This is a genomic window from Flavobacterium branchiarum (assembly GCF_030409845.1).
In the GTDB taxonomy this organism is placed as follows: Bacteria; Bacteroidota; Bacteroidia; order Flavobacteriales; family Flavobacteriaceae; genus Flavobacterium; species Flavobacterium branchiarum.
The window spans coordinates 1,441,785-1,499,455 of the sequence record NZ_JAUFQQ010000005.1 but is presented as its reverse complement, the minus strand read 5'-3'; the positions used below and the strand labels follow the sequence as shown (position 1 = coordinate 1,499,455).

At 31.9% G+C, this 57,671-nt stretch carries 57 protein-coding genes (2 of these 57 cut by a window edge); 32 read left to right on the top strand and 25 right to left on the bottom strand.

The genetic code is table 11. The features are described from left to right. The 5 genes from QWY99_RS18445 to QWY99_RS18425 all read right to left on the bottom strand — a co-directional run. Nucleotides 1-1,250 carry the 5' portion of a cation:proton antiporter gene (locus QWY99_RS18445; RefSeq protein WP_290267183.1) on the bottom strand. It extends 1,021 nt beyond the left edge of the window, so the window shows 1,250 of its 2,271 coding nt (coding positions 1-1,250); its start codon is at nt 1,248-1,250; its stop codon lies off the left edge, out of view. Between the two features lie 112 nt (nt 1,251-1,362). Next, on the bottom strand, nt 1,363-2,082 hold the full coding sequence (locus QWY99_RS18440; protein WP_290267182.1) for a LytR/AlgR family response regulator transcription factor: 720 nt from the start codon (nt 2,080-2,082) through the stop codon (nt 1,363-1,365). Next, entirely contained in the window at nt 2,051-2,806 is a 756-nt protein-coding gene (locus QWY99_RS18435; RefSeq protein ID WP_290267181.1) for a sensor histidine kinase, read from the bottom strand. Before QWY99_RS18435 ends, QWY99_RS18440 begins: the two co-directional genes overlap by 32 nt. 4 nt (nt 2,807-2,810) lie before the next feature. After that, on the bottom strand, nt 2,811-3,140 hold the full coding sequence (locus tag QWY99_RS18430) for a DMT family transporter (protein ID WP_290267180.1): 330 nt from the start codon (nt 3,138-3,140) through the stop codon (nt 2,811-2,813). A 3-nt stretch (nt 3,141-3,143) separates the two neighbouring features. Next, complete coding sequence (locus QWY99_RS18425) at nt 3,144-5,414, bottom strand: cation:proton antiporter (protein ID WP_290267179.1); 2,271 nt, start codon at nt 5,412-5,414, stop codon at nt 3,144-3,146. 198 nt (nt 5,415-5,612) lie between these two features. Between QWY99_RS18425 and QWY99_RS18420 the strand changes: the two genes are divergently transcribed. After that, nucleotides 5,613-7,988 carry an efflux RND transporter permease subunit gene (locus tag QWY99_RS18420; RefSeq protein ID WP_290267178.1) on the top strand — a complete coding sequence of 792 codons (2,376 nt, stop codon included), beginning with the start codon at nt 5,613-5,615 and terminating at the stop codon, nt 7,986-7,988. Between the two features lie 273 nt (nt 7,989-8,261). Then, on the top strand, nt 8,262-9,008 hold the full coding sequence (locus QWY99_RS18415) for a JAB domain-containing protein (RefSeq protein WP_290267177.1): 747 nt from the start codon (nt 8,262-8,264) through the stop codon (nt 9,006-9,008). A 52-nt stretch (nt 9,009-9,060) separates the two neighbouring features. Here the strand turns inward: QWY99_RS18415 and QWY99_RS18410 are convergent, their stop codons facing one another. After that, nucleotides 9,061-9,531, bottom strand: a complete 471-nt coding sequence (locus QWY99_RS18410; RefSeq protein ID WP_290267176.1) for an Lrp/AsnC family transcriptional regulator — start codon at nt 9,529-9,531, stop codon at nt 9,061-9,063. A 563-nt stretch (nt 9,532-10,094) separates the two neighbouring features. Here QWY99_RS18410 and QWY99_RS18405 point away from each other — a divergent pair. From QWY99_RS18405 to QWY99_RS18395, 3 genes are read left to right on the top strand one after another with little or no spacing between them, the layout of a single operon-like run. After that, nucleotides 10,095-11,252 carry a hypothetical protein gene (locus QWY99_RS18405; protein WP_290267175.1) on the top strand — a complete coding sequence of 386 codons (1,158 nt, stop codon included), beginning with the start codon at nt 10,095-10,097 and terminating at the stop codon, nt 11,250-11,252. 19 nt (nt 11,253-11,271) lie between these two features. Further along, nucleotides 11,272-11,775 carry a DUF4280 domain-containing protein gene (locus tag QWY99_RS18400; RefSeq protein WP_290267174.1) on the top strand — a complete coding sequence of 168 codons (504 nt, stop codon included), beginning with the start codon at nt 11,272-11,274 and terminating at the stop codon, nt 11,773-11,775. Continuing rightward, the gene (locus tag QWY99_RS18395; protein ID WP_290267173.1) at nt 11,772-13,841 is read left to right on the top strand and encodes a phospholipase effector Tle1 domain-containing protein; all 2,070 of its coding nucleotides are present in this window, start codon (nt 11,772-11,774) and stop codon (nt 13,839-13,841) included. The genes QWY99_RS18400 and QWY99_RS18395 overlap by 4 nt, the downstream gene beginning before the upstream one ends. 125 nt (nt 13,842-13,966) lie before the next feature. On the opposite strand, the gene QWY99_RS18390 is transcribed toward QWY99_RS18395, so the two are convergent. Continuing rightward, nucleotides 13,967-14,134 carry a hypothetical protein gene (locus QWY99_RS18390; protein ID WP_290267172.1) on the bottom strand — a complete coding sequence of 56 codons (168 nt, stop codon included), beginning with the start codon at nt 14,132-14,134 and terminating at the stop codon, nt 13,967-13,969. 23 nt (nt 14,135-14,157) lie between these two features. Here QWY99_RS18390 and QWY99_RS18385 point away from each other — a divergent pair, with 23 nt between their 5' ends. From QWY99_RS18385 to QWY99_RS18355, 7 genes are all read left to right on the top strand, one after another. Further along, entirely contained in the window at nt 14,158-15,345 is a 1,188-nt protein-coding gene (locus QWY99_RS18385) for a DUF2931 family protein (RefSeq protein WP_290267171.1), read from the top strand. Between the two features lie 111 nt (nt 15,346-15,456). Beyond that, nucleotides 15,457-15,735 carry a hypothetical protein gene (locus QWY99_RS18380; protein WP_290267170.1) on the top strand — a complete coding sequence of 93 codons (279 nt, stop codon included), beginning with the start codon at nt 15,457-15,459 and terminating at the stop codon, nt 15,733-15,735. Nucleotides 15,736-15,745: 10 nt separating this feature from the next. Beyond that, the gene (locus tag QWY99_RS18375) at nt 15,746-16,933 is read left to right on the top strand and encodes a DUF2931 family protein (protein ID WP_290267169.1); all 1,188 of its coding nucleotides are present in this window, start codon (nt 15,746-15,748) and stop codon (nt 16,931-16,933) included. A 124-nt stretch (nt 16,934-17,057) separates the two neighbouring features. Further along, nucleotides 17,058-17,336, top strand: coding sequence for a hypothetical protein (locus QWY99_RS18370; protein ID WP_290267168.1), 279 nt, complete (start codon nt 17,058-17,060; stop codon nt 17,334-17,336). 10 nt (nt 17,337-17,346) lie between these two features. Further along, the gene (locus QWY99_RS18365; protein WP_290267167.1) at nt 17,347-18,534 is read left to right on the top strand and encodes a DUF2931 family protein; all 1,188 of its coding nucleotides are present in this window, start codon (nt 17,347-17,349) and stop codon (nt 18,532-18,534) included. A 123-nt stretch (nt 18,535-18,657) separates the two neighbouring features. Beyond that, nucleotides 18,658-18,936 carry a hypothetical protein gene (locus QWY99_RS18360; protein ID WP_290267166.1) on the top strand — a complete coding sequence of 93 codons (279 nt, stop codon included), beginning with the start codon at nt 18,658-18,660 and terminating at the stop codon, nt 18,934-18,936. Nucleotides 18,937-18,946: 10 nt separating this feature from the next. Then, on the top strand, nt 18,947-20,134 hold the full coding sequence (locus tag QWY99_RS18355) for a DUF2931 family protein (RefSeq protein ID WP_290267165.1): 1,188 nt from the start codon (nt 18,947-18,949) through the stop codon (nt 20,132-20,134). Nucleotides 20,135-20,485: 351 nt separating this feature from the next. Here QWY99_RS18355 and QWY99_RS18350 read toward each other — a convergent pair whose 3' ends face one another. Both QWY99_RS18350 and QWY99_RS18345 read right to left on the bottom strand, forming a co-directional pair. Continuing rightward, a complete protein-coding gene (locus tag QWY99_RS18350; RefSeq protein WP_195736051.1) occupies nt 20,486-21,235 on the bottom strand; it encodes a uroporphyrinogen-III synthase in 750 nt (249 codons plus the stop codon). Between the two features lie 15 nt (nt 21,236-21,250). Beyond that, nucleotides 21,251-21,919, bottom strand: a complete 669-nt coding sequence (locus QWY99_RS18345; protein ID WP_290267164.1) for a DUF4271 domain-containing protein — start codon at nt 21,917-21,919, stop codon at nt 21,251-21,253. 105 nt (nt 21,920-22,024) lie between these two features. On the opposite strand from QWY99_RS18345, the gene QWY99_RS18340 reads away from it, so the two are divergent. Genes QWY99_RS18340 through QWY99_RS18330 form a run of 3 tightly spaced genes read left to right on the top strand, consistent with a single transcriptional unit; the run spans nt 22,025 to nt 24,578 of the window. Further along, nucleotides 22,025-22,750: a polyprenol monophosphomannose synthase gene (locus QWY99_RS18340; protein WP_290268252.1), complete on the top strand. Its 726-nt coding sequence runs from the start codon at nt 22,025-22,027 to the stop codon at nt 22,748-22,750. A 10-nt stretch (nt 22,751-22,760) separates the two neighbouring features. Then, nucleotides 22,761-24,101, top strand: coding sequence for a dihydroorotase (locus tag QWY99_RS18335; protein WP_290267163.1), 1,341 nt, complete (start codon nt 22,761-22,763; stop codon nt 24,099-24,101). A gap of 3 nt (nt 24,102-24,104) precedes the next feature. Then, nucleotides 24,105-24,578: a DUF4296 domain-containing protein gene (locus QWY99_RS18330; RefSeq protein ID WP_290267162.1), complete on the top strand. Its 474-nt coding sequence runs from the start codon at nt 24,105-24,107 to the stop codon at nt 24,576-24,578. Nucleotides 24,579-24,591: 13 nt separating this feature from the next. Here the strand turns inward: QWY99_RS18330 and QWY99_RS18325 are convergent, their stop codons facing one another. After that, nucleotides 24,592-25,593: an NAD-dependent epimerase/dehydratase family protein gene (locus QWY99_RS18325; protein ID WP_290267161.1), complete on the bottom strand. Its 1,002-nt coding sequence runs from the start codon at nt 25,591-25,593 to the stop codon at nt 24,592-24,594. Between the two features lie 91 nt (nt 25,594-25,684). On the opposite strand from QWY99_RS18325, the gene tyrS reads away from it, so the two are divergent. The 3 genes from tyrS to QWY99_RS18310 are packed head-to-tail and all read left to right on the top strand — an operon-like array spanning nt 25,685 to nt 28,790. Next, nucleotides 25,685-26,977, top strand: coding sequence for a tyrosine--tRNA ligase (tyrS, locus tag QWY99_RS18320; RefSeq protein WP_290267160.1), 1,293 nt, complete (start codon nt 25,685-25,687; stop codon nt 26,975-26,977). A gap of 30 nt (nt 26,978-27,007) precedes the next feature. Next, the gene (locus tag QWY99_RS18315) at nt 27,008-28,219 is read left to right on the top strand and encodes an AAA family ATPase (protein WP_290267159.1); all 1,212 of its coding nucleotides are present in this window, start codon (nt 27,008-27,010) and stop codon (nt 28,217-28,219) included. Beyond that, nucleotides 28,209-28,790: a hypothetical protein gene (locus QWY99_RS18310; RefSeq protein WP_290267158.1), complete on the top strand. Its 582-nt coding sequence runs from the start codon at nt 28,209-28,211 to the stop codon at nt 28,788-28,790. The genes QWY99_RS18315 and QWY99_RS18310 overlap by 11 nt, the downstream gene beginning before the upstream one ends. An 11-nt stretch (nt 28,791-28,801) precedes the next feature. On the opposite strand, the gene QWY99_RS18305 is transcribed toward QWY99_RS18310, so the two are convergent. From QWY99_RS18305 to QWY99_RS18290, 4 genes are all read right to left on the bottom strand, one after another. After that, complete coding sequence (locus QWY99_RS18305; RefSeq protein ID WP_290267157.1) at nt 28,802-29,782, bottom strand: LuxE/PaaK family acyltransferase; 981 nt, start codon at nt 29,780-29,782, stop codon at nt 28,802-28,804. 79 nt (nt 29,783-29,861) lie between these two features. Further along, nucleotides 29,862-30,200 (bottom strand): T9SS type A sorting domain-containing protein, encoded by a 339-nt coding sequence (locus tag QWY99_RS18300; protein ID WP_290267156.1) that lies wholly within the window; start codon nt 30,198-30,200, stop codon nt 29,862-29,864. 112 nt (nt 30,201-30,312) lie between these two features. Beyond that, nucleotides 30,313-31,500 (bottom strand): beta-helix domain-containing protein, encoded by a 1,188-nt coding sequence (locus tag QWY99_RS18295; protein WP_290267155.1) that lies wholly within the window; start codon nt 31,498-31,500, stop codon nt 30,313-30,315. Nucleotides 31,501-31,749: 249 nt separating this feature from the next. Further along, nucleotides 31,750-34,509 carry a TonB-dependent receptor gene (locus QWY99_RS18290; protein WP_290267154.1) on the bottom strand — a complete coding sequence of 920 codons (2,760 nt, stop codon included), beginning with the start codon at nt 34,507-34,509 and terminating at the stop codon, nt 31,750-31,752. Nucleotides 34,510-34,742: 233 nt separating this feature from the next. Between QWY99_RS18290 and QWY99_RS18285 the strand changes: the two genes are divergently transcribed. The 3 genes from QWY99_RS18285 (at nt 34,743) to QWY99_RS18275 (ending at nt 38,069) form a co-directional block, all read left to right on the top strand. Continuing rightward, nucleotides 34,743-35,426 carry a response regulator transcription factor gene (locus QWY99_RS18285; RefSeq protein WP_290267153.1) on the top strand — a complete coding sequence of 228 codons (684 nt, stop codon included), beginning with the start codon at nt 34,743-34,745 and terminating at the stop codon, nt 35,424-35,426. A 74-nt stretch (nt 35,427-35,500) separates the two neighbouring features. Further along, nucleotides 35,501-36,580 carry a sensor histidine kinase gene (locus QWY99_RS18280; protein WP_290267152.1) on the top strand — a complete coding sequence of 360 codons (1,080 nt, stop codon included), beginning with the start codon at nt 35,501-35,503 and terminating at the stop codon, nt 36,578-36,580. 169 nt (nt 36,581-36,749) lie between these two features. Beyond that, nucleotides 36,750-38,069 (top strand): porin, encoded by a 1,320-nt coding sequence (locus QWY99_RS18275; protein ID WP_290267151.1) that lies wholly within the window; start codon nt 36,750-36,752, stop codon nt 38,067-38,069. Nucleotides 38,070-38,088: 19 nt separating this feature from the next. On the opposite strand, the gene QWY99_RS18270 is transcribed toward QWY99_RS18275, so the two are convergent. The 3 genes from QWY99_RS18270 to QWY99_RS18260 form a co-directional block, all read right to left on the bottom strand. Beyond that, nucleotides 38,089-39,159, bottom strand: coding sequence for a glycosyltransferase family protein (locus QWY99_RS18270; RefSeq protein WP_290267150.1), 1,071 nt, complete (start codon nt 39,157-39,159; stop codon nt 38,089-38,091). Between the two features lie 167 nt (nt 39,160-39,326). Beyond that, on the bottom strand, nt 39,327-39,884 hold the full coding sequence (locus QWY99_RS18265; protein WP_290267149.1) for a hypothetical protein: 558 nt from the start codon (nt 39,882-39,884) through the stop codon (nt 39,327-39,329). A gap of 64 nt (nt 39,885-39,948) precedes the next feature. Then, complete coding sequence (locus QWY99_RS18260) at nt 39,949-43,380, bottom strand: DUF8818 domain-containing protein (protein ID WP_290267148.1); 3,432 nt, start codon at nt 43,378-43,380, stop codon at nt 39,949-39,951. Nucleotides 43,381-44,371: 991 nt separating this feature from the next. Between QWY99_RS18260 and QWY99_RS18255 the strand changes: the two genes are divergently transcribed. Next, nucleotides 44,372-44,719, top strand: a complete 348-nt coding sequence (locus QWY99_RS18255; RefSeq protein WP_290267147.1) for a helix-turn-helix transcriptional regulator — start codon at nt 44,372-44,374, stop codon at nt 44,717-44,719. A 101-nt stretch (nt 44,720-44,820) separates the two neighbouring features. Here the strand turns inward: QWY99_RS18255 and QWY99_RS18250 are convergent, their stop codons facing one another. Beyond that, nucleotides 44,821-45,060 carry a hypothetical protein gene (locus QWY99_RS18250; RefSeq protein ID WP_290267146.1) on the bottom strand — a complete coding sequence of 80 codons (240 nt, stop codon included), beginning with the start codon at nt 45,058-45,060 and terminating at the stop codon, nt 44,821-44,823. 230 nt (nt 45,061-45,290) lie between these two features. After that, nucleotides 45,291-46,199: a hypothetical protein gene (locus QWY99_RS18245; RefSeq protein WP_290267145.1), complete on the bottom strand. Its 909-nt coding sequence runs from the start codon at nt 46,197-46,199 to the stop codon at nt 45,291-45,293. Between the two features lie 151 nt (nt 46,200-46,350). Between QWY99_RS18245 and QWY99_RS18240 the strand changes: the two genes are divergently transcribed. Together QWY99_RS18240 and QWY99_RS18235 are read left to right on the top strand one after the other, a co-directional pair. Then, on the top strand, nt 46,351-46,719 hold the full coding sequence (locus tag QWY99_RS18240; protein WP_290267144.1) for a helix-turn-helix domain-containing protein: 369 nt from the start codon (nt 46,351-46,353) through the stop codon (nt 46,717-46,719). A 62-nt stretch (nt 46,720-46,781) separates the two neighbouring features. Further along, complete coding sequence (locus QWY99_RS18235) at nt 46,782-47,129, top strand: helix-turn-helix domain-containing protein (RefSeq protein ID WP_290267143.1); 348 nt, start codon at nt 46,782-46,784, stop codon at nt 47,127-47,129. A gap of 72 nt (nt 47,130-47,201) precedes the next feature. Here QWY99_RS18235 and QWY99_RS18230 read toward each other — a convergent pair whose 3' ends face one another. Both QWY99_RS18230 and QWY99_RS18225 read right to left on the bottom strand, forming a co-directional pair. After that, a complete protein-coding gene (locus QWY99_RS18230) occupies nt 47,202-48,461 on the bottom strand; it encodes an aspartate kinase (RefSeq protein WP_290267142.1) in 1,260 nt (419 codons plus the stop codon). 9 nt (nt 48,462-48,470) lie between these two features. Continuing rightward, nucleotides 48,471-48,965 carry a GNAT family N-acetyltransferase gene (locus tag QWY99_RS18225; RefSeq protein WP_290267141.1) on the bottom strand — a complete coding sequence of 165 codons (495 nt, stop codon included), beginning with the start codon at nt 48,963-48,965 and terminating at the stop codon, nt 48,471-48,473. A 176-nt stretch (nt 48,966-49,141) separates the two neighbouring features. On the opposite strand from QWY99_RS18225, the gene fbp reads away from it, so the two are divergent. Then, complete coding sequence (gene fbp / locus QWY99_RS18220) at nt 49,142-50,152, top strand: class 1 fructose-bisphosphatase (protein WP_290267140.1); 1,011 nt, start codon at nt 49,142-49,144, stop codon at nt 50,150-50,152. Between the two features lie 299 nt (nt 50,153-50,451). On the opposite strand, the gene QWY99_RS18215 is transcribed toward fbp, so the two are convergent. Then, the gene (locus QWY99_RS18215; protein ID WP_290267139.1) at nt 50,452-50,883 is read right to left on the bottom strand and encodes a tellurite resistance TerB family protein; all 432 of its coding nucleotides are present in this window, start codon (nt 50,881-50,883) and stop codon (nt 50,452-50,454) included. A 193-nt stretch (nt 50,884-51,076) separates the two neighbouring features. Here QWY99_RS18215 and QWY99_RS18210 point away from each other — a divergent pair, with 193 nt between their 5' ends. The 5 genes from QWY99_RS18210 (at nt 51,077) to QWY99_RS18190 (ending at nt 54,490) form a co-directional block, all read left to right on the top strand. Continuing rightward, nucleotides 51,077-51,670: a HupE/UreJ family protein gene (locus QWY99_RS18210; protein WP_290267138.1), complete on the top strand. Its 594-nt coding sequence runs from the start codon at nt 51,077-51,079 to the stop codon at nt 51,668-51,670. Between the two features lie 2 nt (nt 51,671-51,672). Continuing rightward, nucleotides 51,673-52,104, top strand: a complete 432-nt coding sequence (locus tag QWY99_RS18205; protein WP_290267137.1) for a deoxycytidylate deaminase — start codon at nt 51,673-51,675, stop codon at nt 52,102-52,104. 80 nt (nt 52,105-52,184) lie between these two features. Further along, nucleotides 52,185-53,762, top strand: coding sequence for a S41 family peptidase (locus QWY99_RS18200; protein WP_290267136.1), 1,578 nt, complete (start codon nt 52,185-52,187; stop codon nt 53,760-53,762). A gap of 16 nt (nt 53,763-53,778) precedes the next feature. Next, on the top strand, nt 53,779-54,144 hold the full coding sequence (locus tag QWY99_RS18195) for a nuclear transport factor 2 family protein (RefSeq protein WP_290267135.1): 366 nt from the start codon (nt 53,779-53,781) through the stop codon (nt 54,142-54,144). A 34-nt stretch (nt 54,145-54,178) separates the two neighbouring features. Further along, a complete protein-coding gene (locus QWY99_RS18190) occupies nt 54,179-54,490 on the top strand; it encodes a hypothetical protein (protein WP_290267134.1) in 312 nt (103 codons plus the stop codon). 91 nt (nt 54,491-54,581) lie between these two features. Here QWY99_RS18190 and QWY99_RS18185 read toward each other — a convergent pair whose 3' ends face one another. The 3 genes from QWY99_RS18185 to QWY99_RS18175 all read right to left on the bottom strand — a co-directional run bounded on the left by QWY99_RS18185 (nt 54,582) and on the right by QWY99_RS18175 (nt 56,099). Then, entirely contained in the window at nt 54,582-55,187 is a 606-nt protein-coding gene (locus QWY99_RS18185; protein ID WP_290267133.1) for an FAD-dependent oxidoreductase, read from the bottom strand. Between the two features lies 1 nt (nt 55,188). Next, nucleotides 55,189-55,392 (bottom strand): hypothetical protein, encoded by a 204-nt coding sequence (locus QWY99_RS18180; protein WP_290267132.1) that lies wholly within the window; start codon nt 55,390-55,392, stop codon nt 55,189-55,191. A 128-nt stretch (nt 55,393-55,520) separates the two neighbouring features. Beyond that, nucleotides 55,521-56,099, bottom strand: a complete 579-nt coding sequence (locus QWY99_RS18175; RefSeq protein WP_290267131.1) for a MarC family protein — start codon at nt 56,097-56,099, stop codon at nt 55,521-55,523. Between the two features lie 256 nt (nt 56,100-56,355). Between QWY99_RS18175 and QWY99_RS18170 the strand changes: the two genes are divergently transcribed. Both QWY99_RS18170 and QWY99_RS18165 read left to right on the top strand, forming a co-directional pair. Beyond that, the gene (locus QWY99_RS18170; protein WP_290267130.1) at nt 56,356-56,925 is read left to right on the top strand and encodes a DUF3109 family protein; all 570 of its coding nucleotides are present in this window, start codon (nt 56,356-56,358) and stop codon (nt 56,923-56,925) included. 343 nt (nt 56,926-57,268) lie between these two features. Beyond that, on the top strand, nt 57,269-57,671 hold the 5' portion of the coding sequence (locus tag QWY99_RS18165) for a ribonucleotide-diphosphate reductase subunit beta (RefSeq protein WP_290267129.1). It continues 587 nt past the right edge of the window; the window shows 403 of its 990 coding nt (coding positions 1-403); it begins with the start codon at nt 57,269-57,271; its stop codon lies beyond the right edge, outside the window.

The following is a 57,671-nucleotide window of genomic DNA, read 5'->3' as shown; positions in this document are numbered from 1 at the left end:
CCACGCGTATTCATCAAAGCGCCAATGGCTAAGCTATCTTTCCAGCTTTGGCCTACAAATTTGGCTGCAAAGGCACTTCCAAAGAATTTTCCAACAACTGCTACTGCAATGATTACTCCAGTAACTTTCCATAAGTAAGGGTCATTTAATAAGCCGATTTGCGTACGTAATCCTGTAAAAACAAAGAATAAAGGAAGTAAAATAATAACAGATACATCTTCAACTTTTTCGATAAAAATATTACGGAATTTATGGTTTTCAGGCATGATAGCTCCTGCTAAAAAAGCACCAAATAAGGCGTGAATTCCTATTAGCTCTGAAGCATAAGATGAAAATAAAAGTGTCAAAAAGAAAATAGCAACAACCGGTTTGTTTAAACTTTCACGAGTTGAATTTAAGTCACCTACACGTTTTAAAAACGGACGAACTATTTTAAGCATTACAATCACATATATGATTGCTAATCCTATTACGTATAAGGAACTAGTAAACGAACCTGCTTTTACAATAGCGATTACTACAGCTAGAATACACCAAGCAGTAATATCATCGGCGGCAGCACAAGTTATGGCAATGGTTCCGAGTTTGGTTTTTTGCATACCTCGTTCTTGAACAATTCTAGCTAATACTGGAAATGCAGTAATACTCATGGCAATTCCCATGAATAGTCCAAAAGAAGCAAATTCAACTCCAACAGGGGCGAAAGTATGATAAATGAAATAGGCTAAAGTTAAACCTAGAGCAAATGGAATTACGATACTAGCATGGCTAATAACAACAGACTCATGTGCTTTGTTTTTAAGTACTTTTAAGTCTAGCTCCATACCAATTACGAACATAAAAAGTATTAAACCTATCTGACTTAAAAATTGTAAATTCCCTAAAGATTCTTGTGGGAATAAGGTAGCTGAGAATTCAGGAAAGTACATTCCGATAAGGGATGGTCCTAAAACAATACCGGCAACCATTTCTCCAATTACAGAGGGTTGGCCAATTTTTCTAAAAACCCATCCGAAGAAACGTGCTACCAAAATAATTGTAATAATTTGGGCAAGTAAAATAGCAAGAGGATGTTGTAAATTGTCAATCATTGCCGAAAGGAAATCATTCCAATGGCTACTTTCAATTTTTTTCTCAACGATTTCCCTTCCTATTTCTAATGCTTTTCCTTTTGAGATTACCAAATAAATTAAAGCAGAAAATCCACCAATAATTATGAGATAAAATAATGAATTTTTGATGTTCTTCATATCACGTCATTTTGATTTATTGTGTAAAGATGCGGAGTGACTTTTGAGGAAAAAAGGAAATTCGGAGCTAATTCTAATTAGATGTAATAAGATGGGGAAATTATGTAATAACTTATATTTTTACTTTAAGTAAAAAGTCAGATCGGTAGGTTTCGCTCAAAGAAAGTGTAATGTTTGTTCCGTTTTTTCTTTGTTGATGCAGTACTATTTCGTTGTGATTGAAAAATTTAATAGCACTCATTGCAATTATTTCCTTTTTATTTACTCGGCAAAAATAGGACTCTGGCAATTGTTTTAGTAGTGAACCAAAGTTGATGTTTTTTAAAGTAAGAAAGCTTCCATCACTAAGAAGTACCGTTTTGTCTCGGCTGTCTGTTGTGGCAGTTTCTATGTATTGAATTTGATTAAAATACAATAAGGTTTTTCCTTTGTCTGTATTTAACTGCATGAAGGTTTTAACAGCTTCGGGTTTGTTGTATTGCTCAAGCGCCTTAGAAACGGCTTTTTGTAAACGCTCTAATTTTACAGGTTTTGTAATGTAATCTACGGCATCAATATCAAAAGCTTCGGCAGCATAATCTTTGTAAGCAGTACAAAAAACAACTAATTTGTTTTCGAGCAAACGAGCTAAATTTAATCCGTCAATTCCAGGCATTTCTATATCAGAAATTACTAAATCGAAATCTAGATTTGGAATTTCAGACAATAATTTTTCGGGATTATTAAACGCTTTTACAACCTCTAATTCGGGGATTTGCTCACATAGCATTTTTAGATAAGTTAATCCAGGTAACTCATCATCAAGTAGTAAGCATTTGAGTTTTGTATTCAAGTAGATTAATTTTTAAATGAGCAATGTAGGTATCGTTCTCTACAAATTTATCAAGTTTGAATTGATTTTTGTATATAATTTTTAAACGTTGTTCTAATGTTGCGTTTCCTATACCGCTTCGTTCTTTCTTTAGTACTTTTTTATCCGATATTTTATTAGAAACAGTTAGAGAGAAATTATTGTCTTTAAGTTCGAATATTACAGAAATAAAGGCGTCTGCATTTTGTATGTCGGCATGTTTAAAAGCGTTTTCGATTAAATCGATAGAAATTAAAGGAGCAAGTAATGGTTGCTCGTATAGTTTTTCGTCTTCTCCAATATTAGTTTTTACTTTTAATTCAAAAAGAGGACTGATTTTTATTTTGTTGATTTCGATTAAGTTCAGTGCAAATTCAATTTCTTCTTTTGGAGTTACTAGCTTTTTTTTGCTTTCGTAAAGAATGTAATCAAGTACGTTGGCCAATTTATCTAATGCAAAATAAGTTTGGTACGCATGTGATTGAATTGAATTAAGGATATTCTTGAAAAGATGTGGATTAAGTTTGGATTCTAATGTTTCTAATTGTAAATCATTTACTTTCATCTCTAGTAAATAGAAATTCTTTTCGGCTATTTCTTTGGCTTTTCTAGACTGAACCAATTGGTAGACGACATAGCCAATCAAGGCTACTAGCAAAAGAATTATTGCTAGTAGAAGATTAGTTATAGTAGTGCTTGTTTGCATGTTATTAATGGCTTGAAACAAATTTTAGTCCAATAATTGAAGCTATTAAAGTTGTTAAGAAAAATATTCTCCAAAATGTTGCAGGCTCTTTAAAAATAAGAATTCCAACCAGAACAGTTCCTACAGCTCCAATTCCTGTCCATACAGCATAAGCGGTTCCGATAGGTAAAACTTGCGTCGCTTTGTATAATAAAAGCATACTAATTGTAAGGCATACAAAAAATCCAATCATCCAGTATGTGGCTACAATTCCAGATGTTTCTTTGGCTTTGCCAAGACAAGAGGCAAAACCTACTTCGAATAGCCCAGCTATTACAAGTAAAATCCAATTCATTTTTTAGGGTTTAATAATTAATACAGAAGGCACATTGCTTAACCAAGTGCTTCTAGAGTCGACTAATGCTTTCCAGCTTTCCAAGCTAATAATCATTAGATCTTGTTTGTCTAAAAACTCCTTTTTGATGATTCTATCGTTCATCATCGAAATGTTTTTAGGAAAATTTTGCTCCAAGGTAGTAATAGCACTCTTAATTACAAAATTTGTCTCTATATTGCCATTTACATCTAGAAACATAATATGTGAATTGTTATTGAATATTAGCTTCTGTGCGTAATCTATCAAGAACATATCTTCGATATTAAAGATTGGTATAAATACCTGATTCACACTTTGTAATTCTTTATCTATCAGTATACCTAAAGGCATTTTGGTTCTAGATACGATTTGTCGCGTTCTTTCGTCAAAAGGAGAGTTTTGAAACAAACCTTCCTTGCCTATAAATTTATCAATAAGTCGGTCAGGATTAATAATTCGGGTAGTAAATCCAATTACTTTTCCTAATAATGTACCTTCAAAAATTGATTGTCCCAAACCAACTAATAATAAGTCATAATCGCCTTGATTTGCAATATCGGCAATGTCAGTTTCGATATCAATAGTTGCCTTAAAAATAGTTGTGATTTCTTGTTTCAGAATTTTAGATTCTTCGATTATAGGATTAAAACTTTCTTCCTCTTTGTGGTCAATATTAAAAGCGTGCATTTCATTGCTTAAGGACAAATGCATTGCTGTAACTTCTGAGGTGTCTTTTTGTTTTCTTACTAAGCTATTGGCTAATCGCAAAAGCGATTTTCCTTTTTCATTGTTTCCAAATGAAATTAAGACTCGGTATTTATTTTCTGTCAAAGGTTCTTCTTCAGCAGGAACTTCTTTGGTTTTAAATACATAATCAATAAGATCTAAAGCAGGACCTGTCATAAAAGTAGTTACCAATGCCATGATTACCATCATCGTAAAAACTTCGGGTGTTAGAACTTTAAGTTCCAATCCGATGTTTAGCACAACCAATTCCATTAATCCTCGGGTATTCATTAAGGCACCAATGGTTAAACTGTCTTTCCAGCTTTGTCCGACAAATTTTGCTGCAAAAGCACTACCAAAAAACTTACCGACAACAGCAACTAGAATTATCATCCCGGTTACACTCCATAAATAAGGATCATTAATAAGACCTATTTCGGTTTTTAAACCTGTGAAAACAAAGAAAAGAGGAAGAAGTAAGATTACCGATACATCTTCAACTTTTTCAATAAACATAGTTCTGAACTTAGGAACATCGGGCATGATTGCTCCTGTCATAAAAGCGCCAAAAAGGGCATGAATACCAATTACCTCGGTTGCATATGAAGAAACAATAAGAGTAAGTACAAAAATAGCAACAACAGGTTTGTCAATACTAGATTTCGAGCCGTATAAATCACCAATTCGTTTTAAAAATGGTTTTACAATGTAAAGCATTGCAAGAACATAAAGTACAGCCAAAGAGATAATGTATATAGAACTTACAAAAGATCCTGCTTTTACGATAGCAATAACAACAGCAAGCAAGCACCAAGCAGTAATATCATCTGCGGCAGCACAAGTAATCACAATGGTACCAAGTTTGGTTTTATGAATGCCGCGTTCTTGTACAATTCGAGCCAAAACAGGAAATGCAGTAATACTCATGGCAATACCCATAAACAAACTAAAGGATAGAAATTGAACTCCCTCTGGAGCAAAGCGGTTATAGACAAAATAAGCGAGACCTATACCTAGGGCAAAAGGAATTACTATACTGGCATGACTTATTACTACAGCTTCGTTGGCTTTATTTTTTAAAGCTTTTAAATCGAGTTCCATTCCAATGACAAACATGAAAAGAATTAACCCAATCTGACTTAAAAATTTCAGGTTACCTAATGATTCAACAGGAAATAAAGCCATCGAAAATTCTGGGAAATAGAGTCCTAATAAAGAGGGTCCTAGAACAATACCAGCAATAATTTCGCCTATTACAGAGGGTTGTCCTATGCGTTTGAAAATCCATCCAAAAAAACGAGCTACAAAAATGATTGTTATTATTTGCGCTAATAAAATAGCAAGTGGGTCTTGAAAATTGGATTGCATCGACGCAATAAAATCAAACCATGAACCTTTTCCAGATCCTAAAACTTCTATTGTTTTATTTGCTTCTAAGTATTTTCCCTTAGTGATAATCCAGTATATTAAAGCTGTAAAGCCTCCAGTTATTCCTATATAAAACAATGCGTTTTTGTAGTTCTTCATCCTGTATTTTAAATATTGTAATTATTTTCTCAAAAATAATACAAATATTAGAAAAGGATGCTAACAAATTGTATCAATTTCAGTCAATTTATTGTAAAAAATTAACGATAATTTATACATCTAACAACATAAAAGAGCAACCTAAATATATCCTTTCCTGTGTTTTTCATTACATTTGCAACCATTTTTAAAATTTTTATGAAAAAGAAATCGAATGTAGGTTTTTGGGAATTAATAGCTAGAATGATACTCAAAAATAGGATTGTAATTTTAGGGATTATAATTGCAATTACACTTTTCCTTGGTTACCAATGGAAAAACCTTGCTATGACTTATACAGAGGCCAACTTGTTGCCTAAGAGTCATATCGCAAATAAAGATTATCAGAAGTTTTTAGATAAGTTTGGCGAAGAAGGAAATCTTATAGTGATTGGTTTTAAGGATTCTACTTTTTTTACACCAAAAAAATATGCTGCCTGGAATGAATTAATGACAGGTTTAAGAAAGGCTAAAGAGGTCGATTTGGTAGTTTCTTTAAGTGATTTGAAAAAATTAGAAAAAGATACTGTAAACGAAAAATTTGTCTTAGCTCCGTTTATTGATAAAAAGAAAGCGCTTGATCCCGAGTATTTAAAAACGGTTCAATATGATTTGTTTCATAATTTGCCGTTTTATGAAGGACTTTTATTCAACAAAGAAAGTGGAAGTATTCGATCGGCTGTTTATATGAATAAAAAGCTTGTCAATACTGCGGAAAGAAAAACTTTTATTCTTGAAAATTTAGTTCCTAAGATTGATAAGTTCGAAAAAACTACAGGAATCGATTTGCGTGTTTCTGGAATGCCTTACATAAGAACAATCAACGCAGATAATATGAAAGGTGAAATTGGCCTTTTCATAGGTGCAGCTTTGCTTACCGTTTCGCTGATTTTCTTTTTCTTTTTCCGTTCATTTAGAGCGACTTTTATTTCCATCTGTATTTTAATTGTTGGTGTAATTTGGTCTTTTGGAACACTTGGATTATTTCATTATAAAATCACAGTTTTAACAGCTATAATTCCGCCTTTGATTATCGTTATCGGAATTACGAATTGTATTTTCTTGATTAATAAATACCAGCAGGAAATAAAACTACACAATAATCAGGCAAAGGCTTTGCAACGTATTATTTCTAAAATTGGAGTTTCGACTCTAATGACGAATCTTACTACTGCGGTTGGATTTGCAACCTTTATGATTACTGGAAATGATTTGCTTTTTGAATTTGGATTAGTAACATCTATTAATGTTATTTCGGTTTATTTCTTGACACTTTTAATTGTGCCAATTGTGTATAGTTTTATGTCTGTTCCAGATGAAAAACATTTGTACCATTTATCAAAAAACTATATTTCGGCATTGCTAAATAAGGTAGAAGATATTGTTAGAAACAAACGAAAAGTGATCTATATTGTTTACGGACTATTTTTACTACTTAGTATTATTGGGGTTTCACAAATGAAAGTTTCAGGAAGTTTGATTGGAGAAATGCCAAAGAGTGCTTCTTTCTTTAAAGATATTCTGTTTTACGAAAAGGAATTTAATGGAGTAATGCCATTAGAGATAATGATTGACACCAAGCGTAAAAAAGGGGTTATGAAATTATCGACAATGCGTAAAATGGATGAACTTCAGAGTACGATTGAAAGTATGCCAGAATTATCTAAACCAGTTTCTATTGTGAATTTGGTTAAATATTCGAAACAAGCTTTTTACAACGGAAAACCAGAGTATTATCAATTGCCTACTTCGCAGGAACAGACGTTTATTTTATCTTATGCTAAAAATGCAGTAAAAAACAATAAAGATAATTTAATGAAAAGTTATGTAGATTCGACAGGTCAATACGCTCGAATTACAACTTTTATGAAAGATATTGGTACTGATGAAATGGCCAAAGTAGAGAAGAAGCTTCATTCTAAAATTAATGAAATTTTCCCTAAGGATCGCTATGAAGTTACGGTAACAGGTAAGGCGTTAGTTTTCCAGAAAGGAACTTCATATTTAGTAGATAATTTAATCGAATCGCTAATTTTTGCAATTTTTGTTATTGCAGTGCTTATGTTGTATTTGTTTAGATCGTTTAAAATGGTTTTTGCATCAGTTATAACAAATATTCTACCGCTTTGTATTACGTCTGGGTTAATGGGGTACTTGGGTATTCCGCTTAAGCCATCAACGATTTTAGTGTTTAGCATCGCGTTCGGAATATCTGTAGATAATGCCATTCAGTTTATGGCAAAATACCGTGATGATTTATTGCAGAATAACGGGAAGGTCAAAAAATCAGTTTTCAGCGCATTGAGAGAAACCGGAATTAGTACTTTCTATACTTCGGTGGTATTGATTCTTGGTTTTGCTACTTTTACGCTTTCAAGTTTTAGTGGAACAATCGCTCTTGGAGGATTAATTTCATGTACGCTGGCATTTGCTATGTTTGCCAACTTATTAGTCTTACCAGCCTTGGTGTTGACATTCGAAAAGAAAAAAACTAAAAAAGAAGATAGTTTAGATAGTGCAAAAGGAGAGATTTAATCTCTCCTTTTTTTTTATAATAAATCCCCCATTGAAGTAAAGTTTCTCTATTCTCCTGCATAGGTTTGGATTGCAATTAAGGTGAATTATAAATACCTTTTTAATATTCTTTATTTTGATATTGAAAGTAAAATAGTACATTTGCAAAGTCATAGCTATCCAGAAAAAAGAAAAGAAACAGTTCAAGTAGTATGAAAAATTATTTTAGGGCTGTGGGTTTTTGACTAAATTAATTAAGTTTGTAGGGCTTGCTAAATTTTAAAAGAATAAAAAATGAATGTCAAGATAACAGAGAAAGACAAAATTAAAATAGGTAGTCCTGATGATTTATACGAAATCATGCAACGTATTTTATTGCGTGAGAATAGAATAGACCGTGAGAAGGAGCATTTTTGGATAATAGGTCTTAATACGGCAAACACTATTTTGTATGTAGAATTAGTGAGTATGGGTAGTGTGAGAGCTACTACGGTAGAACCAATGAATGTGTATAGAGTTGCTGTGCTTAAAGGGGCAACAAGTGTTGTGGCTGTTCATAACCATCCTAGTGGTAGAATGACTGCATCTGATGCAGATAAGGATATAACAGACAGATTGATACAAGTAGGTAAAATATTAGATATACAATTAGTAGATCACCTTATTATTAGTACAGAAAGGTATATGAGTTTTGTGAATACAGGCTTAATGCATGAGTTAGAACAAAGCTTAAAGTATGTTCCTTCTTATCTAATAGAAGATAGAATTCGCAAGGAAGTACTCGAAACGAAAAAGGAGATGGAGAAAACCATAAAGCTGGAAACGGATAGGCTTAAAGCGAAAACGGATAAGCTTAAAGCAAAAACGAATAAAATTCAAGAAACCGCAAATAAAATTAAAGAAACGGTTAGTAAACAGCAAGCGACTCTTGAAACAACAGTTACTTATTTATTAAATCAAAATATGACCATTGCACAAATAGCAGCTATTTTGAAACTTACCCCAAAAGAAGTAGAACAACTAAGTAATAAAGCGGAATAGTTGTTCTGTCTTTTTTTATTCTCTTGTGATAAAGCAACAGCCATCAGTGCGACTACAACTGAATTTGTCTGTCTATTTGTTGGTCTAATGAAATAAAGGTTTCTGTTCTCGAAACGCCTTCAATAGCCTGGATTTTAGTATTTAATAGCTGCATAAGGTGTTCGTTATCACGGCAGATTATTTTAATTAATATAGACCAGTTTCCTGTCGTATAATGACATTCTAAAACTTCGGGAATTTTCTTTAGTTCCTTTACAGCTTCGGGATTCCGAGCAGCTTTGTCAAGATATACCCCCACAAAAGCCATAGTATTGTATCCTAATACTTTGTTGTTAACAGTAAATTTAGAGCCAGATATAACGCCAGATTGCTCTAGTTTACGCAATCGCTGATGAATAGCTGCACCAGAGATTCCGATTTTATTAGCAATTTGTAATATAGGTTTTCGCGCATCTTCCATTAAATCTCTTAGGATTTCTTTATCGATTCCATCTATTTCAATAACCAGTGAATTGATTTTCATATATTTCGATTTGAAACTAATTTACGGAAATAAGTTTAAGTTGTAAATCAAATCTAGTGATAAAACTTCAATTTTTTAATAAATATTGTATAAATGATATTTTCCCAGCTTATGGTGGTTTGTTTACCCGTAAAGTAAGCGTAGGCTTGTCAATCTGAGGAACGAAGCGGGATCAATACGAAAACCTATGGAGTAGCAATAATTTTTTTAACCACAATCTTGTCTTTCTGACGAAGGAAGACCCGAGCGAAGCGAATAGACGAAGTAATTTTTGCAAGAAACTAACACAAACTATTCCTGGATTGTTGAGCTACTTGGTGCAATTACTCCGTCTAATCTGCATCCAATCTTATCGTTTTAGATTACATCAAAGTCAGGAGTTCTAGATAAATTTCAATAATTAAAATAAAAATTTGCAATCAACGGGAAACTGCGGTAGGTAAGGGTTTGGAACATTTTTTTAATTTTGATTACCATGCTAAAATGGTATTTATCAATGCTTTATTTCGTATTGTAAGAAAAAGACATATATTTGTAAGTGATATAAATTCTTACATGATATTATGATTATTGAAGAAATTTTTGACAATTACAATAAGCTCAAACATTTTAGTTATAAGATACAAAAAGGAGATACTCCAATTTCTGTAGCCAAAAAACTAGAAATAACACTCTATGAGCTTAGAATGTACCATAACTTTAATTGTATTGATGATTGCGATGTTATAAATGCCGATTTCCCTACCCATTTGCAATTTCTACTTTTAAAACCAACAAAATTAGAATCCGATAACGAGCAAGAAAATGAAAAACGCATACAAGTAATTTTCGATGAAGGATTCAGAATACCTTTCTACAACATAAGAGGTAAAAACACTTACATGGTGCTTCAGACTATTGAAAACGGTACTTTTTTGCAAACTATAAAATATGAAGCAAGTGTAGGATACATTACAAGAGATACGAATGGATACTCTTTATTTGAAATTGATAGAGTGTCTAAAGTTTTTTTAAATAATACTGCAACAGACACGATAACAGATGTTCTTGCAGAAGAAGTAGCAAGTGTTTTATACCCGCTACGAATTGTTGTTAACCAAGAAGGAGAATGGATCGATATCTATAATTATGCTGTTATAATCGAACGCTGGATTGCAAAAAGGAAAAAAATCTTAGAAAGCAATGAAGGTGAAGCCATAAATACGTATTTAAATGCTGTAGATTCTATTTTTAATGATGAAGAAAAATTACTTCAAAATCTCTTAGGCGATTGGTTCTTAAAAGTCTTCTTTAATGGTATTCATACTACTTATACTTCAGATTTATCTTTTACAACAACTACAAAATTTGCTATTACTCCTAAGGATGATGCTCTAACCTTCATGGTAACTCAAAAAATTGACGAGTATCTCAATGATACCAATAGGATAGTAATAGAAAAAAAGGGCACGTTAGTAAATACAACCAATGAAACGGCTCTTGAGGACAATAAAATTTCTGGTAACTATCATTCCGTTTACCATTTAAATCCCAATACATATGCCATCGAAGGCGCAAGTTTAGAATGTGATCTTACTGGAGATGGTACTAAAAAAGCAACAGTTAAAATTTATAATCTCAACGATAAAATAGTTAAAGCTTACGAGCAAAATCATGAATTTTTTGTAGGTGAAACTATTAAAAAAGAAAGTTTTTTTAAGGATCTTTTTAAACTTCATTAATTAAAAAAAAGAAAAAATTATGAGTGAAAAACACCTTGTTGTAAATGGTGCAATGCTAAAATGCAAATTTAGTGTCGAACCAAAACTCGATAAATTAAAAGTTAAATCGCAAAATAAACATTATGCAAATGATAAAGATACTAGTGATAAACTGATTGCCTCAAATAAGGATATTGGAACAACTTTGACAAATAACACTTTTGGAAAATGCAAAATGCAACCCAACGGAAACGGAGATTATTTACCCTGTCAAGCAACTATTACGCAATGGACTGGTTTTTATGAAAAACATACTTTGTCGAATAAAGGCAAAGTATTACTAGAAGATAGCAAAGCTACTTGTCCTATTGGTGGGCCAGATTGTATTGAAATTCATACGCACGGTCAAAAAGCAGAACCTAGTCAGCAAAATTTCATTACTGCGGATCCCGATGTTCATAACCTAATAAATCCGATGTTTAATATGGGCGAATTTCAAAACGACCTAATTGGAATACCTGAAGCTAAAAAACATTATTTATGAAATTTTATATAAAAGGAGAGTCAAGGCCTATAATTGGCAAAAGTGTCTATTCATTAATGTATACAATGACTGCTAAAGATCGAGAAAAAAAGACAGTTCAATTTTATGTAGATGAAAAAAAAGGCAACCATAAAGAAGTAGATGGATCAAAAATTATAAAACAGCATTGGACACTTTTAAAAAACGGAAAACTGTTTTTAGATTTAGGTTCCGATGGAAGAGTCTCTTTTGGTCAGGCAAGTATAGGGATCAATTATACAATGCTCGTTACTTTTAGTGATGTTCATGGAACAAAAGATACTGCAAAATTTAATATTATCCCCGTAGCAGGAACACCAAGTGTAGAAGAGCTTAAATGGCAAGATCAATATTATCGGGACTTAGGCGATAAAGCGGTTGGTTATCTAGACAATGTTCGTTTGTTTATTCATACTCTAAATATTCCAGCTGGCGACAGACTTAAAGTAATCATTTGGGAAGACGAAGGAACAGACGGACATGCTAATAGTTCCAGAAACATGGGGACTTACACCACATCGCCTGTTGATAAATACGGAAAAGCAGAAATATATTTTAACAATATAAGCGTGTATCAAAAAAAACTAAACGATAAAGATTTCAGAAATGAAACGGAACATGAGTTTTACGCCCAAGTTAAATATATGGGGAAAATTGATACGATAGAAGATACCATACAGCTTAAGATTATAAATAAATTAGAGAAAAAAGTTGAACCACTTATAACGAATAGCGTTGTAAAAGTTGTTACTCCAAATAAACAAAAAAAGCCTGAGGATGAAACAGGTGTAAAAATAACAATCAATGTTTTTTTTGATGGTACTTTAAATAATAAGGAAAATACAAAAGCAAGATTGGCATTTGAAAAAAAGCAAAAAGGGTTTGCATTAAGTCAAGATGAAGCTATAGCTGCTAAAGCCTTTGTAAACTATGATGGGAATGAAAGTAGTTATGATAACTATTTTTCTAACATTGCTATTATGTATGAAACTAATATAGCCAAAGGAGTAGATAAAAATATCAAGATCTATATTGATGGACCAGGAACAAGAGAGCATCTTAAAGATAATTTTGATGGTTATGCTTTTGGAAAAGGAGACGATTCTGGGATTCTTACAAAAGTTAATAAAGCTTTTACAGAGATAAAGGAAAAAATTGACAGCTTAAAAGAAGATAAGTTTATGAAAAAAAACGAATTTGTAAATGAAATTGAGATGGGGGTTTTTGGTTTTAGTCGTGGCGCAGCGGCGGCCCGAAATTTTATAGCACAACGGCGGAAATTACAAGACATGTACAACTTAGAGTCCAGTAAGTTTACGATAAAATTTGTTGGATTATTTGATACGGTTTCTTCGTATTCAAAAAGTTTTTCTTTTTCTCCAGATTTTGATGATGATGTCGAAGAACTAAAATTACAACTAGAAGGAAATATTAAAAAAGTCGTACATATTACCGCAGCCGATGAATATCGGGAACATTTTTCTCTTACCAATATTAAAAGTTCGATTAATGCCGGGATTGGCTATGAGCTATGTTTACCTGGTGTTCATAGTAATATTGGAGGTGGTTATGCCGAAATTGAAATGGAAACAAGGAAATTGCATTTAGAAAATGGTTTTAAAAACATAAAAGAAATTTTAATTAAAGAAGGCTGGTATCAGAGAGAGCAAATTGTAACCATGACAGGTGGGGGAAAAGGGGATTCTTATATAGAGCACATTGCCACTCGAAATTTGCCTTTGTCTTATCAATATATCCCACTAGCTATACTAATTGCTATAGCAGAAAAGTACACATTAAAATTCGAGAAAGAATCTATGGAAAATGGATTAATTTATGGTGTTCCCGAAGATTTAACAGAAGCAAAAAAAGCATTAACAGATTATGCAATTACAAACGATGGAGCACACAGCAAAGCGGTAACGCTTGTAAATGCAAAATTACATCCTATACGTAATAAATATTTGCACCGTTCTGCTTGTGACAGCACAGGTAAGGGGGGAAGATACAAAGACGGAAAACCGTATAGAAAAATTATTGATGGATAAAATAAAACCAATAAAACTTTAAATAAAATGACAGATACAAGAAAAAACCAAATACTATCAATAGTATTAATACTATTTATTTACGCTTTGTCCTTCTTTTTTTCCAGTAAGAGTTTTGATTATTTCTATAAATTATTAATGTCAGCACCTGTTTTAACGTTTTTAGTTGCTTTATATGCTTGTGTGTATGGGTTTAAATACATAATAACAAAAATTGTATTTGTGCTTCTAATAATTGCAAGTCTAATAGCCTTGTCAATAATTTGGTGGATATACGAATATGCTAAGGGCATGAGATCACATTAATAATAGAAGTATGAAAATAAATATTTTAAACAAAATTTATGCATTAATATGCCTGTTGGTATTATTAAAAATTGGGAGTGATTTATGGCAAAAAAAAGAAATACCCTTAGCGTATTATTTTTTAAATAAAGAAAAACAAAAAGAAATGCTTGTAAAAATAGAAAAAGTTGAATGGATGCCAGAAACAGGTGGAGATAAAAGTTGTCCTGTAGAGGTTGTTGATGGTAGTTTTGTTTCATCAGATAATCATAGTGAATGGATATCAAGAGCATATCTGAATTCTACTTGGGGATCAAGTAGTGGCAGTGTGGTAGTTGATGATAAAAGAAAAAAAGTACCAGAACGAATGCGGTTAACTTGGTTTTCCTATGCAGAAGATAAGTTCTTTACGGGTGATTTTGAGTTGCCTCAAAAAAAAATGTATGATATTTTTAAAAAAGATTATGGAAGTACTACGGGTATGGATGGTAAAGAGTATGAAAATAAATACAACACGTTAACACTAGGGTTTGCTCCAGAGGGTTTGGTAACGTTATGGATTGGTGGCTTGGGCAATCAAGAAATTGGAACTTATCAAGCACACGAAACAACGGTTGAGTGGAGTAGTTTTCAAAAAGGGGAGAAATCGGTATTACTTAATTTGCGTAGAAAAAAAATGCCTGCATTTGTTCAGGAACAAATGGCAAACAATACCATTAGTAATGCGTATTTTAAAGACCGTCTGTTGCGCTACCAGTATAAAATTGGCACTAATAGAGCAGATTTTGAAATTTATGATTACAAAATTTTTTTCATGAACAATGAAGTTATTAGTGAAGAAAATACTGGGATAGAATTCATAACGGATACCAACAATGGAAAAGCGGTTCCTATACGTATGACCATTTTGGTAAAAGATCAATTTTCCAGAGGATTAAAAGTTCGTATCTGGATAGATTTACTTGATGGCAAAACAACATATGAAAATGACTATATAAGAGATGTTCTAGAACAACGAACTTTTAATATCCAATTAATGGAGCGTTTTAAGGCGTTTTTTGCTCAAAATGAAAATGTCGAATTGCATATAAAGTTCGATAAAGAAATTAAAAAAAGTAACATTAACAAGCCTTTATATTCGGGTAAAGTATATTTAAAATCACCTAACGCCGAAGTTGAAATTCCAAATTCAAAAGTAGAAGTTTACGATGTACGATAAAAGAAACCGTAATTCAATTTTTGAGAAAGGAAGGGTATGATGTTTAACTTCCAACAATTACAAGTCTAATAGCCTTATCAATAAAATAAAACCAATAAAACTTTAAATAAAATGACAGATACAAGAAAAAACCAAATACTATCAATAGTATTAGTACTATTTATTTACGCTTTGTCCTTCTTTTTTTATGATAATGATTATGATTTTCGCGAAAGATTCTTGATGTCAATACCTGTTTTTACGCTATTAGTTGCCTTATATGCTTATGTGTATGGGTTTAAATACATAATAACAAAAATTGTATTTGTGCTTCTACTAATTGCAAGTGTAATAGTGTTATCATTGATTTGGTGGATATACGAATTTGCTAAGGGCATGAGATCACATTAATAATAGAAGTATGAAAATAAATATTTTAAACAAAATTTACGCATTAATATGCCTGTTGGTATTATTAAAAATTGGGAGTGATTTATGGCAAAAAAAAGAAATACCCTTAGCGTATTATTTTTTAAATAAAGAAAAACAAAAAGAAATGCTTGTAAAAATAGAAAAAGTTGAATGGATGCCAGAAACTGGAGCAGACGAAAGTTGTCCTGTAGAGGTTGTTGATGGTAGTTTTGTTTCATCAGATAATCATAGTGAATGGATATCAAGAGGATATCTAAATGATACTTGGGGATCAAGTAGTGGCAGTGTGGTAGTTGATGATGAAAGAAAAAAAGTACCAGAACGAATGCGGTTAACTTGGTTTTCCTATGCAGAAGATAAGTTCTTTACGGGTGATTTTGAGTTGCCTCAAAAAAAAATGTATGATATTTTTAAAAAAGATTATGGAAGTACTACGGGTATGGATGGTAAAGAGTATAAGAATAAATACAGCACCTTAACACTAGGGTTTGCTCCAGAGGGTTTGGTAACGTTATGGATTGGGGGATTAGGTAAAAAAGAAATCGGAACTTATCAGGCACACGAAACAACGGTTGAGTGGAGTAGTTTTCAAAAAGGGGAGAAATCGGTATTACTTAATTTGCGTAGAAAAAAAATGCCAGCATTTGTTCAAGAGCAAATGGCAAACAATACCATTAGCAGTAGGTATTTTAAAGATCGTCTGCTGCGCTACCACTATAAAATAGGAACTAATAGGGCAGATTTTGAAATTTATGATTACAAAATTTTTTTCATGAATAATGAAGCTATCAGTAAAGAAAATACAGATATGGAATTCTTAACGGACACTAACAATGGAAAAGCAGTTCCTATACGCATGAAAATTTTGATAAAAGATCAATTTTCCAGAGGATTAAAAGTTTATATCTGGACAGATTTACTTGATGGCAAAACAACAGATGAAAATGACGACATAAGAGATGTTCTAGAACAACGAACTTTTAATATTCAATTAATGGAGCGTTTTAAGGCTTTTTTTTCTCAAAATAAAAATGTCGAATTGTATATAAAGTTCGATAAAGAAATTAAAAAAAGTAACATCAACAAGCCGGTATATTCTGGTAAAGTATATTTAAAATCTCCTAACGCCGAAGTTGAAATTCCAAACTCAAAAGTAGAAGTTTACGATGTACGATAAAACAAACCGTAATTCAATTTTTAAGAAAGGAAGGGTATGATGTTTAACTTCAAATAATTACTAGTCTAACAGTCTTATCAATAATTTGATGGATAATAATAGAACCGATAAAACTTTAAATAAAATGACAGATACAAGAAAAAACCAAATACTATCAATAGTGTTAATACTATTTATTTACGCTTTGTCCTTCTTTTTTTATGATAATGATTATGATTTTCGCGATAGATTATTGATGTCAATACCTGTTTTTACGCTATTAGTTGTCTTATATGCTTGTGTGTATGGCTTTAAATACCTAATAACAAAAATTGTATTTGTACTTCTACTAATTGCAAGTGTAATAGTGTTATCAATAATTTGGTGGATATACGAATTTGCTAAGGGCATGAGATCACATTAATAATAGAAGTATGAAAATAAATATTTTAAACAAAATTTACGCATTAATATGCCTGTTGGTATTATTAAAAATTGGGAGTGATTTATGGCAAAAAAAAGAAATACCCTTAGCGTATTATTTTTTAAATAAAGAAAAACAAAAAGAAATGCTTGTAAAAATAGAAAAAGTTGAATGGATGCCAGAAACAGGTGGAGATAAAAGTTGTCCTGTAGAGATTGTTGATGGTAGTTTTGTTTCATCAGATAATCATAGTGAATGGATATCAAGAGCATATCTGAATTCTACTTGGGGATCAAGTAGTGGCAGTGTGGTAGTTGATGATAAAAGAAAAAAAGTCCCAGAACGATTGCGGTTAACTTGGTTTTCCTATGCAGAAGATAAGTTCTTTACAGGTGATTTTGAGCTGCCTCAAAAAAAGATGTATGATATTTTTAAAAAAGATTATGGAAGTACTACGGGTATGGATGGTAAAGAGTATAAAAACAAATATCACACGTTAACACTAGGATTTGCTCCAGAGGGTTTGGTAACGTTATGGATTGGGGGATTAGGCAAAAAAGAAATCGGAACTTATCAGGCACATGAAACAACGGTAGAGTGGAGTAGTTTTCATAAAGGGGAGAAATCGGTTTTACTTAATTTATGTAGAGAAGATATGCCAGCATTTGTTCAGGAGCAAATTGCAAACAATACCATTAGCAATGCGTATTTTAAAGATCGTCTGCTACGCTACCAGTATAAAATAGGTACTAATAGAGCAGATTTTGAAATTTATGATTATAGAATTTTTTTCTTGAACAATGAAGCTATCAGTAAAAAGAATACGGATATGGAATTCTTAACGGACACCCTCAATGGAAAAGGGGTTCCAATAAGTATGAAAATTTTGGTCAAAGATCAATTTTCTAGAGGATTAAAAGTTTATATCTGGACAGATTTACTTGATGGCAAAACAACAGATGAAAATGACCACATAAGAGATGTTCTAGAACAACGAACTTTTAATATTCAATTAATGGAGCGTTTTAAAGCTTTTTTTGCTCAAAATGAAAATGTCGAATTGCATATAAAGTTCGATAAAGAAATTAAAAAAAGTAACATCAACAAGCCTGTATATTCTGGTAAAGTATATTTAAAATCTCCTAACGCCGAAGTTGAAATTCCAAACTCAAAAGTAGAAGTTTACGATGTACGATAAAACAAACCGTAATTCAATTTTTGAGAAAGGAAGGGTATGATGTTTAACTACTAATAATTACAAGTCTAATAGTCTTTTCAATAATATGGTGGATAAAATAAAACCAATAAAACTTTAAATAAAATGACAGATACAAGAAAAAACCAAATACTATCAATAGGATTAATACTATTTATTTACGCTTTGTCCTTCTTTTTTTATGATAATGATTATGATTTTCGCGATAGATTATTGATGTCAATACCTGTTTTTACGCTATTAGTTGTCTTGTATGCTTGTGTGTATGGCTTTAAATACCTAATAACAAAAATTGTATTTGTACTTCTACTAATTGCAAGTGTAATAGTGTTATCAATAATTTGGTGGATATACGAATATGCTAAGGGCATGAGATCACATTAATAATAGAAGTATGAAAATAAATATTTTAAACAAAATTTATGCATTAATATGCCTGTTGGTATTATTTAAAATTGGGAGTGATTTATGGAAGAAAAAAGAAATACCCTTAGCGTACTATTTTTTAAATAAAGAAAAACAAAAAGAAATGCTTGTAAAAATAGAAAAAGTTGAATGGATGCCAGAAACTGGAGCAGACGAAAGTTGTCCTGTAGAGGTTGTTGATGGTAGTTTTGTTTTATCAGATAATCATAGTATATGGATATCAAGAGGGTATCTAAATGATACTTGGGGATCAAGTAGCGGCAGTGTGGTCGTTAATGATAAAAGAAAAAAAGTCCCAGAACGAATGCGGTTAACTTGGTTTTCCTATGCAGAAGATAAGTTCTTTACGGGTGATTTTGAGTTGCCTCAAAAAAAAATGTATGATATTTTTAAAAGGGATTACGGAAGTACCACAGGTATGGATGGTAAAGAGTATAAAAACAAATATCACACGTTAACACTAGGATTTGCTCCAGAGGGTTTGGTAACGTTATGGATTGGGGGATTAGGTAAAAAAGAAATTGGAACTTATCAAGCACACGAAACAGCGGTTGAGTGGAATAGTTTTCAAAAAGGGGAAAAATCGGTATTACTTAATTTGCGTAGAAAAAAAATGCCAGCATTTGTTCAGGAACAAATGGCGAACAATACCATCAGCAATGCGTATTTTAAAGACCGTCTGCTGCGCTACCAGTATAAAATAGGTACTAATAGAGCAGATTTTGAAATTTATGATTACGATATTTTTTTCATGAATAATGAAGTTATCAGTAAAAAGAATACGGATATGGAATTTTTAACGGATACCAACAATGGGAAAGCAGTTCCGATAAGTATGGAGATTTTGGTCAAAGATCAATTTTCCAGAGGATTAAAAGTTCGTATCTGGACAGATTTACTTGATGGCAAAACAACATATGAAAATGACCACATAAGAGATGTTCTAGAACAACGAACTTTTAATATTCAATTAATGGAGCGTTTTAAAGCTTTTTTTGCTCAAAATGAAAATGTCGAATTGCAAATAAAGTTCGATAAAGAAATTAAAAAAAGTAACATCAACAAGCCTTTATATTCGGGTAAAGTATATTTAAAATCTCCTAACGCCGAAGTTGAAATTCCAAACTCAAAAGTAGAAGTTTACGATGTACGATAAAACAAACCGTAATTCAATTTTTGGAAAGGGAGAATTGTGTGAAGTAGATTTGAGGTTGTCTGCGCATTAAACAACCGTAGACTTGTCACTCTGAGAAAAGAACAAGGGGCAATACGAAAATTTGTGGAGTAGTAAGATTTTTTTAACCACAATCTTGTCTTTCTGAGGAACGAAGACCCGAGCGAAGCGAATAGACGAAGTAATCTCCGTAAAAAACCAACGCAAAGTATTCCTGGATCGTTGAGCTACTAGGTGCGATTACTTCGTCTATTCGTATTGGTCTGTTTGTGGTTTTTGGGCATAAAAAAAGCCGCGAAATTCGCAGCTTTTTTATTATTTAGATAAAAGAAATTATTTTCCTTTGTTTGCTTCTGCAATATATTTCTCTAATGCCATTGTCATAGACGGAGTTTCAGGGGTTGGAGCAAGAATATCTATTCTTAATCCATAATCTAAAGCTTCTTTTTGAGTAGTGCTTCCAAAAACAGCTATCCTAGTTTCGTTTTGTTTGAAATCAGGAAAGTTTTTAAATAATGACTTAATTCCAGTTGGACTGAAAAAAGCTAAGACATCATAATAAACATCTGCCAAATCTGTCAAATCACTCATTACCGTTTTGTAAAAAATTGCTTGAGTCCAGTCTACTTTTAAATTATTTAAAGTAATAGGCGCATCAGCATTTAATTGATCAGAAGCAGGTAGTAAGAATTTTTCGTCTTTGTACTTTTTGATTAATGGAGATAGATCTGCAAAATCTTTTGCACCAACGTAAATTTTACGTTTTCTATACACTACATATTTTTGTAGGTAAAAAGCAACAGCTTCAGATTGACAAAAATATTTTAATCCTTCAGGAACTTTGTAGCGCATTTCTTCAGCTACTCTGAAAAAATGATCAACAGCATTTCTGCTTGTTAATATGATCGCAGTGTAATGATTAAGGTCGATTTTTTGAAGTCGAATCTCTTTCGCGTTTACTCCCTCCACGTGAATGAAAGGTCTGAAATCAATTTTTATTTTGTGTTTCTGTTGGAGCTCAAAATAAGGGGAGTTTTCCACCTTAGGTTCAGGCTGTGATACCAAAATTGTTTTCACTTTCATATGTTGTACTATTTTCTAAGCCCCCTGTTTGGTAAACCAATAATATATAAAATAATAAGGTGCTATTTCAAGAGTGCAAAGATACAAAATAAAATAAAATAACTTACTCAATATTGCATTTTGATAGTTCTTAATTGAAATGAAATAAGAGAATAAGCTGATACATAGTGATATAGCTAGAATTATTAGTAGTACATTTTTTGAAACACCATCATAATAGAACAAAATAGCATTGATAGGGAGTATTAAAAAACCGATATAAGCTCTGTAACTTACTTTTTGTAGATTAAAGTGCTCGTTAAATTCTTCAATATTGAACGATGTTGCAATTATTTTTTCGATTAAATATTTCGATAAAATAAAGAAAGCTAATAAGGTTACTATTTGGATGTATAGTTGCCAATCGGTTTTTGATGCATAACCAAAACTACTAAGTGTGAGTTGTACGAAAAAGGCAAATGAAATGATTTGTATGAAAAATAAGCAGATCGTAAATCCACTTTTTATATGGTTACTGTCTCGATAAATTTTGGCGTATTTATCAGAAAAAATTAATCTGGAGAAATCGAGAAAACGAGTCTCGTAAATTGATTTTGTTATAGCAATAACTGCAAAGCATAACACAAATAAAAGTGTTGCCCAGTCTTTATTTTCAGTAATTCTTGGATGAAGGTGTTCAATCATAGCAATGCAAAATTAGTAATTTTTTGTATCATTACTTTTATTATAACTTTATTATGAATGAAATGCTATAAAAAGTTTACTTTTGCGTTGAAATTACTCGGAAAAATGAATGATTGTATTGTTATAATTCCCACTTACAACGAAATTGAAAACATTGAAAGCATTATTAGGGCTGTGCTTTCGCAACATAAACCCTTTCACCTTCTTATTGTCGATGATAACTCGCCAGATCGTACTGCAGATAAAGTTGTTATGCTTCAAGAAGAATTTGAAGGAAGGTTGTTTATAGAAAACAGAGCTAAGAAAGCTGGATTAGGTACTGCTTATGTTCATGGATTTAAATGGGCTTTGGATCGAAAATATGATTATATATTCGAAATGGATGCCGATTTTTCGCATAATCCTAATGATCTTGAAAAACTTTTTGATGCTTGCCATTTTGGAGGAGCTGATCTTGCAATTGGTTCCAGATATGTAAAAGGGGTGAATGTTGTAAACTGGCCATTAAGCCGTGTGCTGATGTCTTATTTTGCATCTGTTTATGTAAAATTCATAACGGGTATGAAAATTCATGACGCCACTGCGGGTTTTGTTTGTTACAAAAGAGAGGTTTTAGAAGCTATTAATCTTAACAAAATTAAATTTGTTGGATATGCTTTTCAAATCGAAATGAAATATAGAACATATTGTAAAAAATTTCAAATTACCGAAGTTCCAATCATTTTTACGGATAGAACAAAGGGAGTTTCTAAAATGAGTAATGCTATTATCAAAGAGGCAATTTTTGGAGTTATTTCGCTCCGACTAAAAAAATTAGTCAATTCTTTATAAAACAATTAGAATGAATAGGATATTAATAAAAAACGCTAAAATCGTAAACGAAGGGTCAATTTTTGAAGGCGATTTGTTAATCGAGAATGATTTAATTGTAGAAATTTCGGACAGTATAAGTCTGAAGTCGTCTAACTGTATTGTTATTGATGCCGAAGGAAGTTATTTAATGCCAGGTGCAATTGATGATCAAGTGCATTTTAGAGAACCAGGATTAACGCATAAAGGGGATATCGAATCAGAATCGAAAGCAGCCGTTGCTGGAGGAATCACTTCGTTTATCGAGCAACCTAATACGGTGCCTAATGCAGTAACTCAGGAAATACTTGAAGAGAAATACCAAATAGCTTCAAAGAAGTCATACGCGAATTATTCGTTTATGATGGGGGCAACCAATGATAATTTGGAGGAAGTCCTAAAAACAAATCCAAAGAATGTAGCGGGAATAAAAATATTTTTAGGTTCATCAACCGGAAATATGTTGGTTGACAATGAAGCCACACTCGAAAAGATATTCTCAAGTACAGAAATGTTAATAGCGGTACATTGCGAGGATGAAACTACAATACAAAATAATCTAGCTAAATATAAAGAAGAGTATGGTGACGATGTTCCTGTAACGGCGCATCATTTAATTCGTAGTGCCGAAGCGTGTTATATATCTTCATCCAAAGCTGTTGCATTGGCTAAAAAAACTGGAGCGCGTTTGCATATCTTTCATCTTTCGACTGCAAAAGAAATGGAATTGTTTACAAACAAAATTCCTTTGGAAGAAAAGAAAATTACTGCCGAAGTTTGTATTCATCACCTGTGGTTTACAGACGAGGATTATAAAACTAAAGGGAATTTCATTAAATGGAATCCTGCTGTAAAAACAGCCGATGACAGAAAAGTACTTTGGGAAGCTTTACTTGATGGACGAATAGATGTTATTGCAACAGATCATGCGCCCCATACTAAAGAAGAAAAGAAAGAATCATATCTAAAAGCTCCTTCTGGAGGGCCTTTGGTTCAGCATGCTGTTGTAGCTATGTTTGAAGCACATCACCAAGGAAAAATTAGTGTTGAGAAAATAGTTGAAAAAATGTGTCACAATCCTGCTAAGATTTTCAAAATTGAAAAGAGAGGATTCATCAAAGAAGGCTATTATGCCGATTTGGTAATTGTGAATGCAGGGTTGCCTTGGAGTGTAAATGCAGATAATATTTTATCTAAATGTAAATGGTCACCATTTGAAGGGTTTACTTTTAAATCAAGAATTACACACACTTTTGTAAACGGACAATTGGTTTATAATTCTTTTAAGGTAAAAAATGTTCATGCTGGGAAAAGATTATTATTTGATAGATAGGATATGAAGAAAATAATCATAATTATTTCGGTATTATTCTTTGCTGTTGGATGCAAAAAAGAATTGGTTAAAAAACCAGAGCGACTTGTTGAGAGAGCTAAGATGATAGATATTATGTATGATTTATCATTGTTGGAAGCTATTAAATATCAAAATCCAATGTCGTTAGATTCTTGTGATACTAATCCGACTAGGTTTGTGTTGAAAAAATACAAAGTAGATAGTTTGCAATTTGTTAAGAGCAATATGTATTATGCCGCAAATTATAATGATTATAAGGTTATGTTTGATGAGGTAGGTGCACGTTTAGTAAAAAACGAAAAGAAATTTGATTCTTTAGTTAAGCTAGAAAAAAAGAAAGAGCAATTGCTTAAGAAAAAGAGTAAGGCTATAAAAAAAGATTCTATTGAGGTTAAACAGAGATTGACAAAAGAAGTAAAAGTAGACTCGCTTAAAAAGAAAGCAACACTTAAGTAATTAAGTATGTTTCTTATAAAGTTGCCACTTCTTTAATGTATTCATGAATATCTTTAAAGTCAGTTTTTAAAGCTGTTTTTATTTTCTCATTCGAATATATATCTTTAGTATAAGACGATTTTGCGGTTGCTTTGGTAATCTGTCTTTTCTTCGGGAAAAAAGTAGACAAAAACCAGTCAATACGCCACATGATTTTCATAAATAAAGGGCTTGCATGATATGCAGGTCTTTTTACTTTTAGTACATCTGCAATTGTATTTAATGCATCTCTAAAGACAATGTTGTCAGAGATAAGTGTAAAGCGTTCATTTTTTATCTCGCTTTTCATTAAAGTTACAGCAATCCTAACAACGTCATCAATAGTAACAAATCCGGTACTGCCTAAAGTGTAAAAGGGGAGACCGTTGGCTACTTTTGTGTAAAGTTCGGCACTTCCTTTTTCGTCGCTTTTGGATTTTGGAATAGGTCCTAAAATAACTCCAGGATTTATAATAACAATATCTAGTCCTTCTTGCCAACCACGCCAAACTTCTATTTCGGCACCATATTTAGATATGGCATAATCACTATGAGGTTTTTCGGGATTCCATTCGACTTCTTCGGTAATAATAGACTCGTGAGGAGCAAGGTCACCAAGAGCTGCGATTGAACTCACAAAGCATAATTTTTTTACTTGTTTTGCAATACAGAAATTCACAATGTTTGCTGTACCTTCGATATTGGTTTTTCGAACTAAATCTTCGTCCTTAGGATCAAATGAGATTACTGCTGCACAGTGATAAACATATTCTACATCAATAAAAGCAGTTTCTAAAGAGGGAACATCAAGTATGTCAGCTTCCAACCATTGAATAGATTCGAATAAATGGGACTTTTTATATAGATCAAAAACAGACTTCGTTCGTTCTATTTTACTTTTATTTCTATAAATTGCCCGAACATGATCTCCATTTTCAATTAAATGAAGTAATAAATGCGCTCCAACTAAACCTGTTCCTCCTGTTACTAAAACCATTTTGTAAAGATAATTAGATTGTTGGATTTTTAGATAGATTGATTTTCAAATTGTGCAATTAAAACTATCTTTGTGGAAATTGACTAAAAAGATGAAAAATTTTATAGAAGAAGTAACTTGGAGAGGAATGCTTCACGACGTTATGCCAGGTACTGAAGAACATTTGATGGAACAAATGAGAGTGGCATATGTGGGAATTGATCCAACTGCGGATTCATTGCATATAGGACACTTAGTAGGGGTGATGTTGTTAAAGCACTTTCAATTATCAGGACACAAGCCATTAGCATTAGTGGGTGGTGCAACTGGTATGATTGGTGATCCATCAGGAAAATCGAATGAAAGAAATTTACTTGACGAAACAACATTACGTCATAACCAAGAAGCTATAAAAGGGCAATTGTCTCGATTTTTGGATTTTACTTCAGATACAGCTAATGCAGCCGAGTTGGTAAATAATTATGATTGGATGAAGGAATTCTCATTCCTTGATTTTATTCGTGATGTAGGTAAGCATATTACGGTTAACTATATGATGGCTAAAGATTCTGTGAAGAAAAGGCTAACATCTGAGGCTGCCGAAGGAATGTCGTTTACTGAGTTTACTTATCAGTTAGTACAAGGATATGACTTTTTGCATTTGTATAAGAACAAACAATGTACTTTGCAAATGGGAGGAAGTGACCAGTGGGGAAATATCACTACGGGAACAGAATTGGTAAGAAGAATGGAAAGCGGAAAAGCATATGCTTTAACTTGTCCTTTAATTACAAAAGCAGATGGAACTAAATTCGGAAAATCTGAAGGAGGAAATATTTGGTTAGATGCTGCAAGAACATCTCCATACAAGTTTTACCAATACTGGTTGAATACTTCTGATGTTGATGCTGAAAAATATATTAAAATTTTCACTTTCTTATCAAAAGAAGAAATCGAATCGTTAACGATCGAACACAGAGAAACACCACACTTGCGTATTTTACAAAAACGATTGGCTGAAGAAATTACTGTAATGGTACATTCTGCTGCTGATTTAGAAAATGCAATTAAGGCCTCAAATATATTATTCGGAAATTCTACTTCAGATGATTTAAAGCAATTAGATGAAGCGACTTTCTTAGATGTTTTTGATGGTGTGCCTCAAGCAGAAATTGCAAAAGCAGATCTAGAAAATGGATTAGAAATTATAGTAGTTCTTAATGAGAAAACTGGTTTCTTTAAATCAAATGGAGAAGCGAGACGTGCGCTAACGGCCAATTCTATTTCTGTTAACAGAGAAAAAATAACCGAAGAGTTTGTTTTGTCTGCTAAGGATTTAATCAACAACCAGTTTGTATTGTTACAAAGCGGAAAGAAAAATTATTTTGTAGTAAGAGTGGTTTAAAGGTGCTTTTTAATCTAAGATATCAAAAGGATGGTAAAATTAATAATTAGGAACATAGGTCCAATTTCTGATATTGAAATTGAATTAAATAAAGTAAATGTTTTCACAGGGCCTCAAAGTAGTGGTAAAAGTACTATTGCTAAAATTATCAGTTATTGTCAGTGGGTTGAAAAAAGATATTTGTTGGATGGTAAATATGAAGAGAAAATAGAAGACCAACTTTTAGATTTTCATAGATTAAGTAAAGCCTATTTTTCTGAGAACTCCTATTTTGAATACAATAGTGATTTTATTGAAATTTCATATAAGTGGGGAGATGAAAAAGAGGGTATAAAAGAGAAGCAAGAGGGGGTAAATTATAAAAAAACGAGAAATATTTATATCCCTTCGGAAAGGAATTTTGTTTCTGTTATGCCTGATTTACGCAATTATAAGGCTCCATTTGATAATATAATGAGTTTTGTTTATGATTGGTATTCTGCTAAAAGAAGTTTTCAGAAAAAAGAAGCATTTTCGATATTGAACTTAGGGGTGAACTTTCATAATGACAAAGAGAAAGATTTAGATATAATTACTTTAAGAAACAATAATGAAATTAATTTAAGAGTAGGATCAAGTGGTTTACAATCTATTATACCATTGGTTCTGTTATTTGAGTATTTGACTAATGGTTTTTACAATGAAGAAGTATCTCTTTCTGTTGCTGAATTGGATAATCTGAGTAAGAGGTTTAGAAATTCAGGAAAGATTGTGAATGCTACTTATACTGATAAGGAAGGTAAAAGTAGAAGTGTTTTTCTTTATCCTGAAGGAAAGGAAGCTTTGCCAATTCAGTATAATAATACAAATTTTATTATCGAAGAGCCAGAACAAAATCTCTTTCCTGAGACACAGCGCGATTTGATATATTATTTATTTAATAAAATTCAAGGTGAACGAGATCATACTTTGACTCTTACAACGCATAGTCCTTATGTTTTATACGCTATTAATAATTGTTTAATGGGTAGTTTTATTTCGGATAAGTTGTCTGATAATGAAAAAAAAGAATATATAAGTTGCGATTCTTGGATTTCATCATCTTTAGTTAATGTTTATCAAATAGACAATGTTGATGGCACAATAAAATCTATAAAAGATAGTAGAACGGGAACAGTAAGCAAGCATTATTTTAATACCGTTATGGATGATATTATGAATGAGTATTATGGAATGCTAAATCATTTTGAATATGAAGAATAATATTCAAGCGCATTTAGCAAATCAAGAAATAAAAGAAAGTTCTTTTGATGATTTATATATTGTTGATTATAAGAACATAAATAATGGAGATGTTGAGATGTTAGAACAACAGCCAAGAGATGTTAAGTGTGTTTATTTGAAAAACAATAAAAAATTACCAATTTATTTTGCAGGATTTAAAGAAAACTTATTCGGGCCTGGTAATCAACAATGTGAATGTGTTGTTTTTCCACAGACTTGTGAAGAAAAAGACTGGGTTTTATTTGTAGAATGTAAGTATGCACAAAGTGCACAGACTGCTAAAGATAAAGGGAGAGATTATCCTAAGAAAATGATTGATCAGATTATAGCTACTGTTGGTTATTTTAGAGATAATGAAATCATGAATAAAAAGAGAAGAGCGACAGCTATTATTTCTTTTCCTAATTTAATGAATTTTAGTGGTTGGGTAATATCAGCTATGTATCCTTTGTCTCTTGAGGACATTTTAATTCAATATAATATTTTGATTAGAGCGACAAATTCTGCGACAATAAAAGACCAAAAAGAGATATTACTAAATTCAAATTAAAACGACTGTAATTACAAAACCATTAGATTACAACCTCGAATATCAGAATTATCAAAACGTCCCAATACCTCGAAAGAGTTGTTGGGATATTTTTTTCCCAAATCTTGCGTAGCGATAAAAGAACAAGAATTAATATTGGCTAGATCGATTACGTTTATACCACCAGTTTTTCCTTCTTTTACGTAGGTTAATGCATCTTCGGTATCTCGAACAAGAATTTGTATCCACGAAGGGCATTCGAATATTCCTTCGCCTAGAGAATATGCTTGAGACAATAATTCGGTCATTCCGTATTCAGAATGTATGGCTGATACACCAAATCCTTCACACAATTCTTTGTGTAATTCTTCGCGAATCATTTCTTTGCGTTTTCCTTTCATTCCACCAGTTTCCATGATGATGGTATTTTGTAGTTTAAAGGTATTTTTTTCGATTAAATCTAGCAAAGCATATGTTACTCCGATTAAGATGGTATTTTGTCCAGATTGGTCTAATTCGATTAGTTTTTGAGTAAGTTCTTCGTGGTTGTGCAAATAAAACCCGCTTTCTGGATGATTAGATAATTTAATTAAATCCTCGACCATGTAAATTAATGAAGAACCACCGCGTTCTAGATAAGACGGTAGTAAGGCTAGTACGACATAATCTTCGATATTGCCATAAAATTGGGAAAACCCTTTGCGATAGCTTTCTTCATATAAGGTAACATCGGTTACAAGGTGCTTGCTTGTAATCATTCCGGTTGTACCGCTGCTGGTAAAGGTAACTTGTGCAGGATCAGAATTTGAAACTACAGCATGACTCTTAAAAAACTGAATTGGTAAAAAGGGAATCTGAGTAAGAGATTTTACTTTTTGAGGGTCTGTTTTAAGATAATCACAAAACGTTCGATATACTACGTTGTTTTCGTATTGAAAGCGAAATACTTTCAATGCTATTTTTTCAAATTGCTTTTGGCTAGAAATCGTAAATATATCAGTAGTTGTAATCAAAATCTTTTTTTGCAAAGGTAATTTAAAAAAAAAGCCCCAATATTACTTTGGAACTTTTTTGTGTTTTTATTTTGAAAACTTACCTGACAATTAATTTTCTTGTTGCAGTTGCATTTTCTTCACTAATTTTTATGATATAAACACCAGGGGAAAGATTAGAGATATTAAGCTCTCTTGAACTCAATTGTGTTTGTAAAACCTTTTTTCCTAGTATGTCAAAAATAATTATTTCTTTTTCTAAATCATTTTTAGATGATATGTATACTTTACCATTACTCACAGGGTTTGGGTACAAACTTAAGCCCTCTATAACGGTGCCGTCTGTTTTTGGCTGTTGTTTACTGTCTTGTGCCGAAATACTTGCAGTAATAAAGAAAAAAGCCAATAAGAGTGTAATATAAAAGTAATTTTTTGCCATCGCTTAATTTTAAGTCTAGTAAATATACAAAAAAAAGTTTTCAAAAACTACGCCAAAAAAAAACATCCTAAAAGTTTAGGATGTTTTTAACATTTATTGTGTATCTTATTGATTAGAAACCTACTGACCATCCAGTAGCCCAGTTTGGTTGTGCAATACCGTTTCCAGCTCCATTAGCAGCAGCAGATTCAGTAGCAACAGCAGAAACATCATAAGCAGATCCGTCTGTTTTCTTTCCTTTAGTTTTTGTAGGTACATCAGAGATGTAATTTACATTAGATACTTTTAAAGCTGTTCCAACAAAAGCGATAGTTTCGTCGTTTTCAACATCAATACCAGTTTTCCATCCGCTTAAAACTACATTTGAGATAAGACCTTTAGTTCCTCTTCTTAGTTTTATAGCTTGGTTTTCTGTGTAAGATGCATCAGCATTACTTCCAGGTCCGATAAGAGTCATATTTGTGATAGTTGGGTTAGCAATTGGAGTGTTTGAGAATCCTAATTCGAAGTTATCAGCCTCAATACCTCTATTACCTTTTCCGAAATTTAATTTTCCGTACCAGTTTGTGTTTTTTCCATTCCATCCTTCAGTCCAGTCAAATTGATCATCTTCGTTACCGATAGCAATTAGATTTGATGTGTTTACAGTACCTCCGAAGAATTCAAATCCATCATCAGCACCGTGAAAAGCTTGTACATTTTCAACAACTGTTCCTGAACCAACTCCGAAGAAAGATAATCCGTTGAATTCTTTTTCAGTGTTGTAAGCAGCTCCTGCATATTCGATTCTCAAAAATTTGATTGAACCAGAATTATCATTAGATATAGTTCCTCCATAAGTTAAATCTGCAACTTCTGATTGAGCTGTGATTTCACCATTAGTTTTACGATTTATTGGAGCTCTACCACAAATAACCAATCCACCCCAGTCTCCAGCACCTTTAACTGCTAATCCACTTGTCATTACAACTGGTTTTGCTAGTGTACCATTTACATTAATTTTTCCTCCTTGCGCAATTGCAATATAAGCTTTCGTCCCGCCAGTACCTTGTATAACTGTTCCTGCAGGAATAGTTAAAGTTGCTCCGTCATTTACTTGTAGTTTTCCAGTTAATTTGTAAACAGTACCTGCGTCAAGTACTACTTCACCATTACTAATAGTTCCCTTAAAGTCGTTCGCATCTGCAACAAATGTTGAAGCAGGGTTTTTGCTGTCGTTATTATTATCGCTTGAACAGCTTGTAAGTAAGCTAGTTGATAAAGCAATAATTCCAAATAGTTTTACAATTGATTTTTTCATGGTTGTTTTGATAATTTTTGTGTTTAATATCTTGATGCAAAGATGGATTAGAAATCTTTTATGAATGTTAAGCAAGTGTGATTGTTAGTTTAATAAAAACCTATTTTAAGATTAAATTAATGTTACTTACTCGTTAACTAAAGTTTTGATTTATAAGGTTAATTACGTAACAAGTTGCTTGTCTATAAATTAAAAAAAGGACCAACAAATTGAATGTTGATCCTTTTTTAGTTTTGTGTTGATGAAGTATTAAAAGCTATAATTAAGTTTAAAGCTTATTCCTAATCCTTTTTTGTATGATAAAACATTTACATCTCCTGAGCTGTTTTCTTGAACTCTGTTGATTGTAGGATCTAGAATGTTTTTTACAACAAAATCTAATCCTAAGTTTTTATTCAGTTTAGTTTTTGCGATAAAGTCTAATGAACCAAATGCTTTGTCAACTAAATCACCTCTTCCGTTTGTTCCAATAGCATTTATTCTATCTGAGAAATAAGAGTATGCAATAGTTGTGTTTAAACTTTTTTCTTTGTTACTCCATTCAGTTAAATAAGAAAGGTCAGCATTTAATAGTAAATCAGATGCCCCAGTAAATTGGCTCTTTTTGTTGGTGAAATCAACTTGGTAATTAGTTTCTCTATTTACTTTTTCGGTATTTAACTCTTGATTACTGTATAGATAAGATGCATTGATACCAGCAGTAAGTTTTTTTGAATTAGCATCATCAAAACTAAAAATCTGCTTACGGTACTCTACTTCACCTCCAGCAACATAACCATAATCTCCTGTATTGATATAAGAAACGTCATTAGAAGATGATGCAATTGTAACTTCGTTCATTGGGTTAAGGATGTATTTTCCAAAAGCAGTAAAGGAAATTAATTCATCGCTTTTTGGGAACATTTCCCATTTAAGATCTAAGTTGTAATCATCTGATTCGTATAAGTAAGGGTTACCAACTTTAACCTGAAGTACTTCTTCGTAAACAAATAATGCTCTTTCTTTAAATTGTGGTAAAGTATATGTTTTGCTAAATCCTAAACGTAAATTTTGTTTTTCGTTTAACTCATATTTCATTGTCAAACTTGGTAAAAAAGCCAATTTATCTAATTTGTCACTTCCAATATCACCTAATTGAGTATTCCAGTCAACATCTTGAATTACTGATTCTAATCGAAGACCTAAAACAGCAGTTAATTTATTCTTGAATTTGAACTCTGTATTAGCATAACCACCAATGATAGTTTGTTTACCATTATAAGTTTGAGGATCTAAGGCATCGCTAATTTGAGAATTTCCTCTAAAAGTTGAAATATTAAAGTATCCGTTGTTGAAGTTGTCATTGTTGTAAAATAAATCTAGGTTATTTGGATCAACAACAAAGTTTCTAAAACCATCATTTGATTGAAAGTTGAACTGAATAGCTTCAAATTTTCTGTTTTTTATTCTTCCATTTGCACCTAAAGTGATTTTTCCATTAAAATCAGCTTCACTGTTTTTATTGAATTTATAATCGATAGAAGCATTTGCTGCTAATTCATCTTCTTTTAATTTTTGGAAGTATCTATTGTTTTCAGGTCTTGAAATGGTAGATAATACATATCCATCTGCTTCGTTTCTAAACGTGTTTTGAACTCTATCTGGCATAGATCCATCAACGATGTTGTATGAAACTCCCCAATTTAATTTTGATCTGTCTGTTAGTTTGTGATCTCCTAAAAGTTGATTAACCCAAAGACTGTTTTTCTCATAATTGAAACGACGAATTAATCCATTTCCGTTATTGGCGATATCTGCTATGTAGCCATAGTATTCTTCTTTAGATTGAGTCGAACTATTAATGTAAAGTGTGTTAAAATTAACTTTGTTGTTTGTGTTAATTTTGTATCCAATATTTAACAAACCGGTTGAGTTGGTTTGGTAGCTCATGTCTTTGTAAGTATGAAAATCTTTAAACGCAACTCCAGCTCCGTTTACACTTCCTTTGGCAGTACCATTTTTAACCGCATTGTATTCATTGCTGAAATTAGCAGTTGCAAAAAAGCTTAATTTTCCTTGCTCACCTACGTTGAATGTTTTTCCTCCAGATATGCCAATTGATCCAGCGAAAGGTGCTCTCTTCTCTGTTTGTAAAGTATTGAAATTGTATTGAGTAAGTGCATTGTTAGGGATTTTTGGGTTTGAGAATCCAAAACTATTAATGCCCTTTTGTAATCTAAAATCATCATCGGATACTGCGTTTGTGTTAACATTAGATCCTATTTCGATTTTAAAGAACCCCTTTCCTTTGTAATCTTTAGATGCGATATCTACGTTTCCTCCAGCAAAATCACCATATAATTTACTGCTATACACTTTGTCAACAGATACATATTCAACAATATCAGTAGAGAAAATATCTAAACTAATGTTTTTCTTCTCAGGATCATTTGATGGAATTGGTAATCCATTCATAGTTGTAGAGTTGTAACGGTCCCCTAAACCTCTTACAAAGATATTACCTGTTCCTTCTTGTTTTGTGATACCAGTAGTTTTGGTAACTGCAGTTGCTACATCGCTAACCCCTTTTCGCGAAAGCTCTTGAGCTCCAATAGATTGTTTTATCTCTACAGCATTCTTTTGTTCTAAAAGTAACGCTGTTTCTTTTTGTCTGTTTACAGCTGATGCTTTTACTACCACATCTTTTAGCGTATAACTCCCAGAAGATAATGTTTGATTGCTAGTTGTAGTTTCATTTGCCTTAACAATTACTATTGCTTCTATAGTTTCGTACCCCAAGAAACTATAAATTACAGTGTAGCTACCAGGAGCGATGTTTATCGAATATTTACCGTCGATATCAGTATTTGCACTGTTGTTAGTTCCTTTAATAAGAATGTTTGCAAAAGGAAGTGCTTCATTATTAGTCTGTTTGTCTGTTAAAACCCCAGAAATTGTACCTTTGGTTTGAGCCATTGAAACTGCACAAATAAATAATGTAATAAATAGAAATTTTAAGTTGAATTTCATTTTCGTTTGTTGTTTGTTTATTTTTTTGCAAATTAAGTACGGCTTTGTAAAGTAGATGTTAGCTACTTGTTATTGTTTTGTCTCTAGGATATTATGAAATTGTTATGAAATTAAATTACGGTTAACACGACTTTTTAACAGTCGATTTATTATTATCTTTACACTCGCAACTAGATTCATTGAATGTTATATCGTATAAGAATCAATGAGATAACCCAATTTTTTGCTATTTTATGAAAAAAACACAAACTAAGATTTTACTTGTAGATGATGAACCGGATATTTTAGAAATTGTTGGATATAATCTTTCTCAGGAGGGATACCAAATAATTACTGCTTCTAACGGGAAAGATGCAATTACAAAAGCACAAAAAGAATTACCAGACCTTATAATAATGGATGTTATGATGGCAGAAATGGATGGTATGGAAGCTTGTGAGCATATTCGAAAAATACCTGAACTAAATAATGTTATTATTACTTTCTTAACTGCAAGAAGTGAAGATTATTCACAAGTTGCTGGTTTTGATGCTGGAGCAGATGATTACATTACTAAACCTATTAAGCCAAAATTATTGGTGAGTAAGGTTAAAGCATTATTAAGACGCTTAAAAGAACAAGAAGTTAGTAGTGATACTTTAAATGTAGGTGGTATAGAAATTAATCGTGAAGAGTATAAAATCGTAAAAGATAATATCGAGATTGCTTTACCTAGAAAAGAATTTGAATTGTTCTATTTATTGGCTTCAAAACCTGGAAAAGTATTCAAACGTGATGAAATTCTTGATAAAGTTTGGGGTAATGAAGTTGTGGTAGGTGGAAGAACGATTGATGTACATATTCGAAAATTAAGAGAAAAAATTGGAGAAGATTTATTCAAGACCATCAAAGGAGTAGGTTACAAATTCGAGGTTTAAAATAAAGATCATCAAACAAAAGCATAATGCAAAGAAATCAGAATTATCTTTGTAGAAAGCTATCCATGAATTAAATGAAAATAAGTTTTAAAAAAACCTATAAGTTTGCTGTAAAGTCAGCACTATATATAAGTCTCTTTGCTACAGGATTCGTAATAATTTTGATTTTATTATTCTTCAAAAATAAAACAATAAACTTATTACCGTTTAGCATTGTTTTCCTCATATCTGTATATGCGTTCTCATTTCTTGTTTTACAATATCGCGTAGAGCGTTTTATTTACCGAAGAGTAAAAAAAATCTATGATGATGTTTCGTTACTAGAATCTAGTACGCTCATAAATCAGCCGATTACAACCGATATGGAGACACTTTCGCGTGAAGTTAAAAAATTTGCTACCGATAAAAAGCTAGAAATCGAGATGCTAGAAATTCGAGAACAATACCGTCGAGAGTTTCTAGGTAACGTTTCGCATGAGCTTAAAACACCATTGTTTACGGTACAAGGATATATTTCGACTTTATTAGATGGAGCGATGGAAGATAAAACCATTCGTAAAAAATATCTTAAACGTGCTGAAAAAGGAGTAGAGCGATTAATTTATATCGTTGAAGATTTAGACATGATTACTAAATTAGAAACCGGCGATTTAAATTTGGTTATTTCTAATTTTGATATTATAGAACTTATTCAAAATGTTTTTGATTTATTGGAAATGAAAGCCGATAAAAAGAAGATAAAATTAACTTACGAGAAGAAATACCTACAGCCTATTTTTGTTAAAGGAGATAAAGATAGAATTCAGCAAATATTAGAAAATCTACTTGTAAACTCTATTAAATACGGCAAACAAGGCGGCACAACCGAAGTAGGAGTAGTAAATCTAACAAAGAAAAAAGTACTTATTCGCATTAGTGATAATGGAGAAGGAGTTGAGAAACAAAATATACCGAGACTTTTTGAGCGTTTTTATAGAGTAGATAAAAGTGGTGCTCGTTCAGAAGGAGGTTCAGGATTAGGACTTGCAATAGTTAAGCATATTATTGAAGCTCATAAAGAGAAAGTCTACGTAGAAAGTGAATTTGGTATTGGATCCGAGTTTTCATTCACCTTAGAAAAAGCATATAAAAGTACCAATAGAGACGTTAAATAAATGTAAATGCAAATACCCTGACTAGGCATAAAACATCCCCTTTTAACATCAATTTAAAACAGCCGATTGTCTCTTAATATTAAATTCTCATTATGATAACATCTTGGTAACGTTATGTTAACCTTGATGGGTGATTTTTGCATTCTGAATGAGGAGTTAAAAAAATAAGATGAGAAAATTTTTAGTTATTGCTTTATTTTTAATGGTGTGTATCGCCCACGCACAAGAGATATATAAGCAAGAGATCAAGAAAGAGGTAGTTCGTATTCTAGATTCTATTAATAAGGCAAAAGAAACGTCGATTATTATGGGACCTAATATTGAGCCTACTCATGATAAAGAAGAAAAGGACCGTTGGTATGATAAAATATCATTAAGAGGTTATGCTCAAATAAGATACAATGGTTTGTTTTCTACCAATGATAAAGTTTCTTGTGAGCAATGTGATAAGTCGTGGGGAACAACATCAACAGAACCAGGTGCTAAGTCTAATAATGGCCTTTTTATAAGACGCGCACGGTTAGTGTTTTCAGGACAGGTACATCCTAATGTGTTTTTTTACTTTCAGCCAGATTTTGCTAGTTCACCTAGTACAGGAATTAATAACTTCGTTCAAATTAGAGACATCTATTTTGATATTTCTTTTGATCCTAAAAGAGAATATCGTGTTCGTGTAGGACAAAGTAAAATCCCTTATGGTTTCGAGAACATGCAATCAAGTTCGGTTCGACTTACATTGGATAGAAATGACGCTATGAATAGTGCTATATTAAATGAGCGTGATTTGGGAGTGTTCTTTTATTGGGCACCAAGTAAAATAAGAGAGCGTTTTGAAATGTTAGTAAAAGACGGTTACAAAGGTTCAGGTGATTACGGTGTTTTTGCTTTTGGAGCATATAATGGTCAGTATTCTAATAAATTAGATAGCAACAGAGATCTAAATTTTGTAGCAAGAGCCACTTATCCATTTGTAATTGGAAATCAAATTATCGAGCCAGGAATTCAGGCCTATACTGGAAAATGGGCATTTACCAACGAAATTACAGCAGGAGTGCCAGTAAATGCTGATAGGCAATATGTAAAAGACCAGAGAGTAGGAGCAACTTTTGTTTTGTACCCGAAACCTTTTGGTATACAAACAGAATATAATATTGGTAAAGGACCTCGTTATAACAAAGAAACAAATAGTGTTGATGTAACAAATATAAATGGGGGGTATGTTTTATTAAATTATAAACTTGATTTAGGAAAACAATTATTATATCCTTTCGCAAAATTTCAATATTATGATGGAGGAAAAAAATATGAAAAAGATGCCCGAAGCTACGTAGTTAGAGATTATGAAATCGGGGTTGAATGGCAACCGATTAAAGCCCTTGAACTTACAGCAGAATATGTTATTTCTGACAGAACTTTTGAAGATAGTGTATTACCAAATAACAGACAGCAAGGGAATTTATTGAGAATACAAGCTCAATTTAATTTCTAAAAAAATATAAAAATGGAGTTTATTGTTTTTCGAAAACGGAAAATAATGAGCTCCATTTTACTTTCTTTTTGTATTGAGGCAATCCGTTATATTTATTTACTTTGGCAATATCCTCAATCTTAAAATCTTCTTGTAGCGCATAAGGAACAAGCCCTTCTTTTTCTAGTTTCTCAGCAAGGTATATTTGTTCATATTGACCAGGAGTTGGTATAAAGAAAGCCTTTTTCTCCAATTTAACCAAGTCCATAACAGTTGTATAGCCAGAACGACACAGGATTAGTTCACTTTCGTTAAACGTTTGTTCCAGCTGTCTTGTATTCATGAAATTATAATAGGTGATATTCTCAACAACCTCCTTTTTTTGGTCTTTATCAACTATGCCTTTTATAAAAACAACTTTTCCTTTGTAACGAAGGACTTCTTTTTTTAATTTTTCCTCAAGATAACCACGTTGAGGTTCTGGACCAGATAGGATAACCATTAAGTCATACACTTTTGGGGTTTCTTTTTTACGCATTCTGCTTAACGGACCAATATATCTTAACTTAAGTTTTTTGTTTTTTAAATGGCCCAATTCACCCGTAAGATTTGGTTCTTTTTTCATGTCTGGAATCCAACATTCAGTATGTTTTTTTATAAAATATTGGTGGCATTTAGTCGTAAACCAAGTAGTATTTCCTGTCATTACATTCAATTGATGTGTAACAAAAACAGAAGGTATTTTATTGGAGTAAACCCCTAAGCGATTATCAGAAATAATACCATCTATACCATATTTCTTTATCCAAGAATTCACCATCTTTTTTTCGTCCAAGATGGCTTCAATCATTTTAGGACAATTCTTGATTAATTTCCATTTAAAGTTTTTGCCATTTTTTGCATATTCTATTTGATAAGAAGGCAATTCGAGAGTTTGGATATAAGGAAATTCTTTTCGTAATAATTCCAAAGCAATACCATCAGAGGCAATTATTGGAATGTAATTATTTTCCTGAAGCGCCTTAATTATCGGAATGCATCTTGTAGCGTGACCTAAACCCCAATTTAAAGGAGCAATCAGAATAGTTTTATTGGTTGTATCTAGATTCATATAGAATAGGGTTATTTTTAGTTAACCCTGCGAAAGTTACAAACAGTAAGTGTTTTCCTTATTTGTAAATGATTACTAAAATATTAAGTTATTATTTTAGTAGAAGCAAAAAAGGTTAGACATCATAAGATGTCTAACCTTTTTTAGTTTAATCAAGAAGCAGTTATTTATTCTTGAATGTAAGTTTTGTTTCCATTAGAATTAATGTAATATTTGCCACCTCTTGGACCAGTATAAACTTTTTTACCGTTATACTCACCCGTAACTTTATCAGCTACTTTAGGCGCTTTTTCATTCGTTTCTTTAACCTTTTTTGCAGTAGTTTTTGATGTTGCTTTGGTATCAGCTTTAGCTTTGTCTACTTTTTCAGTAGCTGCCTTAGTATCCGCTTTAGCCTTTGTTATTTTTTTTGTAGCATCATCGTTTGCGGTTTTGGCATCTGTTTTAGCTTTAGCCGCTTTTTTTGTAGCTGATTCTTCTGCTTTAGTAGTCTTAGCTTTAGTATCTGCTTTTGTTTTTGCAACCTTGTCATCTACACTTTTGGTAGCTGTAGTTTTTTCTTTAGTTGCTTTTTTTTCTGCTGTAGTTTTAGAGTCAGTAGCCTTTTTTTTCTCTTTAGCAGCTTCTGTTTTAGCTTTGGCTTTAGTAGTTTTCACAGCAGTTTCTTGAGCGTAAAAATTACTAGAGAAAACTAACATAAAACAAAGTAATAATAGTTTTTTCATGTTTATAAGGTGTTAAAATTCATAATAAAATTAAACAATTAATTGGAATGTTTTTAGAAATGTGTTAAAAATAAGCCCTTAGTTGAATGTTTCCTGTATGAATGGTAGTTCCAATTTCAGCTTTCCGTCCTTGATAGTTTAAGTTAATGTCTAAAAACTGTGTGATATTCTTTTGTAATAACAATCTCCATACCAAATTTTGCCCCGTTTGAAGCCCTTCTAGCATTTGAAAACCTACAGATGAAAACTCATTGCCCGTGAATTTATTCTGGTAAAAAGAAAACTCTCCATTTAACGTTATTTTTTTCTCACCTGCATAAGAGAATGAGGTTCCTAATCGAGTTTGTTTTAAGCTTTCTTCCTCTCCAATTTGATTGTCCTTGTTCTGAATCTCATAAAAGAAATCCAAACTGGTACTCTTAGAAAATAAATAACTAATTTTTGGAGCCAATTGATACCCCATTAACTTGTAATTTTTTTCAGGGAAACTTTCAGAAATAAGATCTGTTTGAATAGTTTTAGTAAAAAAACCAAGTAGCCAGCTTTTATCATACAAATGGGAATATTGCAATTGATGTGAGCTGTTAGTAGCTTTTTGTGATCCTATTGTAAGTAAGTTGCTGTTTTTGTTTTGTAAATAGGTATAAGTCGTAGAATGTTTTTGTTTCCCTCGATTGTAAAATAAACTGTTTCTAAAACTAGAATTCAAACCCAATACATTTTCATCAGAAGAATTAAATGGATTAAGTTCAAAACGATCTCCATTACTTTTTACTTTTCGGTCTATTATAAATGAGGTTTGATTGTAAAAATACGAGATTAACTTTTTTATTCCCGTTTCATTAATCCATTGATTAGGGTTTAAGGTAACAGATTGTGAAAATTTATTCTGATTTGTCTTAATATAGACGCGATTAGGCAAAAAGATTCGGATATATTTTGCTTGGTCAATAAATGCTGCGACTTCAAACTCTTGTAATTCCTGAATACCATTGTTGTTATAATCTATCCAAGTATAAACTCCTTGTCCAGCTGGAACTTCTATATACGTATAATCCTGTTGAGGCATCGTTCCAGAGCTAGTTTCATAAGCAGTAGTAGTTTGGATAAACTGGTTAAAAAAGCGATCGTTATAAAGAATTCTAGAGTTCAAAGATGGTTCTTTCTTTTTAGTAACATCTTCAAAATTCAATACTCTATAGCTAGCATATACCGATAAGTCACTTTTAGCAGTTTGTATCAATTTTGATCTCAGATAGTACGTCTGAGAGTTGTTTACATGTTGTAACAATCCGTTTTGCAAACTATCATTACTTCGCCTTAAAAAACCTAATTCTACAAATACTTTAGTGCTATCTCCACGACCGACAAACAAACCATATTCATTAAATCTTTGGCTTAAAGCCGAAAATTGATTGGTGTTTTTATTTTTTTCCTGATTGTCTTCGAGTTGTAAAGTACCACCAATCCAGTTTTTACTAAAATGGTACCGCGCTTGGGTTTGATTTCTTAAGAACTTTGAAGTTGATATATTACTATCACTATTAAGCAAGCTGCCTTGATTTTGAACGGACCAATTTTTTAATCTAAAGAGTCCGCTTACAGTATGACGACTTCCTGAATAAGTTTCGGTAAAATCTAAATTTTCAAATTGATAGGTTACTAGGCCAGCATTAGACGATTTTTTTTGAGGAAATAAATCGAAGGTTAGTCCTGAAATTAATAAACTCTGATTTCCAAAACGAGTGGCAGGAAGATTCCAATCTCGATCAAACTCTATATTGTAAAGTCGCTCAACCGATTTAAAATCTTGCTGAATAAATTGATAGTTTATAAATGCATCTAGATTCCAGCTTTTGCTAAACAAGCGTTGCTTTGCATTTATTTTGGCAGCAATTCCTTTATTGTCGTTATCTTGTACATTCGAAAATAAGTTAGCATCATTGTTACTCACTCCAATTTCGAAATCAAAATTTGTTTTTTCAGTTGGATTATACTTTCCTAAAAAGGTAGCTACTTGTATTTTTATAGGAGCAACAAGTTTAACAATTGGAGCATAATTCCCTTGTGGAACCCCATTTATAGGTGCTATATATTCATAAATACGATCTATAGTATTTACATTCTTAAGGATGTAATTTGCAGACTGAGCACCAATCAAGTTGAATTTTACATTGTACAATTCCTCCTTTGGATCGTTAGAAAACTCGTAAACTTCCTCGCCATTTACTATTGTTTTTTTGTAAAGAATTTTATTGTCAGAATAAGTGTCTGCATATGCAGAGGGAGCAATCATGGCATTTGTATCATCACCAGCGTTGCTTAATATTGCTACTTGCTCCTTGGTTAAATTTTGTTGAAGAGGTTGGTTTTTTAAGTCATTTTCGGAATATAGATAACCTCCAAAACTCCATTTTTTATTTTCATGAGTAACGCCAGCATAGGTTACAAATCGGGTATAGTTTTGATTAGAATATTGGTATTCAATACTTATTCGCATTTCGGAAGTAATGGTAAAAAGTGACGTAAATGTGATTTCACCAGCATTATAGTAGATAGTATAATCTTTATTCTCTCCACGTTTTAATAAAATGCCGTTTACATATACCCGTTCAGAACCCGAAATAACCAGTATGTACAATTCACCATTTTGACCAGTTAACTTATAAGGCCCTTGGTTGCCTTCTTGGCCAGTAAGCGTGCTTTTAGCATATTGCCCTTTAACTAAAGCTGCTGAAGCAAATACATTTGTTTTACTGTCATCATCACCAAAGTTAAAATTTACAGCAAGCCCTTGAACTTTTTTATCAAAATTTAGAAATTGTGTTTTTTTATTCTCCAGAAAAATATCTCCCGCTCGTAATGCCCAATTATTACTAAAAAGCTCGATAAAAATATTATCAAATTGATCTAGTTTTTGAGAATAACCTCCGTCTTGTAGCGGAATATTATTGTCTTGCAATGAAGCACGAATACTAACATTGTCTGATATTTTTCCTGTAATCTGAAGGTCTAAATTAGAATTTAAAACTGTGTTTTGATTGTTACCAACTGTGATTCCGCGAGTAATACTCCCCGAAGTGGTTAATCCATCAAAAGGGATAACAGATTTTGTGTTTTTGGGCTGTATTTGATATAGTGATTCAGCCGTTGCTCCATTACTCACAATTCGATTAGAATCGTAAATTTTATACTCTTTAGTTAATATATCAGGAAGTTTTAAATATTCAACTGTAAGAGAATCAGTGATTGAAGTTAGCTTTTTGTTTAAAAGTAAAGTTCCTTTTTGAAAGTTTATTTTGTATAAACTGCTGTCAATGAGAGTTTTATTTGTGTCGAGAAGTTTAAAGAAACTAGAGTTAATACTGTGATTTTCTAGATGAATTGTATCTCGAGAAGAACCAATTTTTTTGGTTTTATAATGCGAGTTTATCTCCTGGGCATGAAGTCCATAACAAGAGATAATTACAAACCAAAATAGTAGTTTTTTAATCATAAATACTTTAACTCCAAAAGATCAAAAGTAGTATTTATAATTGTGAAATTTAAGTAAGGTTTTTATCAATGAATTAAAGAATATAGTAAACTTGTATTTTTATCGCTTACAAACAAAAGAAATAAATATTTTTAAGTTATTGAATGTCTGGAAGTAAAATAGTTGAATAGTTTAGGAGTTAGTCTTGTTTTTTCTTCTTGAATTGTACTGATAACCAATTCCGATGATAACAATTACTAAGACAATAAATTTAAAGCCATCTTCCATAGTATTTTTGATTTTTAAAGTGTTACTAAATAATTCTTTTGTAATACGAATTCGAGTATTTTTAAATAATTATCAATTCATTAAATAGATTTGTTTTACTCTTATTTACATTATATAAAACAGCTATTTTTTACTGTCTTTATAAGTTTTATATCTATAACCTAAGGCTATAATTATAATTAGTAAGCTCATTGTTATAGATCCATTACTCATAATTTTTTAATTTTTAGCATTATAGTATACTCAAGTAGTTACTAAATAATTCATTTGTAATACGAATATACATATTATTTTTAATCTGTTGCTAAGTCAAATGACCGATTATTGGTGTATCTCTATTTTCTAAAAAGATGTGGATATTTAGTATTAGTCGATGAAACATAGTATTGTGGTAAACAAGTTTTCGAAACAATTAGTAGGTCGGTATATGGTTAGAGTAGATAATCTAAAAAAACTTCAGTTATTAATAATTTACCTAACAGAATTGCAAATAAAAGATTAAAAAGAGAAAGTGAACTATAAGTGCTAAGTCGTTGCGGTTTTCAGGACTAAACCAAGTGTAATGCACTCAGTATCTGGTGTGTTATTCTTCTTGTGTTTTTGTTTTATAGTAAAGAGCTGAGAGAAGTTTTTTAATCATTTACATAAGATAATTCGTTGTTTCTAAGTTTAATACGTTAAAAGTAAAATATTTCTTATATTTTTGTAGTTTAAAAACTATATCATGAATGTTACAGTAGGAAATAAATTGAAAAAAATACGTAAACAAAAAGATCTATCACAAGAGGAAATAGCAAGTTCTTTGAAACTGTCACAATCTACGTATGCACGTATAGAAAGAGGCGAAAGTGGTTCATGGGCTAGTCATATCAATATAATATGTGAGGTTTTTGAGATAAGCCCTGAAGATTTGTTTAAGGTTGAAATAGCAGAAGAGAAAGAAGAGAGCAGCAACTTGAATGAAACTTCCATTATCAATCAATTGTCTAATAAGATAATAGAGCAATATGAAGCGCGAATAAAAGAATTGAAAAAAGTAATAAAAGATTTAAAAAGAAAACGAGATTTATAAAAAAATCGAGGTTTCACTTAAAAAGAAACCTCGAAAAGGGCATGAAATAGATTGAGTCATCAAGCAATAGAATGTTTGGTTATTTGATGTTTGAGTCAATTTTATTTTGAAGGAGGAAATTTAGAACAAGCTAATATTCCAATATGTATGAAAAGGGCCGATGTAAATCCATATAATAAAGCAACATATATTTTTATGTCTTTGCGGTGTTCGTATATAGTATTCCAACTAAATTCTTTATCACTAAAAAAGCGTGACGAAAAAAAGATTACTGTTGTTATAAAAACTAAGAAGATATTCCAACGTATACCTGTTCTACGTATTTTTTCAAAGATTGTCATTTTTTATCATTTTTTGGAAATCTCATTCCATGTCTTAAAAACAAAAGAAAAGCTATTGCTAATGCAATTGCTAAATAAAGTTTAGGGTCAGATTTGTGATCGATTATTTTTTGAAAAGAGAATGAATCCCCATCAAAAAAAAGAATCCAGAACATTATAATGACTGTGATAGGGCTAAATACATAGTTGTAGATAAGAACTAATTTTTTTTTATTATTTGGTTTCATAATCTATTTTGTAAATTTTATTATAGTATTTTCTGAAGCATTTAGAACCGTATTAATTAGAGCATCAGCATTTTTAAATATATAAAAATCTAATTGTTCAGGGTCATTTTTAACAACAATCTCTCTATAGAAATATTCAGTGTTAAGATATTTAACTTCTAATTTCGTAGGTTGCATTACACAATCTACAGCAGCCCATGTAAGCTCAACAAGTCCTCCTCCGATTGCACCTTTGACAGCACCAAAAACGGCACCTCCTACGGCTCCTACTGTTGTGCCTATTCCTGGTAAAGCTACAGTTCCTCCGCCAGCCCCCACAATAGCGTCACCTACAGCTCCTACAAGCGCTCCTGCTGCAACTGCTCTCCCGATTGATTTTCCTTTTTGTCCCATGCAATTTCCAAAACCAGTTTCTTTTTTAGTTTTATTTGTTTGGGATTTATTTAAAAGCATTCCAATTTCATTAGTTACTTTTTCGATTGTGTTGAATATGAAGGTAGCTTCATTTTTAAAATCTGTTGAAAAATTGTCTTCATTGAGTAAAATTCTTTTAGAATTTAAAAGATCCACTATTTTATTGTCGTAACAGTTCGCTAAATCTTGATAAAAAAGGAGCATAAATTTTTGCTCTTTGTAATTATAGTGAGGAGCTAACGTAATTTTGATATTAGTTTCTTCTGGAATGCTTTTACCGGTATTTAGTGCGGATGTTTCTGTTTTAAAATATTTGAGATAATTACCTGCATTATTAGAATTAATGGACATTTTGTGGAACGAATTAATCTGTTTGTCTACTGATATATTTAAAGCAGAATAATCAATAATATTTGTTTGTTCAATTTTTAAAGAATCAGTATCACTGCAAGAATATGACATACTGACAAACGTAATTAATAAAAAAAGTTTTTTCATAGCTATATAACTTAATGGTTAGCACTAATTTATTGACATAACAAATCTATATAAGAGTTTAAACAATCCTTGTTCTAAAATCGGTTATTTTAGCTTTTTTTTATGTTTTTGTGTAAATTTTCTTATTTTTGAGTGATGTAATACTCGAATTATGAATGTAATCATAGGAAAAAAGTTAAAAAAATTACGTAAAAACAAAAACCTATCTCAAGAACAAATAGCTGATTTTCTATGTATATCTCAGTCTGCGTATGCTAGGATAGAAAGAGGGGAAAGCAATTCTTGGTCAAGTCATATCAATATAATATGTGAGGTTTTCAAAATAAGTCCAGTTGAGTTAATGAAGGAGGATATTGTAGATGAAGATGAAGAGAGTAACAGTTTAAAAGAAAGTCTTATTAGCAATCCATTGTCAGAAGAATTAATAGAACAATATGCAGTAAGAATAAGAGTACTGGAAAAAGTTATAAAAGAATTAAAAATAATAATTAAGGATCATAAACTCAAAAGTAGCAACTAGGCAACTTTATGATTGATTTTTAAAGGTAGAATTAGAATTTTATAAAACGCTTGATAGTATTTATGATTGGAATTAAAATTAAGGAACTAAGAAAAATTAAAGAATTATCTATAATCGAATTGTCTAATAAATTAGGGGTTGGCTATTCAGAATTGTATAATATTGAAAGTGGAAAAAATAAAAAAATTGAATTTTTATTAATGGATAAGGTTTGTAATGTGTTTGATGTTGATTTTAATTATTTTTTAAAAAGTCCTAATCCAAAAGTATTTAATGATGATAAAATTATGGGGCGCTTGACTGAGATTGCGATGCTGTGCGTTTATCGAAAAATAATAAAACAAAATGAAGTGCAAATTGTAGAATTGAAGCAGGTAATAAAAGATTTAAAAAGAAGAAGAGATTTATAAAAATAATAAGGTTTCACTTTTGGTGAAACCTTATTGTATATTGAATTATGTAATTAGCTTTTCGAAAGAAGCTTAATTTAATTCTTTTGTTACCATTTGCATAGTTTCGCGGCTCACTTGTTTTAGTAAAACTTCTTTATTTTCTTCAACAGCTTCGGCTGCTTTATCATCAAAATGACGAATAGTGTACAGGGTAACATTTTCGCTAAAATCTACTTTGAATTTTTTAGAAAGAATAGCGTTCATATCATTGAAATTTTCAAATTTATCTTCTACACAAACAGAAAAACTAATCGCTGAGTTTTGAATTAAATTTACTTTAATTTTAAATTCATGGAATAAAGCAAAAATCTCACTGATATTTTCTTCCATTATAAAAGAAAAATCTATTGATGAAAGCGAAATTAAAAGTTGGTTTCTCTTTACAATAAAACAAGGTAAATAAGGCTCTAAATCGACTCCCTTAGAAACACTAGTTCCTTTTAGTAATGGGTTTATGAAAGATTTTACATACAACGGAATTTCTTTTTTCTGTAAAGGTTGTAATGTTTTTGGATGAATAACAGTTGCTCCGTAAAACGCCAATTCGATGGCTTCACGATATGAAATCTGATTAAGTAAACTTGCGTTTTCAAAATAACGAGGGTCAGCATTCATTACTCCAGGAACATCTTTCCAGATCGTAACACTTTCAGCATTTAAGCAATAAGCAAAAATTGCAGCAGTGTAATCTGATCCTTCACGGCCTAAAGTAGTAGTAAAATTGTTTTCATCGGCACCTAAGAATCCTTGAGTGATGTTTAAGATATTTCGCTTTACATTTTTACCAATATTTTTTTGAGTTACTTCCCAGTCTACTTCAGCATCTCTGTATGTAGCGTCAGTTTTTATAAAGTTACGTACATCGATCCATTGGGTATGAATACCCATGAAATTCATGAAATGACTTATGATAGTAGTCGAAATTAATTCTCCAAAGCTTACAATCTGGTCATAAACAAAGTTATAGTTAGGAGATTTGTTGTTAGCTAGAAAATATTCTAATTCTGAGAAAAAGGCATTTACAGCTGTAAAGACTTCATTTTTTTCATCTTCAAATAAATCCAACAATATTTGGTTATGGTATTTTTTTACTTCCTGAACAGACGAATTTAGCTCGTTCGATTTCTCAAAATAATTCTTTATTACAACCTCAAGAGCGTTTGTGGTTTTCCCCATAGCCGAAACTACAAGCAATACATCTTCATAACCTACCTTTTGCAAAACGTCATATACGTTTTTAATTCCTTCAGCATCTTTTACTGAGGCACCACCAAATTTGAATACTCTCATTATTTATTGTTATATATTTTGTTTTAAGTTATTGTTTTTATCTAAAAAAGTATTGATTCCTGCTTCGTCCATCTGAACGACACGCCATTCTTCGAATACTTTTGCGCCAGAATTCTCATAGAATTTAATTGCAGGAGTATTCCAATCAAGTACATTCCATTCAACTCTTCTTACGTTGTCCTTTTTGGCCTGTTGCATTATCTCGGAGTATAATGCCATTCCTAAACCAGATCCACGCATTTTATCTTTAACGATTAAATCTTCTAAATGTATCGTTTTGCCTTTCCAGGTAGAAAAGCGGTAATAGTATAAAGCAATTCCAACTATTTCGGTATCCACCTCGGCCACAAATACATGAAAAAGAGGACTCTCGCCAAAGCCATCACGAATTAAATCGCTCTCAGTAACTAAAACTGCAGCAGGTTCTTTTTCGAATATGGCCAACTCCTGAATCAAGCCTAATACAGCTTTCATATCTTCAGGATTTCCTTTTCTAATATTCATAAATTCTTATTATTAATATGTTTATATCTAAAATAATGGTTTTTTGGAACTTGTTTTTTGCTTTTGATTAACAAATATACAATACGTAGAAACTAACTAAATAATTTTTAAATCAATTTCACAAAAAAGGCGATATTTGTGACTTCAAAAAAAAACCTCTACAACGATATAGTATAATGGAAGAACGCAATAAAACATTAGGTGAGTTTATCATCGAAAACCAAAAAGCATTTCAGTATTCGTCTGGTGAACTATCCAGAATCATCAATTCTATACGATTGGCCGCTAAAGTGGTTAATTATAAAGTTAACAAAGCTGGTCTGGTGGATATCGTTGGAGCAGCGGGAGAGCAAAACATTCAAGGAGAAGATCAGCAAAAACTAGATGTGTATGCAAATGAAGTTTTTATTCAAACTTTAATTAATCGCGAAATTGTTTGCGGAATTGCTTCAGAGGAAAATGATGACTTCATTACTGTTCAAGGAAGTGATAACAGCCATAACAATAAATATGTGGTTTTGATGGATCCGCTTGACGGATCGTCTAATATTGATGTGAATGTTTCAGTAGGAACCATTTTTTCTGTTTACAGAAGGATTACACCAATAGGAACGCCAGTTACACTTGATGATTTTTTACAGCCAGGTGTTAATCAAGTTGCTGCAGGATATGTAATTTATGGAACTTCGACAATGTTGGTTTACACAACAGGTCATGGAGTAAACGGATTTACATTAAATCCCGCGATTGGAACATTTTATCTGTCGCATCCAAACATGAAATATTCAAAAGATGGAAAAATTTACTCTGTTAACGAAGGGAACTATATTCATTTTCCACAAGGAGTAAAAGATTATATTAAATATTGCCAGCACGAAGAAGATGATCGTCCTTATACTTCAAGATACATTGGAAGTTTAGTGTCAGATTTTCATCGAAACATGATTAAAGGAGGTATTTATCTGTATCCAACAAGTAGCAAAGCACCAAACGGAAAGCTTCGTTTATTGTATGAATGTAATCCTATGGCATTTATAGCAGAGCAAGCAGGAGGAAAGGCATCTGATGGTTTTAGTAGAATCATGGAAATTAATCCTACCGAATTGCACCAACGCGTTCCATTCTTTTGTGGAAGCTATAATATGGTTGAAAAAGCAGAAGAGTTTATGCTAAAAGCGAAACAATAAAAAAATAAAACCCGACAAGTAAATAAATACTGTCGGGTTTGTTTTTTAGTAGCAGTGTTTAGTTTTAGTTTGAAAACTGAATACAGCGACTGTGACTTTTTTTAGTATCAGCGTCTTAGTTTTTAGTCTAGTTTGAAAACTGAAAACTGAAAACTGAAAACTGAAAACTGTGAGCTTTTTTAGTATCTGTGTCGTGGTTCTAGTTTGAAAACTGAATACTGCGACTGTGACTTTTTTTAGTATCAGTGTCTTAGTTTTAGTTTGAAAACTGAAAACTGAATACTGTGACTGTGAATTTTTTATTTATTCATATTCTGCATTTCGAAAGTAAAAGTATCTAAATCTACTTTTTTATCTACTAATGAAAGTGCTTTTGCAATGATATAGTTTACGTTTCCTGGAGTAAATCCTAATGCTAAACCAAATCTTCTTAGCATAATTTCTTGGCTGTCTCCCATTTGGTGGTCTACGTGTACCATACGAGCCAAATCGTATAAACGCTCTAAACGTTGAGAATACAAATAAGGTGCGTTTATTGGGTGTTTCATAGGATCAGCAAGAATCTCTTTGTATTCTTCATCTGAAATTTCCAATCGAGAAGCTAACTTGTCTAAAAAAGTTTTTTCTTCTTGATTAGTTTTTCCATCAGCAAGGGCTACGCGAACAATAGCCGAAAAGTGACCTTTATTTCTTAGTTTAAATTCGCTATCAAATAAATCTGAAAATGACATAATAAGTTGGTTTTTTGTACTACAAAGATAAATCTATTTTTAAATTATTAATTTTAATTTTTTTATAATTTTTATAATTCAAGAAACTGCAATTTTAACTTATTTTTATCCAATCATTTTGAACTAGCAATCTACCATTTTCAAAATTAATCGTAAGTTTACAAACCCTTTATCAATTAAAATTAAAATACCCATGTCAGATTTTTGGATTTATTTTCAAATAGGATTAAAACACGTTCTAGATATTAATGCATACGATCACGTAATGTTTTTAATGGCTTTAACTATCCCTTATTCATTTAAGGATTGGAAAAGAATTTTATTGCTCGTAACTATTTTTACTGTTGGTCATACCTTAGCGTTATTGCTTTCGGTTTATGGAGTTGTTACTATCAAAGTAAGTCTTGTCGAATTTTTAATTCCGATAACGATTCTAATGACAGCCTTTTTTAATTTTTTCACAGCAGGGAAATCTTCTAAAACAGAAAGTATTAATTTAGTGTTTTTTATAACGCTTTTCTTTGGGATAATTCATGGATTAGGATTCTCTAATTATTTTAAAACAATATTAGGAGGTAGTCCAACATCAAAATTGTTGCCTTTGGGTGAATTTGCATTAGGGATTGAGGCAGCACAAATTATTGTGGTTTTTATAGTTTTAATACTCTCATATATTGTTCAAACTATTTTCCGTTTTTCAAAACGTGATTGGACTTTGGCTATGTCGGCTTTTGTAATAGGTGTTGTGATTCCGATGGTTATTGAGAGCGAAATATGGAATAGATAAAAATGGAAAAAGAAAAATTAAATAGATACGACAAAGCCTATTTGCGAATAGCAAAAGAGTGGAGTCTGTTGTCTTATTGCAAACGCAAGCAAGTTGGTGCGATTATCGTAAAGGATCGTATGATTATTTCAGATGGCTATAATGGTACACCAACTGGATTTGGAAATTGTTGTGAAGATGATGAAGGTTTAACGCGTTGGGATGTTTTACATGCAGAGGCCAACGCTATTTTAAAAGTAGCGCGATCAACCCAATCTTGCGAAGGAGCAACGTTGTATATAACGCTTTCACCTTGTAAAGAATGTAGTAAGTTGATTCATCAGTCGGGAATAAAAAGAGTAGTTTACCAAAATGGATATCGTGATGATGCCGGAATTGATTTTTTAATAAAAGCGGGCGTAGAAGTCGAGCATATTCCCGTATTAGAAGAGTAGAGAATTCCTGTAATTAAAAGGCAGGATTACTTATGAAGAACAACAAAAGCTTGTTCTCCTAAAATAAATATTAGCTACATATGAAATTCAATACTAAATATTTACCAATAGTTATTGGAGCGACCTTGGCTCTAGGGGTAATACTAGGGAGCTTATTAAGTACCCCAGCTCAAGATCAGTTTTTAGCTAAGAACACCTCTAAAAACAAGCTTAATAAATTAATTGATTTCATTAATAACGAGTATGTCGATAAAGTAAATACAGATTCAATAGTTAATCTTACAGTCGATAATATTCTATCAAAATTAGATCCTCATTCCGTTTATATTCCGCCGAGTGAGCTTGCAGAAGTTGCCGAAAGCATGAAAGGTGATTTTGTTGGAATTGGAGTGAATTTCTATATGTACAGAGACTCTGTTGCAATAATAAAACCAATAGAAAATGGCCCTTCGGCAAAAGCAGGAATCCAATCAGGAGATAGAATTTTATATGTTGGTAAAACTAAATTATTCGGACGCAAACTTCCGTCTGATAGCTTGTTTGCTAAATTAAAAGGAAAGAAAGGAACAGAGATAGAGCTTACCGTTTATCGTAAATCCGAACAAAAGAAATTAAAAGTTAAAATAAAAAGAGACATTATCCCTATAAAGAGCGTTGATGTGTCGATTTTATTGGATAAAAACACAGGCTACATAAAGATTAATCGTTTTGCAGAAACAACCTATGCAGAGTTTAAATCAGGCTTAACCAAGCTAAAGCAAAAGGGAATTCAATCGTTAATTGTCGACCTTCGTGACAACGGAGGAGGCTATATGGAAGAAGCTGTTGCTATAGCCGATGAATTCTTGAAAGACAAGCAACTTATTGTTTTTACCAAAAATAAGAATGGGGATACCGAAAAAACGTATGCTACAGGAAGCGGGAGTTTTGAAAATGGAAAAGTATCAGTCTTAATCAATGAAAATAGTGCTTCGGCTAGTGAAATTTTGGCAGGAGCAATTCAGGATAACGACCGAGGAAATATAATAGGTCGTCGTTCGTTTGGAAAAGGATTAGTACAGCGCGAAATGGATTTTAATGATGGATCGGCTGTTCGATTAACCGTTGCGCGATATTATACGCCAACAGGGCGTTCTATACAAAAAACCTATAGCCATGGTAATGAAGATTATTTTAAAGAATCGGATTCCCGTTTTAGTAATGGAGAATTATACACTAAGGACAGTATTAAGGTTGTTGATTCGTTGAAGTACAAAACGCCAAAAGGTAAAATTGTTTATGGTGGTGGTGGTATTGTGCCAGATGTTTTTGTGCCTCTAGAAATAGAACACGGAACTGAGGGAACTGCTTATTTATTGCAAACAAGAGTTATTGGGCATTTTGTTTTCGAGCAATTGGATAAAAATAGGAAAGTGTTCTCGGGGTTGAATTACCAAGAGTTTGTTGAAAAAATGAAGTCAACAGACGATTATTTTAAATCTTTCCAAAAGTATCTTCTTAAAAACGGACTGAATTTAAATTTAGAGAAAAATAAAGCAATCATTAATCGTTATATTACAGCCGAATTTGCCAGACAACTGTATGGTGAGATCTATTACTACGATGTGATTCTTAAAAATGATGCAATGATTAAGGCTGTTTTGAATCAGAAAAAATAATTTTAATTTTTTTTATATGGAAGTAAAAACTATTGTAAATGCCGAAATTGAGTTACTAGCTGCAATCAAAAATGCGGATGTTTTAACTCTAGAGAAGTTTCTTCACGATGATTTATTGTTTAATTTGCCAGATGGGCAAACAGTGACTAAGAAATTCGATTTAGATTTGTATCGTTCAGGTAAAATGAAAATTGATGTACTAGACGCTTCTGATCAAATTATTAAAGTAATTGATGACACTGCTGTTGTTGGAGTTACTGTTCTGTTAAGAGGGAAATATGATAACAAACCCTTAGATGGTATTTTTAGATATAGCAGAGTTTGGAAAAAATTTGACGAAAGCTTAAAAGTTATTGCAGGAAGCTGTGTACAAATGAAATAGTATTAATACTAACTTAATTGCTAAAATAGAACAGATGAGATGTGTAAAAAAAATTAGTTTCCTATTAGTCTTAATGGTTTTTGTAATTTCATGTAGTGCTATGAAAGATAATGTTTCGATTTCAGGAAAAGTTGAATCTGTTGCGCTTGGTAAAGACGGTTATACTGCTAAGATTAAGACAGATAAAAACAAAATTTATTTGGCTACTGTAAGTATTGTTAATTTGGGTGGTCCTGAAAATTACAAAAAACTAAAAGAAGGTGATGTAGTTTCTTTAAAAGGAGATGTATGGAAAGCAGATACGGAAGTACATATTAAAGTAAAAGAAATTCTTTCGATCAGATAGGTTTGAATTCTATTAAAAAAATAAACCATTAAGATATCAAAAGCATAATGCTTACTTAATTTCTTAATGGTTTTTGTATTTTATAATGTTGTTATCGAGTACTATCGTGAGCATGAGTTTGAACACCATTATTCCATACCGTAAGAATATCGGTTGCAACTGCGGCTCCACTTCCTGCAGCAATAGCCAACTGACTTCTCCATCCTGCGAGAGTACCTATGACATAGATGCCTTCGGCAACTTTATGATCGATATTTTTTAGTTGAACTCGTTGTTTTTCGGGAAGGGCCTTTTTATGAGGTTCAATGTATTGGGTTAAGCCTTCAATAGCAAATGTATTTGCAGAACCAATACCAATAACTATCATTTTGGTTTTGTAAGAGTCTTTGTTTGTTGTAACTAAGAATTCAGGGTATTCACCTTCAACCTTTATTACTTTTTCATTTGCGATCTGTGTAATGTGAGGGTATTCCTGTTCTAAATGTTCGGTACTTTCTGATAGTAATTCAGAACCTAATTTTCCAGGAGCAATACCGTAAGCATTATTGAAAAGAGCATCTTGGAGAGAAGAACTTTTTTGATGCGTAAAAATTCCAATTTTTTTGTCAATGACAAAAGGCTTGTTTTGTGCAGATCCTAGAACAAGTGCACAGGACATACTGGATACGCCACCGCCAATAATTAAAACGTCAAACATATTATTTTTGGTCGTTCATTTTTTCTTCAATTTTTTTAGAAATTCTAAAAATCAAAAGAATCAGTACGGCACAAAAAGAAGCTGCTATTCCAATAAAAGCCACCATGCTATCTCCTTGTAGAGGATTTTGAAAGTCTAGCAAAGTAATATTGAAAATAATCAAGGCTAAAGCTAAAAGCACTAATATGGAAGTAAAAATTTTCATAGTCTAACTATTTATTTCTAAATTGATTGAAAGAAGTATTTAAAATGAAATATTGTTTTTTGGTCTTTCCGCAAACGAGTATTTCAACTTTTAAGTATTTCAATGGGGTAAATTTATGAAAATTAATTTTAGACAAACAAACCTTTAACATTAGCAGCGAATAATTTAACAGCAATAGCTAAAAGCACGACTCCAAATGTCTTACGAACCACGCCAAGTCCGTTTTTTCCTAGCATTTTTTCGATTTTAGAAGAAGATTTTAAAACAATATATACGAGCGTTATATTAAGTATAATTGCAATTACAATATTTATAGTATGAAACTGTGAGCGCAATGAAAGTAGCGTGGTCATTGTTCCGGCTCCAGCAATTAAAGGAAAGGCTAGTGGAACAATTGATGCGGAGCTTGCTTCTTCATCGCGATAGATATGAATTCCTAGAATCATTTCTAAAGCAAGAAAAAACAGTACAAAAGATCCTGCTACAGCAAAAGAATGCACATCGATACCGATTATTTTCAAGAAACCTTCTCCGATAAAAAGGAAGATGATCATTATTAAACCCGCAACTATTGAAGCTTTTTCAGATTCTATATGTCCAACTTTTGATCTTAGGTTAACAATAATAGGAATAGAACCGACAATGTCAATTACAGCAAAGAGTACCATTCCAACAGTTATTATTTCTTTTAAATCGATATCTAACATTTGTTTTTATTTAGGAATTAAACGTGGGTAAAGGTAAAAAATAAATGGATTTTTATAACAAATTAACCCTAATCTGTGATTTTTTGTTGTAAAAATACGTTTTAAAGGCTTCTGAGTGCTATTTGCAACAAGATACGGTTTTATTTTTTTAATTAAGGTAGTAGAAATATAAGTGTTTTTTTTGGTTCATTTTATCTTACTGGCATCAAAATAGATTGATTACCTTTGCATTTTATAATTCAGTACACTATATATCATGTTTCAATTAGGAAAAACTATCATTTCTGAGGATATTCTTGAAAAAGAATTTGTTTGTAATTTATCTGCTTGCAAAGGTGCTTGCTGTGTCGATGGCGACGCTGGTGCTCCTTTAAGCGAAGAAGAGACAAAGATTTTGGAGGAAATTTATCCAAAAGTAAAGCCATTTTTACGCAAAGAAGGAATTGCTGCTATCGAAGCACAAGGAACTTGGGTTAAAGGTACTGATGGAGATCTTGAAACACCTTTAATTGATGATAAAGATTGTGCATACGTGATTTTCGATGGTAAAACGGCACTTTGTGGTATCGAACAAGCGTACAATCAAGGAATCGTAAGCTGGAAAAAACCAGTTTCGTGTCATTTATATCCAATTAGAGTAAAGGATTTTACCGAGTTTGCTGCTGTCAATTATGATAAGTGGGATATTTGCGATGCGGCCTGTTCTTTAGGTCAAGAATTAGAAGTTCCTGTGTATAAATTTGTCAAGGAGGCTTTAATTCGCAGGTTTGGCGAAGATTGGTATGCGGAACTTGATAAAGTAGCGCAAGAGATAAAACGCACTTAATTATTAGGCTATTTTGGTTACTAAAATTTAGCCGATATTATAATGTAAAATCTTTTAAATGAGTACGGAAAAAAGATTTTTAAAATTTACAAAAAAGCTTTGCATTCTATTATAAAAATCCTATATTTTACGGATGCTATTATAGGTTTGGTAGATGTTAACTGTTTAGTTTTCAGAAAATTAATGTTTTGTATGAAAATTATTCCGTTTTAGGCATTTGTTAAAAACTACAGGAGATTGTGAATAAGTTTGGCTTTTATTTTAGCCAACAAATGACAATCTTTGTACTCTACTTAAGTGGATGAAAATTCATTGATTTTTTTTAAAATAAAACACAACAACAATGTCACAAGTCGAACCAATTTTACAAGAAAATAAGAACCGTTTCGTAATTTTTCCAATCAAACACCATGATATTTGGGATTGGTATAAGAAGATGGAAGCGAGTTTTTGGACTGCTGAGGAAATTGATTTACATCAAGACTTGAATGATTGGAATAACAAGTTGTCGGATGATGAAAGATATTTCGTTAAGCATATATTGGCATTCTTTGCAGCATCAGACGGAATCGTAAATGAAAACCTTGCTGAGAATTTTGTAAACGAAGTACAATATGCTGAGGCTAAATTTTTCTATGGTTTTCAAATCATGATGGAAAACATTCATAGCGAAACCTATTCTCTTCTTATTGATACTTATGTAAAGGATGAAGCTGAAAAAGATCAGTTGTTTAATGCACTAGATG

Excerpts from the sequence above, each read along its gene's own strand:
- QWY99_RS18405 (WP_290267175.1), top strand. The coding sequence starts at position 10,095 with ATGATTATTGAAGAAATTTTTGACAATTACAATAAGCTCAAACATTTT.
- QWY99_RS18425 (WP_290267179.1), bottom strand. The coding sequence starts at position 5,414 with ATGAAGAACTACAAAAACGCATTGTTTTATATAGGAATAACTGGAGGC.
- QWY99_RS18255 (WP_290267147.1), top strand. The coding sequence starts at position 44,372 with ATGAATGTTACAGTAGGAAATAAATTGAAAAAAATACGTAAACAAAAA.
- QWY99_RS18360 (WP_290267166.1), top strand. The coding sequence starts at position 18,658 with ATGACAGATACAAGAAAAAACCAAATACTATCAATAGGATTAATACTA.
- QWY99_RS18265 (WP_290267149.1), bottom strand. The coding sequence starts at position 39,884 with ATGAAAAAACTATTATTACTTTGTTTTATGTTAGTTTTCTCTAGTAAT.
- QWY99_RS18235 (WP_290267143.1), top strand. The coding sequence starts at position 46,782 with ATGATTGGAATTAAAATTAAGGAACTAAGAAAAATTAAAGAATTATCT.
- QWY99_RS18190 (WP_290267134.1), top strand. The coding sequence starts at position 54,179 with ATGAGATGTGTAAAAAAAATTAGTTTCCTATTAGTCTTAATGGTTTTT.
- QWY99_RS18355 (WP_290267165.1), top strand. The coding sequence starts at position 18,947 with ATGAAAATAAATATTTTAAACAAAATTTATGCATTAATATGCCTGTTG.
- QWY99_RS18215 (WP_290267139.1), bottom strand. The coding sequence starts at position 50,883 with ATGTCATTTTCAGATTTATTTGATAGCGAATTTAAACTAAGAAATAAA.
- QWY99_RS18180 (WP_290267132.1), bottom strand. The coding sequence starts at position 55,392 with ATGAAAATTTTTACTTCCATATTAGTGCTTTTAGCTTTAGCCTTGATT.
- QWY99_RS18240 (WP_290267144.1), top strand. The coding sequence starts at position 46,351 with ATGAATGTAATCATAGGAAAAAAGTTAAAAAAATTACGTAAAAACAAA.
- QWY99_RS18430 (WP_290267180.1), bottom strand. The coding sequence starts at position 3,140 with ATGAATTGGATTTTACTTGTAATAGCTGGGCTATTCGAAGTAGGTTTT.
- QWY99_RS18415 (WP_290267177.1), top strand. The coding sequence starts at position 8,262 with ATGAATGTCAAGATAACAGAGAAAGACAAAATTAAAATAGGTAGTCCT.
- QWY99_RS18400 (WP_290267174.1), top strand. The coding sequence starts at position 11,272 with ATGAGTGAAAAACACCTTGTTGTAAATGGTGCAATGCTAAAATGCAAA.
- QWY99_RS18335 (WP_290267163.1), top strand. The coding sequence starts at position 22,761 with ATGAATAGGATATTAATAAAAAACGCTAAAATCGTAAACGAAGGGTCA.
- QWY99_RS18315 (WP_290267159.1), top strand. The coding sequence starts at position 27,008 with ATGGTAAAATTAATAATTAGGAACATAGGTCCAATTTCTGATATTGAA.
- QWY99_RS18385 (WP_290267171.1), top strand. The coding sequence starts at position 14,158 with ATGAAAATAAATATTTTAAACAAAATTTATGCATTAATATGCCTGTTG.
- QWY99_RS18325 (WP_290267161.1), bottom strand. The coding sequence starts at position 25,593 with ATGGTTTTAGTAACAGGAGGAACAGGTTTAGTTGGAGCGCATTTATTA.
- QWY99_RS18420 (WP_290267178.1), top strand. The coding sequence starts at position 5,613 with ATGAAAAAGAAATCGAATGTAGGTTTTTGGGAATTAATAGCTAGAATG.
- QWY99_RS18290 (WP_290267154.1), bottom strand. The coding sequence starts at position 34,509 with ATGAAATTCAACTTAAAATTTCTATTTATTACATTATTTATTTGTGCA.
- fbp (WP_290267140.1), top strand. The coding sequence starts at position 49,142 with ATGGAAGAACGCAATAAAACATTAGGTGAGTTTATCATCGAAAACCAA.
- QWY99_RS18275 (WP_290267151.1), top strand. The coding sequence starts at position 36,750 with ATGAGAAAATTTTTAGTTATTGCTTTATTTTTAATGGTGTGTATCGCC.
- QWY99_RS18250 (WP_290267146.1), bottom strand. The coding sequence starts at position 45,060 with ATGACAATCTTTGAAAAAATACGTAGAACAGGTATACGTTGGAATATC.
- QWY99_RS18350 (WP_195736051.1), bottom strand. The coding sequence starts at position 21,235 with ATGAAAGTGAAAACAATTTTGGTATCACAGCCTGAACCTAAGGTGGAA.
- QWY99_RS18345 (WP_290267164.1), bottom strand. The coding sequence starts at position 21,919 with ATGATTGAACACCTTCATCCAAGAATTACTGAAAATAAAGACTGGGCA.
- QWY99_RS18225 (WP_290267141.1), bottom strand. The coding sequence starts at position 48,965 with ATGAATATTAGAAAAGGAAATCCTGAAGATATGAAAGCTGTATTAGGC.
- QWY99_RS18435 (WP_290267181.1), bottom strand. The coding sequence starts at position 2,806 with ATGCAAACAAGCACTACTATAACTAATCTTCTACTAGCAATAATTCTT.
- QWY99_RS18300 (WP_290267156.1), bottom strand. The coding sequence starts at position 30,200 with ATGGCAAAAAATTACTTTTATATTACACTCTTATTGGCTTTTTTCTTT.
- QWY99_RS18205 (WP_290267137.1), top strand. The coding sequence starts at position 51,673 with ATGGAAAAAGAAAAATTAAATAGATACGACAAAGCCTATTTGCGAATA.
- QWY99_RS18410 (WP_290267176.1), bottom strand. The coding sequence starts at position 9,531 with ATGAAAATCAATTCACTGGTTATTGAAATAGATGGAATCGATAAAGAA.
- QWY99_RS18285 (WP_290267153.1), top strand. The coding sequence starts at position 34,743 with ATGAAAAAAACACAAACTAAGATTTTACTTGTAGATGATGAACCGGAT.
- QWY99_RS18280 (WP_290267152.1), top strand. The coding sequence starts at position 35,501 with ATGAAAATAAGTTTTAAAAAAACCTATAAGTTTGCTGTAAAGTCAGCA.
- QWY99_RS18200 (WP_290267136.1), top strand. The coding sequence starts at position 52,185 with ATGAAATTCAATACTAAATATTTACCAATAGTTATTGGAGCGACCTTG.
- QWY99_RS18370 (WP_290267168.1), top strand. The coding sequence starts at position 17,058 with ATGACAGATACAAGAAAAAACCAAATACTATCAATAGTGTTAATACTA.
- QWY99_RS18245 (WP_290267145.1), bottom strand. The coding sequence starts at position 46,199 with ATGAAAAAACTTTTTTTATTAATTACGTTTGTCAGTATGTCATATTCT.
- QWY99_RS18375 (WP_290267169.1), top strand. The coding sequence starts at position 15,746 with ATGAAAATAAATATTTTAAACAAAATTTACGCATTAATATGCCTGTTG.
- QWY99_RS18365 (WP_290267167.1), top strand. The coding sequence starts at position 17,347 with ATGAAAATAAATATTTTAAACAAAATTTACGCATTAATATGCCTGTTG.
- QWY99_RS18395 (WP_290267173.1), top strand. The coding sequence starts at position 11,772 with ATGAAATTTTATATAAAAGGAGAGTCAAGGCCTATAATTGGCAAAAGT.
- QWY99_RS18310 (WP_290267158.1), top strand. The coding sequence starts at position 28,209 with ATGAAGAATAATATTCAAGCGCATTTAGCAAATCAAGAAATAAAAGAA.
- tyrS (WP_290267160.1), top strand. The coding sequence starts at position 25,685 with ATGAAAAATTTTATAGAAGAAGTAACTTGGAGAGGAATGCTTCACGAC.
- QWY99_RS18270 (WP_290267150.1), bottom strand. The coding sequence starts at position 39,159 with ATGAATCTAGATACAACCAATAAAACTATTCTGATTGCTCCTTTAAAT.
- QWY99_RS18185 (WP_290267133.1), bottom strand. The coding sequence starts at position 55,187 with ATGTTTGACGTTTTAATTATTGGCGGTGGCGTATCCAGTATGTCCTGT.
- QWY99_RS18170 (WP_290267130.1), top strand. The coding sequence starts at position 56,356 with ATGTTTCAATTAGGAAAAACTATCATTTCTGAGGATATTCTTGAAAAA.
- QWY99_RS18340 (WP_290268252.1), top strand. The coding sequence starts at position 22,025 with ATGAATGATTGTATTGTTATAATTCCCACTTACAACGAAATTGAAAAC.
- QWY99_RS18175 (WP_290267131.1), bottom strand. The coding sequence starts at position 56,099 with ATGTTAGATATCGATTTAAAAGAAATAATAACTGTTGGAATGGTACTC.
- QWY99_RS18210 (WP_290267138.1), top strand. The coding sequence starts at position 51,077 with ATGTCAGATTTTTGGATTTATTTTCAAATAGGATTAAAACACGTTCTA.
- QWY99_RS18195 (WP_290267135.1), top strand. The coding sequence starts at position 53,779 with ATGGAAGTAAAAACTATTGTAAATGCCGAAATTGAGTTACTAGCTGCA.
- QWY99_RS18260 (WP_290267148.1), bottom strand. The coding sequence starts at position 43,380 with ATGATTAAAAAACTACTATTTTGGTTTGTAATTATCTCTTGTTATGGA.
- QWY99_RS18295 (WP_290267155.1), bottom strand. The coding sequence starts at position 31,500 with ATGAAAAAATCAATTGTAAAACTATTTGGAATTATTGCTTTATCAACT.
- QWY99_RS18390 (WP_290267172.1), bottom strand. The coding sequence starts at position 14,134 with ATGCCCTTAGCATATTCGTATATCCACCAAATTATTGACAAGGCTATT.
- QWY99_RS18330 (WP_290267162.1), top strand. The coding sequence starts at position 24,105 with ATGAAGAAAATAATCATAATTATTTCGGTATTATTCTTTGCTGTTGGA.
- QWY99_RS18230 (WP_290267142.1), bottom strand. The coding sequence starts at position 48,461 with ATGAGAGTATTCAAATTTGGTGGTGCCTCAGTAAAAGATGCTGAAGGA.
- QWY99_RS18380 (WP_290267170.1), top strand. The coding sequence starts at position 15,457 with ATGACAGATACAAGAAAAAACCAAATACTATCAATAGTATTAGTACTA.